The sequence below is a fragment of the Bradyrhizobium sp. SZCCHNR1002 genome (assembly GCF_032381435.1).
GTDB classification, from domain to species: domain Bacteria; phylum Pseudomonadota; class Alphaproteobacteria; order Rhizobiales; family Xanthobacteraceae; genus Bradyrhizobium; species Bradyrhizobium aeschynomenes.
The window spans coordinates 113,395-169,392 of sequence record NZ_JAUHIS010000009.1; the positions used below are offsets into that span (position 1 = coordinate 113,395).

A 55,998-nucleotide genomic window follows, 5' to 3' on the forward strand; every position below is an offset into this window, starting at 1 on the left:
CGTGATCGAGATGTCGACGCAGCAGGTCGAGCAGCGCATCGCGCATGCGCTGCTGCGGCTCGCCAACCAGGCGGGACGCAAGCTCGATCACGGCGTGCAGATCGACTTTCCGATCAGCCGGCAGGACATCGCGCAGATGACCGGCACCACGCTGCATACGGTCAGCCGCATCCTCTCCGGCTGGGAGCAGCTCGGCCTCGTCGAGAGCGGCCGTCAGAAGATCGTGCTCCGTGAACCGCACAAGATCGTGCTGCTGGCCGAACAGAGCTCCGGCGACAGCGCGTCGTCGCGCTCCTGATCACGTGCAGGCGGACAGCGCCGAGAGAAATGCGTCGGGCTCGACGCCGTGCTCGCGACAGGCATCGGCGACATTGTGAAAGCAGGCGATCGGGCAGCCGACGCATCGCATCTGAAACGCGAGAAAGACGCCGATCGTCTCCGGCTTGCGCCGCATGAGATCGTCGACCAGTTCATCAAAGGTGATGGGCATGCGCGCCTCCATTCGAAAGCGAATGGTAGCCCGTAGCCCGTCGAACGTCTTTGTCGCGGCACAAGCACCGCGTCGTGCGGCGGGCTAAAGCATGATCCGGAAAAGTGCGCAGCGGTTTTCCGAAAAGATCATGCGCAAACAACAACCTAAAGCGCGATGACGATTCATCCTGATCTCATCGCGCTTTAGACCGCCCGGCTGTGCAACTGCTTCGAGGCGTCGAGATGCGCGTCGAACGCCGCGGCCACGCTGCGCACCAGGAACCGCGAATGCTCGGTCACCGCCAGCGCGCTGCCGTTGAGCTCGACCACGCCATCGGAGATCAGCGACTGCAGCCGCGGCGCCGATTGCAGCATCGCATCGGTCTCGATGCCATGCCGCGTGCAGATCACGTCGAGGTCGACGCCATAGTCGCACATGATGCGCTCGATGATGTCGGCCCGCAGGCGATCGTCATCGGTCAGGCCATAGCCTTTCACCGTGGCGAGGCTGCCGGATGCGATCTGCCCCTCATAGGCACGAACCTGCGGTGCATTCTGGACGTAGCCCTGCGGCAGCTGTCCGATCGCCGAGGCGCCGAAGCCGATCAGGAGGTCGTTGGCGTCCGTCGTATAGCCCTGGAAATTGCGGTGCAGCCGGCCCTCACGGAAGGCAATCGTCATCGGGTCGGTCGGCAACGCGAAATGATCGAGCCCGATCTGGACGTAGCCGGCTTCCTTCAGCGCCTCGCTGATCGCGCACGCCTGATCGTACCGCTCCAGGCTGTCGGGCAGGGACGAATCCTGGATCTTGCGCTGGTGCGTCTTGAACGTGGGGACGTGCGCATAGCCGAACACGGACAGCCGATCGGGACGCAGATCGATGGCGCGCCGGACAGTGTCCAGACAGGAGAAGACGGTCTGATGCGGCAGCCCGTAGATCAGGTCGAAATTGACCCCGGCAACACCGGCCCTGCGCAGCCCAATCGTCGCCGCCGCGGTCTGCTCGAAGCTCTGCACCCGATTGATTGCCTTCTGCACCAGCGGATCGAAGCTCTGCACCCCCAGGCTCGCCCGGTTGACCCCGCTGACCCCCAGCGCATCGATCATGTCAGGCGTCAGCGTGCGCGGATCGATCTCGATGGCGATCTCGGCCGAGGGCAGCACGAAGAACGAATGACGCAGCGAGCCGACCAGATCGATCAACGACTCCGGCGCCATGATGGTGGGCGTGCCGCCGCCGAAGTGAATGTGGCCGACCGGAAGACGCCGGCCGATCTGGCGCGACACCATATCGATCTCGCAGCGCAGCGCCGATTCATAGACCGCGATCGGCTCGTCGCGCTTGGCCACCATGGTGTTGCAGCCGCAATACCAGCACATCGACCGGCAGAACGGCACATGCAGGTACAGAGATGCCGTCGCGCTCGCCGGGATGGCGCGCAACCATTCCGCATAGGTCGATGGCCCGACCGCAGCGGAGAAATGCGGCGCCGTGGGATAGCTGGTGTAGCGCGGGAGGCGCTCTTGTCCGTAGCATGCCGCGAGATCTGGTCTCATGTCCTGCCTGTCCACCTTGGGTTCGGACGTTCTTGGCACAAGGCAACAGGCGCGACCTTGAGCTTTCTCAAAGCGGCGGCCGGCAGAGCCCGTGAAGATTCCAGTAGAACGCCGGCTTTCGTGCTGGACTTTGCGCTTCCTCAAAGTGGCCGGACTATTTCGCATCATCATCAACCCATTGACGATTCGAGGAATCCGCAATGGAAGCTCTGCAACTGCTCATCCGCTCCTTCGCTCTCCTCGCCATTCGCGGCCACATTCCCCAATCCGACGGCTTCGAGTCCTTCCGCGACGACCAGACGCCCGCCGGGCTGCTCGGCAACGTCGCGATGTTCCTGACAACGCTCTTCTGCGTGGCAGCCGCGGTGGCCTTCGTCGTGCTGCTGGCGGTCCGCTGGATGAGCTGACGATCTCCCCAGACCAATCGCGACGAATGGCGCGCTTCGCGCTATCGGCGTCTTCCATGATGCTCGTCCGTTCACGGCATCGCACCGGGGCCGCGCGGCGATCTCGCGCGCGAGCAGGTCGGCGCGCTCACTGCCGATAAATCATCATCGTCTCGATCGGGCCTCCCGATGCCACGCATTCGCGGCTCCGAGTGCGCCTGCGCCGGCATCATCTGCGCGCGCTCCTCCGACCGTTCGCAATTGCTAAGTTGCTTGTTGCAGCACAAACAAGCCGGGTTCCAACAGGCGCATGCTGTTTGCGGCACTACAACAGATCCAATGAAGGAGCGATCCATGTTGACCCGCCGCACCGCCCTGCTCAGTGCAGCCATCGCCGCGATGATGCTTGCGGCTCCCGCCGTTGCCGACGACCTCAAGCTGCCGCGCCAGAAGGTCGATCTGGTGGCCCCGCCGTTCGTGCATGCGCACGAGCAGGCCACCAGGCAGGGACCGAAGATCATGGAGTTCAAGCTCGTGGTCCAGGAGAAGAAGATGGTGATCGACGAGAAGGGCACCACCTTCCAGGCCATGACGTTCAACGGCTCGATGCCGGGCCCGCTGATGGTCGTTCACGAGGGCGACTATGTCGAGGTGACGCTGGTCAATCCGGCGACCAACACCATGCCGCACAACATCGACTTTCACTCCGCAACCGGCGCGCTCGGCGGCGGCGCACTGACCCTGGTCAATCCGGGTGAGCAGGTGGTGCTGCGCTGGAAGGCGACGCGCACCGGCGTGTTCGTCTATCACTGCGCCCCGGGCGGACCGATGATCCCCTGGCACGTCGTCTCCGGCATGAACGGCGCCGTGATGGTGCTGCCGCGCGACGGCCTCAATGACGGCCGCGGCCATGCGCTGCGCTACGATCGCGTCTACTACATCGGCGAGCAGGACCTCTATGTGCCGCGCGACGAGAAGGGCAATTTCAAATCCTACGATTCGCCCGGCGAGGCCTATACCGACACCGAGGAGGTTATGCGCAAGCTGACGCCGACCCACGTCGTGTTCAACGGCAAGGCGGGCGCGCTGACCGGCAAGGACGCGCTGACGGCCAATGTCGGCGAGAACGTGCTGATCGTGCACTCGCAGGCCAACCGCGACAGCCGCCCGCATCTGATCGGCGGTCATGGCGACTATGTCTGGGAGACCGGCAAGTTCTCCAATGCGCCGGAGACCGGACTCGAGACCTGGTTCATCCGTGGTGGCTCGGCGGGTGCCGCGCTCTACAAATTCCTGCAGCCCGGCATCTACGCCTATGTCACCCACAATCTGATCGAGGCGGCCAATCTCGGCGCCACCGCGCATTTCAAGGTCGAAGGCAAGTGGAACGACGACCTGATGACGCAGGTGAAAGCCCCGGCGGATATCCCCACCGGATCGACCAATTGATCAGCCCAAGGGGGCCGGCCCGTCCGGCCCCCGCTCGCCTCGATGTGCTGCCATGCTGCTCGCCTTCAAGATCAAGCTCACCCTCGCCTGCATCGTCGGACTGGCCGGCCCGACGGCGATGGCGCCCCTCCTCACGAGCCTCCCAAACCCCGCCGGCGGCACTCCAGCCCTCACCGAGATTGCACCGGGCGTAGTGAGCTATCGCGATTCCGGCGACCATCTGCGCAACGGCCGCCCCGCCGAGGCTCCCGTCGCGACGGTCCGCTTCGATCGTCCGCTGACGATCATGACCAACCAGGTCAGCGCCGCCGACTATCACACCTGTGTCGAAGCTCGCGCCTGCCGCGCGCTCGACCGCGATGTCCCCATCGCCATCGACCGTCCGGCCGTGCAGGTGAGCTGGCACGATGCCGTCGCTTATGCAGAATGGCTCTCGCGCAAGACCGGCGATCGCTATCGCCTGCCGACGGACACCGAGTGGGCTCATGCGGCCGGTAGCCGTTTCAAGGACGATGGCGTCGCAATCGACGACACTGACCCGTCGCGGCGCTGGATCGCGCGCTACGAACGGGAAGCCGCCTTGCCCGACGAATCCGAGACCCGCCGTTTCGGCGGCTTCGGCAACAACGAGCACGGCGTTGCCGATCTCGCGGGGAATGTCTGGGAATGGACCTCGACCTGCTTCACACGCAAGGTGCAGGACGATGCCGGACGCGTCATCAAGACCGTCAGCAATTGCGGCGTTCGCCTCGCGGAAGGCGCGCACCGGGCCTACGTGACCGACTTCATCCGCGATGCGCGCGCCGGCGGATGCGCCTCGGGAAAGCCACCGGCCAATCTGGGCTTCCGGCTGGTCCGCGAGCAGCCCGGATGGGGCCGCAGCATGGCGCGTCGTCTCGGCCGGTTGCTCGGCGCCGTCAGCATCTGACGGCGAGACCCCTCCGGCTTGCGCTGAGCGTCCAATGGGCGCGCTTGGCGGTGCCCTGACACTGGCACAATTGACAGTCACCCAATATCAACTTTCGGTTGCGAAGATCGAGCTACAAACGTTAGACAATTGCAGTTGAGAGACGCGATGAGCGGACCAGGAGGCGAGTGTGGTTTCTCGACATCCGCCGGTCTTCTTCACGTCCGACCTGCATGGGTACGGAATCGGCAACACCAGCTGGTTCGACGACAATTCACCACGCGCGCTGGCCGGACGCTGCCTCATCGACGCCCTGGAATATCTGCGGACGTCGCCGAAATTCGCCGCGCGGGACTGGCACGTGGTGAACGCGAACGCCGCACGCGTCGTTCATCAGTGTCTTGCGGACCCTGCGCTCGCGCGACGCGACATTCTCGATCGCGTAACGCCGGCGATCGAGGAGGTCTGCGCGCGGATCGTCGCGAGTCGCCAATACCGCATTCCGTTCTACGGCGATGATTTCTGGGACTGGGCCGGCGTGGTCGATGCCTTCTGCGAGGTGCAGACGGTCTCCGCCACGGCGGCGCAAGTCGCCAAGCGCGAGCTCGACCAGTTTCGCAGGACCGTGCACATCCGCATGCCCAGCGGCCTTTCGGTCGGCGATGCCGATCAGGAGTGGTTTGGCCCGGCGGTCGCGACGCGTGCCCATCGGCTGCTGGACACGCGCGCATCCGGCTTCGATCCGGATCTGCGCCACGAGCTGCAGGCCCAGGCGCTCGAACGCATCGAGCGCGGCAGGTATCGCGGCCGGCAAGTGACGCCCTGGCAGCTCAGCTGGCATTATGGTCAGGTCGTCGGCGAATTTCAGCGCGCAGCGAGCGAACAGGCGGCGGAGCTGGCGGATTTCGCTTGGCTGGCCGTGCCGCTCGAGCCCGCCAAGCGGGCGCTCGTTCTCGCCCGCATCCTGCAGGGCGCCGGCGCGATCAAGGATCGCCGAACCGTCCTGCAGTCGCTGGAGGAGCTCTATCGCTGCGAGACGCCCGGACGCCCGCTCGGTCAGGGCGTGATCGGCGCCAGCATCGAGGCCTCCCTCGACGTGCTCGATGCGCTATGGCCGCAGCTCGACGACCGCGACAAGGCCGCCATCAACGCCATGCTCGACGCGCTGCGCTTCCTCCATGCCAAGGCGCATACCGTCGGCTTCGTGGTGGAGACGCCCGATGACATCGAAGGCCTGATCCAGGCGATGGGGCCGGGCACGCTGATCGAGCAGCGCAACGCCGCGCGGGCGATCATCCGGCATTCGTGCTTCCATGCCGTCATCTGCCTGGGGCGATCGATGACCGAGGTGGCGAGCGCCACGGCCGTCGCGGTCGAGGAGCATGGCGCACGTTGGGTAATCATGCCGGCACGTGCGCAGGCCCTGGGGCCGGCCCTCGCGCAAGCCGGCCACGGCGTCCGTTTCGTCGGCGCCGGCGCGGGCGATCTGGTCATCGCGGCCTCGTTGGCGCCGTTTCGGATCGACATCCAAGTGCGGGACGCGCTCAGCATCGCCGAGCCGCCCTTTCCCCATGAGGGGGGCATGATGATCCCGGCCGATCCGGAGCTCTGTCGTCTCGCGCATGAATCGGCGCAGGCCATGCTCGACGAGATCGGCGTGTTCTTCGAGGGGACGACGGTCACGCGCAATGACGAAGGGACCGACGCCGATGTCTCGGCGGCGTTCCCGGGCGCCCTCGCGGCGGACGGCACGGCTTATGTCATGGGACTGATCTGCCTCGGCCGCGGCGTGCCCTGTCTGGCGGTCCATAGCCTGACGCCGCCACAGGCTCACGCGAGCCCGCGGCACAACGCAGCCTGCCGGCTTGCGGTCAAGGTCGCGGAAATGCTGTGCCGGCGCTGGTAGTCGCGCCTCAGGTGTTCTTCAGCGCGACCCGGAATTCGGCTTCGGTCTTGGCCTTGACCTCGTCGAGCGTCACGCCGTCGGCGAGCTCGATCAGCGCCATTCCGTCATTGCCGTGCTTGTCGATGGTGAACACCGCAAGATCCGTCACGACCATGTCGACCACGCGCTCGCCCGTCAGCGGCAGATTGCACTGCTTGAGCAGCTTCGGTCCGTCCTTGGCGCTGTGCTCCATCACGACGACCACGCGCTTGACGCCAGCGACGAGATCCATCGCGCCGCCCATGCCCTTGACCATCTTGCCCGGGATCATCCAGTTGGCGAGGTCGCCGTTCTGGGCCACCTGCATGGCGCCGAGGATGGAGAGATCGATGTGCCCGCCGCGGACCATCGCGAACGAATCCGCCGAGGAGAAATAGCTGGTGATCGGCAGCTCGGTCACGGTCTGCTTGCCGGCATTGATGAGGTCGGGATCCTCCTCGCCCTCATAGGGGAACGGACCCATGCCGAGCATGCCGTTCTCGCTCTGCAGCGCGACGTCGACGCCCGGCGGGATGTAGTTGGAGACCAGCGTCGGAATGCCGATGCCGAGATTGACGTAGTAACCGTCCCGCAGCTCCTTGGCGGCGCGTGCCGCCATCTGCTCTCGCGTCCAGGCCATCAGACTTCCTCCCCGGCTGCAGCGGCGGCTTCACGTTTGCGCACGGTGCGCTGCTCGATGCGCTTGAGCGCGGTTCCAACCTGGATGATTCGCTTCACGAAGATGCCCGGCGTGTGGATGTGGTCGGGATCGATCTGGCCGGCCGGCAAGAGATGCTCGACCTCCGCGACCGTGACCTTGGCCGCCGTGGCCATCATCGGATTGAAGTTTCGCGCGGTCTTCCGGTAGACGAGGTTTCCGGCAGTGTCGCCCTTCCAGGCATGCACGATCGCGAGGTCGGCGAACAGGCCGCGCTCCATCAGGTATTTCTCGCCGTCGAATTCGCGCACTTCCTTGCCTTCGGCGACCAGCGTGCCGACGCCGGTCTTGGTGAAGAAGGCCGGGATGCCCGCGCCGCCGGCGCGGATGCGCTCGGCCAGGGTGCCTTGCGGGCAGAATTCCAGCTCCAGTTCGCCAGCCAGATATTGCTGTGCGAACAGCTTATTCTCGCCGACATAGGACGAGATCATCTTCTTGATCTGCCGCGTCTCCAGCAGCCGGCTGAGGCCGATGCCGTCGACGCCGGCATTGTTGGAGATGACGGTGAGGTTCTTCACCCCGGACTCGCGAATGGCGTCAGACAGGGTTTCTGCGATGCCGCAAAGGCCGAACCCGCCGGACATGATGGTCATGCCGTCCTTGAGAAGGCCCGCAAGGGCGGATTTGGCGTCCGGATAGACCTTGTTCATACGGGAATGACCTGATGCAGAGCGGCGACCGCGCGGATATCGATCGGATTATTAGGCGAAATCTTCGCAATGCGTCAATGATGCCTTCCCAACGTGCAGATCGTGCGTTAGCTGTCGGAGCCACCCGCGGCTCCGGAATGACCCGGGGGACGGGATCCGCAGGCTTCGCCGCAATCCGGCCACACCGGCGGCGCGGCCTTGAAAGCGTCAAGAAAACGCATCAAGTTGTTGATGTTGGCAAGGGTTTTCGGCGCGCCCTGCCCATCCCCAGTAAACAGCGATCCGACGACTCCAGGACATGTCCGTGACCATGGCCCAAGGAATGAGGCGGCTCGGCACACCGATTGCGGTGCTGCTCGGGATCGCGTTCGTGGGCCTGCTCGCGAGCTCCTGGCTGGTCAATCGTGAGGCACTTCGGCACGCCGTCGAGACCCAGATCCGCGCCGTGACGGGTCTCGAGCTGGTCGTCAAGGGACACATCGACGTCTCCTTGTTCCCCGGCAGCTACGTATCCTTCCACGATGTCGGCCTGAAAGGCAGCGGCACCGCCGACCCGGCATTGCGCGTCGATGTTCTGACCGCCAATCTGCAACTCCTGCCACTGCTGCTGCAGCGTTTCGAGATCGCCGACGTCATGATGCTGCGGCCGCAGATCAACGTCACCCGCGAAGCCGACGGCAACAGCAACTGGACGCCGTTCATCGAGACCATCGCGCGCACCATGCGCCCCGGCCCCGACAGTCAGATGTCGTTCTCCGAGATCCGCATTCAGGACGGCATCCTGGTCTATGAGGACAACAGCCATCATGCGACCGAGCGGCTCGACGACATCGACCTGTCGCTGGCCTGGCCCTCGATCTCGCGCTCGTTCGCCGCGACCGGGCAATTCGATTGGCGCGGCCAGCGCATCGAGGGCTCGATCAGCGTCAGCGATTTCCTGGCGGCACTGTCGGGAGACCGGTCCGGGCTGAAGATGCGCCTTGCCAGCCCGCCTTTGAAGGTCGCCTTCGACGGCACGGTCGCCAACCGCACCAGCGCGCTGATGGAAGGCACGCTGACGGTCGACAGCCCATCGCTGCGCGACGCGCTGCGCTGGACCGGGCAGACGCCGCTCGGCGGCGGCGGCTTCGGCCGCTTTGCGCTCCGCGCGCGCGCCAATGTCGTGGGCGCCTCGATCGCGCTCACCAATGTCAATGTCGAGCTCGACGGCAACACGGCCGAGGGCGTGATGACCTACGCCAACAACGGTCGGCAGGCGCTGCAGGCGACGCTGGCGGCCGATGCGCTCGACTTCACCCCCTACATCTCGACGTTCCGGCTGCTCGCCAACGGCGCGCGCGACTGGAATCGTCAGCTGTTCGATCTCAAGGCGCTGTCCACGACGGACCTCGACATGCGGCTATCGGCCGCAAAGGTCACGGTCGGCTCGTCGAAGCTCGGACGCACCGCCTTCGGCGCCAATTTGCGCAACGGCGTGCTCGCTCTCTCCGTCGGCGAAGCGCAGATGTATGGCGGCGTCGTGCGGGGCTCGTTCGGAATCGCCCGTGCGGACACGATCGCCGACGTGAAGGCCGAGCTGCAGTTCAACGACGTCGATCTGCAGGCCTGCGCCAACGAGATGTTCGGCATCTCGTCGCTGTCCGGGCGTGGCAATCTCAACGTGTCGCTGACCGCCTCCGGCTCGAGCCCGTTCGGGCTCGCGCAGTCGCTGGACGGCAGCGCCAATCTGCAGGGCCGCGACGGCGCGATCTCCGGCTTCAACGTCGAGCAGCTGCTGAAGCGTCTCGAGCGCAGCCCGCTGTCGCGCGGCGGCAATTTCCGCACCGGCTCGACGCCCTACGACTCGCTGACGATCGCTGTGAGATTCGCGGACGGTGTCGCCACCGCCGAGGACATCAGGGTGGAGAGCCCGACCGCACGCATCACCATGACCGGCACGGCGTCGGTGCCGAGCCGCGAATACGACTTCAAGGGTGTGGCGAGCCTGTTGTCGGCCGGCAATGGCAATAACGGCTTCGAGCTGCCGTTCGTCGTGCAGGGCCCCTGGGAAGATCCGCTGATCTTTCCCGATCCGGAGAGCCTGATCCGCCGTGCTCCGGCCGCCGCCCCTCTGCTCGACGCCGTCAAGGATCGCAAGACGCGCGATGCCGTGCGCTCCGTGCTCGAGCGCTTCACCGGCGGCGGACTGCGGCCGGCGCAGCCGGACAACGCCCCGCAAGCCGATGCGCCGGCGGGCGACAGTTCCACAAAGCAGAACTGATCTGATCTCATCGTGGAAAGGCGGAGAAGCACTGCCGCAGTCGCGACCTATGTCTGATATATTACTTCTGGATCACGCCGTGCCCCTGGGTTAGTGTCCGCGCAACCGATCAAGCAAGATCGGCGGATCAGGGAGAGACATGTGAAATCCAGGGGAATGGGTGCGCTTTCAATCGCAGTCGCCGCCGGGCTGTTTTGCGCTGCAGCACCGGCCGTCGCTCAGGACACCATCACGATCTGGTGGAGCAAGGGCTTCTACAAGTCCGAGGACGATGCGCTGCTCAACGTCGTCAAGAAGTTCGAAGCCAAGACCGGCATCAAGGTCGAGCTGTCGCAATATGCGATCCAGGACATGATCCCGAAGACGGTCGCCGCGCTCGATTCCGGCACCGTGCCCGACGTGGCCTATGCCGACACCTACGACGTCCAGGCCCAGGGCAAGTGGGCCTATGAAGGCAAGCTCGAGGACCTCACCGACATCCTGGAGCCGATGAAGTCGGCCTTCGCTCCGAACACGCTCGAGACCGCCTATCTCTTCAACAACGTCACCAAGAAGAAGGCCTATTACGGCTTCCCGCTGAAGCAGCAGAGCATGCACGTCCAGATCTGGGGCGACCTGCTGGACAAGGCCGGCTTCAAGCAGAGCGACATCCCGACCAAGTGGGAAGACTATTGGACGTTCTGGTGCGACAAGGTGCAGCCGGCAGTTCGCAAGGCGACCGGCCAGCGCATGTATGGTGTCGGCCAGCCGATGGGCGTGGAATCCACCGACTCGTTCCAGTCGTTCTACACCTTCATGGACGCCTACAACGTCAAGCTGGTCGACGACGACGGCAAGCTGCTGGTCGACGATCCCAAGGTGCGCGACGGTCTCATCAAGGCGATGAAGGACTATACCGACACCTACATCAAGGGCTGCACGCCGCCGTCCTCGACGACCTGGAAGGATCCCGACAACAACGTCGCCTTCCACAACAAGACGATCGTGATGACCCACAATTTCACGATCTCGATCGCAGCCAAATGGTTCGAGGACTCCACCAACCCAGCGCTGACCCCCGAGCAGCGCGCGGCCGGCAAGAAGGCCTATGAGGAGGACATCATCACCGCGTCCTTCCCCAACAAGCCCGATGGCACGCCGATCAAGTACCGCTCCGACGTAAAGACCGGTCTCATCTTCAGCAACGCGAAGAACAAGGCGCAGGCCAAGGAGTTCATCAAGTTCCTGATGCAGGAGGAGAACCTGCGGCCCTATATCGAGGGCGCGCTCGGCCGCTGGTTCCCGGTGACCACGGCAAGCCAGCAGAGCCCGTTCTGGCAGGCCGACCGCCATCGCAAGGCCGTCTACACCCAGTTCACGGGTGGCACGACGCCGTTCGACTTCACCAAGAACTACAAGTTCACGATTCTCAACAATGAGAACGTCTGGGCGAAGGCGATGAACCGCGTGGTCAGCGAGAAGGTGCCGGTCGAGAAGGCCGTCGACGAACTGATCGCCCGCCTCAAGGAAGTCGCCGGCTAGTCACTCGCAACGCGATGCACTAGCCTGAGATCCTGACGAACGACAACACGTGCCGGCCGCAGCGTCTGCGGCCGGTTTGGCGATAGGCGGGACAAGACGACCCGGGAAGAAACGACCATGGCGATCACGCTCTCAGCTTCCGATTCCGCGCTCGCGGAAGCGCCGCGTCCGGTGCTGCTGACACCGTCACAGGTGTGGGGCATCGTCATGCTCGCGCCCTACCTGCTGATCTTTCTGGCCTTCGTCGTCTATCCTGTCGGCTACGGCCTGTGGCTGGCGCGAGATCCGGCCAGCTACGTCGCGCTGTTCAACGATCCGATCTTCGCGCGCGCCGCCGTCAACACGCTCATTTTCCTGCTGGTCGGCATCAATCTGAAGATGCTGATCGCACTGTTCCTGTCCGGCTTCTTCATCCAGCAGCGCGGCTGGATCAAATGGCTGTCGGTGATCTTCATCCTGCCCTGGGCGGTGCCGTCGATCCCGACCATCCTGTCGGTCCGCTTCATGCTCAATCCCGAATGGGGCGTGATCAACCAACTGATCTTCAAGTTCACCGGCGAGGACGGCCCGAACTGGCTGAACGACCCAACGGTCGCGCTGGCGATGGCCATCGGCATGCACATCTGGAAGTCGCTGCCGTTCTGGACGCTGATCCTGATGACCGGACGGCTGGCGATCTCGCACGATCTGTTCGAGGCTGCCGAGGTCGACGGCGCGACCTGGTGGCAGAAGTTCCGCTTCATCACCTGGCCGTCGATGCAGACGCTCTACATCACCTGCACGCTGCTCTCGATGATCTGGACGCTGGGTGACTTCAACAGCGTCTATCTGTTGACCGGCGGCGGACCGGCCGATCTGACCCACGTCCTCTCGACGCTCGGCATCCGCTATCTCCGGCTCGACCAGCTCAGCCTCGCGATGGCCTCGATCGTCTGCGCGATGCCGCTGGTGCTCCCCCTGGTCTATTTCATGATGAAGCGGTTGTCGCGATGAAGCTCCCCACCCTGCGCGAAGTCGGGACCGAAGCCCGGCTGTTGCTGATCGGCATCCCCGTCTTCATCTGGACGATGATTCCGATCTATCACATGTTCCTGTTCGCGATCTCGCCCAAGGAGGACGCGTTCTCGGGCAAGCTGTGGCCGGACCATCCGACCCTGCACAACTTCTCGATCGTGTTTCACCAGCAGCATTACTTCCTGCGCGACTTCTGGCTCCAGTTCGGCAACTCGGTCGTGATCGCCGTGGCTGTCGGCGCCTTGACCCTGGTGATCGCAACATGCGCCGCCTATGCGATCTCGCGTCTGCGCGTGCCCGGCAGCCGCGTGGTGATGAACCTCGCGCTGTTCACCTATTTCATTCCGGCTGCGTTCCTTGCAGTGCCGATGTATCGCACCATGGGCAAATACGGCCTGCTCAACAACGACTGGTCGTTGATCCTGGCGATGGTGACGATCGCGTCGCCCTACGCGATCTGGGTGCTGAAGCAGGCCTCCGACAAGCTCCCGGTCGAGCTGGACGAGGCGGCCGTCATGGACGGCGCGAGCCCGTTGCAGATCTTCCGGCTCGTCTATGTGCCGTTGATGATGCCCTCGCTGGTCGCAATCGGCACCTATGCGGTGCTGCTGGCCTGGAACGAGTACCTCTACGCGTTCCTGCTGCTGTCGAACGACAAGGAGATCACGCTGCCCGTTGCGCTCGGCAACTTCCTCGCCGCCGACGATTCGCCGTGGGAGCTCCTGATGACCACCGGCTTCATCTACGCGCTGCCACCGGCCGCCGTGTATTACGCCTTCAAGCGCTACATGGTGGGCGGGCTGACTGCGGGCGCCGTGAAGTCGTGATGGAACGATGAAGGTCGGATTTCGTCAGGGTCGGTTCGCGGATGCCGCGCGGCCGAACTGGGATGGCGACGGCCCGCGCCCGATCGACTGGTTCGCATGGTACCCGGCCGCGGACGGCGCCATCGAGGCCGCGCTTCCGATTGCCCCGTGGCCGCAGGGCTGGTTCAAGTCAGGACCTGCTGCGCTGAACGCGCCGCTGGCCGGCAATGGTCGATATCCGCTCGTGGTCTATTCGCACGGCACCGGTTGCAACGCCCTGCAGGTCGAATGGCTGGCGCGCGAACTGGCCAGCCGCGGCTTCATCGCGGTTGGGGTCAACCATCACGGCAACAACAATGCCGCACCGTTCCGCGCCGAAGGCTTTCTCTGCTCGTGGGAACGGCCGCGCGACATCTCGGTGCTGATCGACCACCTCGTTACTCATCCTGACTTTACAGGCCGCATCGATCTCGATCGCATCCTCGCGGTCGGCTATTCGCTCGGCGGCGTCACGGCCACCGCCCTGCTCGGCGCCATCATGATCCGCTCGCCGTTCGAGCCCGGCGCCAATCTCGGCCGCGGCCCGCGCGAGTTTCCGGATCTCGCCGATCATCTGCCGCGCCTGATGGCCGAGAGCCAGATCTTCCGCGACTCATGGGGCCGGATGTCGGCGTCGTATCACGACCCGCGCATCAAGGCGGCGCTGCTGCTGGCGCCGGGCCGCTCGGTGCAGGGTTTCTCGGAGGAGAGCGTCGCCGCGATCCGCGTGCCGACCCACATCATGGTCGGCGGCGCCGACGCGCTGCTGCCGTCGGCGCGCTGGCTGCAGGAACGATTGCCGCACAGCAGGTTCGACATCGTCGCTGACGATGCCGGCCACTACGTATTCTTGCCGGAGAGCACCGAGTTCGGGCGCAACTCCGATCCCGCCAGCTGCGTCGATCCGCCATCGGTCGATCGCGGATCAATCCACCGCGCGGTGGTCGCCGCCGCCTTGAAGCTGTTCGCGCGCTGATCGACGCTGCGACAGCACTCGTGATCATCTTCGCGAGTTGCGCTCGTGTGAACGCAGCAGGGCCCCGCAACCTCAGCTGTCATGCCCGCGTAGGCGGGCATCCAGTACGCCGCGGCCTCTCGGCGGACTCACAGGCGTCTCGGCGTAATGGATCGCCCGGTCAAGCCGGGCGATGACGGCTGTGATGACGCGGCCGTAGGTGCCTAAAGCGGGGCCGCGCTCTCACCCCGGTCACTCGACAGTTTCGACGCCAACGAAGCGATCACGATGACCACCGCGATCAGCCCGATCACCAGCGTACAGATCGCGTTGATCTCCGGCTTCACACCGAGCCGCACCTCCGAATAGATCCGGATCGGCAGGGTCGCAGAGCCCGGGCCAGTGGTGAAGCTCGCGATCACGAGATCGTCGAGGGACAGTGTGAACGCCAGCATCCAGCCAGCGAGCACGGCCGGCGCGATCAGCGGCAGCGTGACCATCGCGAAGGCGCGGACCGGATCGCAACCGAGATCCATCGCGGCCTCTTCGAGACTGCGGTCGAGCGAGACCAGCCGCGACTGGACGACCACCGCCACGAAGCACATCGTCAGCGTGGTGTGGGCGATCGTGACGGTCCAGAAGCCGCGTTCCGCCTCCAGCGCCACGAACAGCAACAACAGCGACAGGCCGGTGATCACCTCGGGCATCACCAGCGGCGCATACAGCATGCCGGAGAACAGCATGCGCCCGCGGAACCCCTCGCCGCGCGACAGCGCCACGGCCGCCAGCGTGCCGAGCACCGTCGCCACCGTGGCCGACGTCGCGCCGACGCGCAGGCTCATCCAGGCCGCGTCGATCATGGCGCGGTCGTTGAAGAACTCGTGATACCAGCGCAGCGACCAGCCGCCCCACACCGTCACCAGCCGCGAGGCGTTGAACGAGTAGATGACCAGGATCAGGATCGGCAGATAGAGGAAGGCGAACCCGAGCGCGAGCGAGGCGACGTTGAAGCGCGACAGGCGGGACGATTTTGCCGCCATCACCGGCTCTCTTCCAGCTGCCGGCGTTGCAGCCGGTCGTAGAGCAGGAGCGGGAGCAGCAGGACGACGAGCAGCACCACGGCGATGCTGGAGGCCACCGGCCAGTCCTTGTTGGTGAAGAACTCCAGCCACAGCGTCTGGCCGATCATCAGCGACTTGGAGCCGGCGAGCAGGTCGGGAATGACGAATTCGCCGACGATCGGGATGAAGCACAGCAGGCTGCCGGCGCCGACGCCGGGCAGCGACAACGGAAACGTCACCAGCCAGAAGATCTCGCGCGGCGAGGCGCCAAGGTCGGCGGCAGCTTCCTCAAGCGCCGGCTCCAGCTTGGTCAAGGTCGCGAACAGCGGCAGGATCATGAACGGCAGATAGGAGTAGACGATGCCGACATACATCGCGCTGTCGGTCGACAGCCACACCACCGGCGTCGACACCAGGTGCAGCGCGAGCAGGATCTGGTTCAACAGGCCGTCATGCTGGAGGATGTTGACCCAGGCATAGATGCGGATCAGGAACGAGGTCCAGAACGGGATGATGACCAGCATCATCGCGATGCCCTGCCAGCGCCTGGGCAGCCGCGCCATGCCATAGGCGATGGGATAGCCGATCAGCAGCAGGATCGCCGTCGATGTGAGAGCAACAACGACGCTGCGCAGATAGGACGCGAGATAGAGATCGTCGGAGAGCAGCAGGCGGAAATTGTCGAGCGACAACGCGGCGAAGGCGTCGCGGAGCGACGACCAGCCCTCCGCCAGCGAGAACACCGGCGTATAGGGCGGCTGCGCGATCGCGGTCTGCGACAGGCTGATCTTGAGAACGAAGAGGAACGGCACCAGGAAGAACAGCGTCATCCAGACATAGGGCGCAATCGCCGCGAAACGCGCCGGACGCGAGAAGATGCGGCGCGCGCTCATCGCTCCAGCACCACGCAATCGTCGGGGGTGAACCAGGCCACGACGCGCTGGTTCAGCCCATAGCCGTCGGCATCGAGTCGCGCGGTGTTGGTCTGCGCGGCGTGAACGGCGGCGCCCCCATCGAGCCTGATCTTGTACACGGTCTTGCCGCCGAGATAGCTCGCATCGGAGATGATCCCCTCGACGCAATTGATCGCGGCGGCGTCGCCCGCGGGCCGGCGGAGCGCGAGGCGGATCTTCTCGGGACGGATCGCGACCGCGACCTTGCTCTCGTTGATCGGAGCAACGGGCTGCGCCGCCACCAGCTCGCCGGCGGTCGTCGTGCTGACCCTGAGCCGGTGCGGCTCCCGCGCGGTCACCTCGCCCTCGAACAGATTGATGTCGCCAACGAACTGCGCCACCCAGCGCGAGGCCGGCTCCTCATAGAGGCGGCGCGGCACGGCGACCTGCTCGAGCTTTCCCGCGTTCATGACGCCGATGCGGCTCGCCACGGTCATCGCCTCCTCCTGGTCGTGGGTGACGATGATGAAGGTCATGCCGAGCCTGCGCTGCAGCTCCATCAGCTCGAACTGCGTGCTCTCGCGCAGCTTCCTGTCGAGCGCGGCCATCGGCTCGTCGAGCAGCAGCACCTGCGGCCGGCGCGCCAGCGAGCGCGCCAGCGCCACGCGCTGCTTCTGGCCGCCAGAGAGCTGATCGGGCTTGCGCTTCTCCAGCCCTTCGAGCCGGACCAGTGCCACCATCTCCGCGACGCGGGTGGCGATCTCGGCGCGCGGCATGCCGGCGCGGCGGAGGCCGAAGGCAATGTTGTCGCGCACATTCAGATGCGGGAACAGCGCGTAATTCTGGAACATCATGTTGACGGGCCGCTCGTGCGGCAGAACCTGCGCGATGTCCTCACCCGACAGCAGGATGCGCCCTTCATCCGGCGTCTCGAAGCCGGCCAGCATGCGCAACAGCGTGGTCTTGCCGCAGCCGCTCGGGCCGAGCAGCGCGAAGAACTCGCCAGCGCGGATGTCGAGCGAGACCCCGTCGACCGCGCGGAAGCTGCCGAAGGTCTTCACGACGTTCTCGATCCGCAGGATCGGCGGCTGGGGATCAGGACGGGGTTCCGGCGGCGGCGCCGGCTCGGCAGCGGGCTCTGGGGTCGCGATGTCGTCAGCCATGTCCAGAGCCATGTCCAGTCAAATCACCCTGCCGGCTCACAGCGGCGCGGCGGGGGCAAGCTAGCCGCCGATCGACTGCAGCTCAACCGCACGGGCCGGACTATCCCCGTCCACCTCGCGCGCGGGCGGCGTGGTCTGTGCAGCGGTTGCGGTGGCCATGAACGCGGTCAGCGCATTGCGCTCGGCTGCCGAGACGCTCAGGCCGAGCTTGGTCCGCCGCCACAGCACGTCATCCGGAAACCGTGCCCATTCCCTGGTCACGAGATAGCGGACCTCCGCGGCGGTCAGCTGCGATCCGAAGGCCTGACCGAGATCGGCCCGGCTCTTGGCCCCGCCGAGAATCTCCCTGGACCGGGTGCCATAGGCGGCGACCAGCCGCCGTGCCTCGGCATCACCGAGAAAACGCCAGCGATCCCGCACGTCGTCGACGAGATCCTCGAAGCGATCCCAATCGAAATCGCCGCCGGGCAGCGGTGCCCTGGCCGTCCAGCCCGGCGACATCGGACAGAATCTGGCGAGCCGGGACACCGCCTGCTCCGCGCGCCGGCGGACGGTGGTGATATCGCCGCCGCACATGGTCAGCAGGGGCGCCTTCTGCCGGCCGGCATCGAGGCTCACGACCGTCTCCAGCCGTGCCCCCACATCACCGCGCAGCACCATCATGTTGGCGCCGGACACGGTTCTGACGACGTCGGCGGGCTGGATGTCCGCGCGGAAATAGCGGTTGGCCGCCTTGCAGAGATAGGAAACGTCGGGCGCCGCCGTCGCGACCACGGCCGGATCGCCTCGGAAGCCATGAGCCACGGTGCCGATCAGCGTGAAGTCGTGCTCATAGGGCTGGGCGAAGATCAGCCGCCCATCCGCGTTCTGGAACACGTAGACGGCGTCGACCTCGAACAGCCGGGGCACCACGATCTGGCTCACCTGCCGCGCGGCCACCCGGGGCGGCGGCTGGCGCAGCACGGTCTCCGCGGTCGAGACGCTCCAGGCGCCGGTCGCGTTGGCCAGGGCACGGGAGGTGACGATGCGGCGATGCCCGCGATCGATGATGGCCAGGCGCCAGATGCGGTCGCGGTCGGCCCGGATGCAGCGTGCGCCGGTTCTGATCGCGGCGCCCCGCTCGGCAGCATCGAGCGCCGTCAGCACGACCAGGCGGGAATCGTCGACGACGCAGTCGGAATATTCGAACGCGGTGCCGATCGGACGCTTCAGCGCGTCGCCGACCGGATGATGCGTCACATCGAGCGTCGTCGCGGCAGGCAGCCGCTTGCGCGCGGCGAGCCGGTCATACAGCCACAGCCCGGCGCGCAGCTGCCAGTGCGGACGCTCATCGGCGTGGGCCGGAATCACGAAGCGGACCGGGCGTACCAGATGCGGCGCTGTCGCGAGCCAGACGTCACGTTCGGCCAGCGATCTGCGCACGCGCAGCAAGCTCCGGCGCTCCAGCGCGGCGAGATCGCCATGCACCAGCCGGGACGTGGCCGATGAAGCGGCGCCGCCGAGATCGCCCTGCTCGACCAGGATCACGCGCAAGCCGCGACCAGCCGCATCGCGCGCCAGGCTGACGCCGTTCAGGCCACCACCGATGATCGCAAGATCGTAGTCCGCCATACGCAACGTCTTCGAGCGTGTCAGGACGAACGAGCGTAGACCTGCGCCGATGATTCTCGTAGCGGGGTGGCAGCAACGTCGGCGGATAAATTCGTGCTGTTGCGCGATCGCCTCTGACCGGGCTCGTACGGTCAGCCGGTCTTGCGAACGGTGGCCACGACGTCGTCATGAGCACGGCCGACGACGCCGTCATATTTGGCGATCGGCAGCGGCTTGCCGAGCAGATAGCCCTGGACCGAGTCGCAGCCCTGCTCGGCGAGGAAGCCGAGTTGCTCCTGGGTCTCGACGCCTTCGGCCACGATCGACATGTTCATGCCGTGTCCGAGACCGATGACCGCACGAATGATCGCCGCCGATTGCGGGTTGCGGCCGAGATTCATCACGAAGGCGCGGTCGATCTTGATCTTGTCGAACGGGAAGGCCTGCAGATAGCTGAGGGACGAGTAGCCGCTGCCGAAATCGTCCATCGACACGCGCACGCCGAGCGCCTTCAGCCGGCGCAGCAGCGCGACACCGCGGTCGAAATCCTCGATCAGCACGCCCTCGGTGATCTCGAGCTCGAGCCGGCCGGGCGACAGCCCGGTCTCGAGCAGGATCGAATGCACCAGCGCAACCAGATCGCCATGGACGAACTGGGCCGGAGAGAGATTGACCGCGATCTGCAGCGGCTTCGGCCAGGAGGCCGCCTCGCGGCAGGCCTGGCGCAGGATCCACTCGCCCATCTCGACGATCAGACCGCTCTCTTCGGCGAGCGGAATGAAATCGCTCGGCGGCACGAAGCCGCGGACGGGATGATGCCAGCGCGCCAGCGCCTCGAAGCCGATGATCTCGCTGGAGTCGACGGTGCGGCCCGAGCTCGCCTGCGGCTGGAAGTACAGCGACAGCTCGCCATGCTTGATCGCGACCGACAGCTCCTGATGCAGCACGCGACGATCGCGGATCTGCTGGTCCATCTCGGGCTCGTAGAAGGTGATGCTGCCGCGCGCCTTCGCCTTGGCACGGAACAGCGCGGCGCCGGCATTTGCGAGCAGCGAAGCCGGATCCGAACCATTGTGCGGAAACACCGAGATGCCGGTGGTGAGCGCAGTGCGGATCGACTTGCCGTCGATCTGGAACTCGACGGCGATCGCCTCGGCCAGTTGGTCGGCCAGCGCCCTGCCCGCCTCCGGCTGCTTGCCGTCGATGATCAGCCCGAATTCGTCGCCGGACAGACGTGCCACCACGCCGCCGCGGGCGACATGATGGACGCGGCGGGCGACCTCGATCAGGAGCTTGTCGCCGATGGCATGGCCGAACACGTCATTGACGTCCTTCAGGCCCTTGAGGTCCACGTTCAGCACCGCGAACTCTTCGTCCGTGTCGGCACAGGCCTCGATCATCTGGCTCAACGCCTGCAGGAAGGCGGCGCGGTTCGGCAGGTCGGTGAGGCCGTCATGATAGGCCATGTGCGCCATCCGCGATTCGGTCTGGCGCCGGTCGGTCACGTCCTCATAGGTCTTGATCAGATATTGCGGCTCGCCCGCATCGCCCAGCACCGTCACGCGCCGGGTCAGGAACAGCCGCAGGCCGTCCTTGGTCGAGATCGGATGCTCCTCGGTCAGCAGGCTGCGCTTCTTGATGGCGGCCTCGTCGCGGGCAATGATCAGCCGCGCTTCACGGGGATTGAAGATATCGGCGGCGGTCAGGCCCGTCGCATCCTCGCGCTTGCGATTGAGGATGATCTCGGCACTGCGGTTGGCGAGCAGATAGCGGCCGTCATCGACGCTTTCGACGATCAGCGACACCGGAATGTTGTCGACGACCAGCTCCAGGAACTTCTTGCTGTTCTCCAGCTCGCGGCTCAGCGACCGCCGCTCGGTGGCGTCGTCGAACAGCGCGATGAGGAATTGCGGTTCGTTCTTCTCATTGCGGGCAACGACGCGATGGGCTTCCAGGATGCGCTTGTCGTCGCCGCGTTGAACGACCAGCTCGCTGCAGTAGGTGGTGCCGGGCGCCAGCATCGCTTCGCGGTCGGCAGCCGCGATGTCGGCCGCCGTCGCGTCGCCGAACAGGTCGCTCGGGCGCCGTCCGATGATCTGATCCCGCGGCACCTGCGAGAACTGCTCAAACGCCCGGTTGGCAAAGATGTAGCGACCGTCGTCGATGTTCTTGGCTGCGACGCAGACGGGGACCTGATCGACCACCGATTCCAGGAACTGCTTGGTCGAGGCGAGCTCGCGCTCCAGCCGGTGCTGCACAGTACAGTCTTCGTGGATGCCGATCGATCCGCCGGTCGGAAGGCGGAAGATCTGTGCGCGCACCACACGACCGCCGGGCAGCTCGGTCAGACACCCGTCCGGCTCCCGCGCCCGGCGCGCATAGTCCTCGACCGTCAGATGAAGCAGGCCGCGCTGCCGCCGCAACTCGACCAGATCCCGGCCGGTGCAACCGGGCGGAATGTCGGCCCGGCTCATGCCGTAGATCTCAAGGAAGCGCTGGTTGTAGAAGACGACGCGGTTGGCAGCGTCGGTCAGCATCAGTCCCTGGCTCAGATTGTTCAGGGCGGAGCTGATGAAAACGTTACGCCGCAGCTGCGCCCGTTTGGTGCGCCGCAATGCCGAATGGATCCAGATCAGGACCGAGGCCAGGAAAGCGCAGACGACGATGCCCCCGATCAGCACCTTCCACAGCACGTCCGGCTCGACGGTGCCGAGATAGCTCGAGGGAGAGAAATCAGACGAAGCCGCCCACGCACGCCCCGGCCAGGCAGCCGTCAGCGTGGCCATGGCGGCCATCGGGGCCGCAACGACACGCGCACGAAACGCGTTTCGGTCGCTCGCCTGCCAATTCTTGCCTGCCATCAATCACCCGCGGTATTCGGATGACAGTCTCTGGCTTGACCCGTTGGGATCGGGTAAACGGTTTCCGCAAACTTCGAAAAAGACGAAGCAAATTCACGCAATGACCTCCTATGATGAACGGATTGCTAAGCTGCGACGTGCTCTGGACCGGGGTTCCGCCCACCAGGGATTGCAGAAGGCCGTGACTTCGCCAGATCGTCTCAGGAACCCGAATGGATAAGGTCGATTGCGTCGTCGTGGGAGCCGGTGTCGTCGGGCTCGCCGTCGCCCGCCAGCTGGCCAAGGCCGGCCGAGAAGTCATCGTTCTCGAGGCCGCCGAGGACATCGGCACCGTAACCTCGTCTCGCAACAGCGAAGTGATCCACGCCGGCATCTACTACAAGGCCGGCAGCCTGATGGCCCGCTTCTGCGTCGACGGCAAGCGGATGCTCTACCGTTATTGCGACGAGCACGGCGTTCCCTACCGCAATTGCGGCAAGCTGATCGTCGCCACCAATGCGGCCGAGACCGAGAAGCTGCAGGGCATCCGCGCCCATGCCGAGGCGAACGGCGTCGAAGGCATGCGGCTGCTGACGGGCTCCGAGGCCCGCGCCATGGAGCCGGCACTGGCGTGCGAGGCGGCCCTGCTGTCGCCCTCGACCGGAATTCTCGACAGCCATGCCTTCATGCTGTCGCTGCGCGGCGAGATCGAGGATGCCGGCGGCGCCCTGGCGTTCCACACCCCGCTGCTGCGCGCCAAGGCGGCGGACGGGACGATCGAGATCGAGGCCGGCGGCGAGCAGCCGATGACGCTATCCTGCGAGCTTCTGGTCAATGCGGCTGGCCTGAGCGCGCCGGCGGTGGCCCGCCTGATCGACGGCATGCCGCCGGAGCTGGTGCCCACGGCCTATCTCGCGAAGGGCAATTACTTCAGCTGCAGCGCCAAGGCCCCGTTCAGCCGGCTGATCTACCCGGTGCCGGAGCCCGGCGGACTCGGCGTGCATCTCACGCTCGACATGGCCGGCCAGGCCCGCTTCGGTCCCGATGTCGAATGGATCGAAACCATCGACTACACGGTCGATCCGGCGCGCGCCGAACGCTTCTATCCGGCAATCCGCAAATACTGGCCGACGCTGCCTGATGGCGCACTGATGCCGAGCTATTCGGGCATCCGTCCGAAGATCGTACCACCCGCGGTGGCATCGCAAGACTTCGTCATCCAGGGCCCGCGCGACCACGGCGTGATGGGACTGATCAATTTGTTCGGAATCGAATCGCCCGGGCTCACGTCATCACTTGCGATCGCCGCCCATGTCGTCGATCTCACCGCGGACTGACGCGATCCGCGCGTGAGACGCGAAGCGCAGCGCCGGCGATGTCCGGCGCCAGAGAAGCGATCGGCTGCGCCTCAACTGTCATCGAAGCTGCGCCTGGGATGGAACTCGCGGCCATCCCAGTGCGCACGGACTTGCAGTCGGAAGTTTGCGGGGATTGTCGTCACATATCAGTGAAGCGTTTCGGTGGTAACCTGCCTCAAGCGCTCGATCTCATCCTTCACCATCAACTTACGTCGCTTCAGCTCGGCAATTCGTAGATCGTCAGTCGATGGATGCAGGAGAGCTTCATGCAATTCGTTTTCAAGAACTTTATGCTTACGCTCCAGTTCAACGAGATGCGCCTGAATGGCCATTCGAAACCTCCTTGGTAGGTGAACCTGAGATTCGACCAGGGCCAATGAGTGTACACAAGTCGCTTGACCTGTCGATGGGGCCAAAAGACCGCACATGCAAATTTGAGCGCCGTGTGTAACGAAGCGTGAGCAGATGCGGACGAATCTCGCGCCGGCGCCAACCCGAAATTCACGGGACAGCTGCAGAGATGATGGCGTTCGCGGCTTGCGTATGACGCTTCGCAAGCGCAATATTTACGCCCGCCTTTCGCGAGGCTTCCCACTTCCTTCCGCTTTTTTGCTATCATAGATCATGGCTGACCAAGACGAGCGCGAACTGCAGGCCGAACTCGCGCGCCTGCAGCAGGAGCACCGCGACCTCGATGCGGCGATTGACGCGTTACATCAATCGCCCGCACCCGATCTGTTGCGGCTGCAACGACTGAAGAAGCGGAAGCTCCTGCTACGCGATCGGATCGCCTTCATCGAAGACCAGATTACGCCTGACATCATCGCCTGACGCGAAGCGTCAGCGCTCTTGTCGTTTTCACGTCGGCCTCGAACGGATATCTTGACAGACAGGAACAAATCAAGAACACTCAGAACCAACTCCGCGCGCCCTCGAACACTCAGGATGGTTCTGATGCCCGCTCCCTTCTCTCCCCATGATCGTCTTTACGAACAGGCCTGCGATCAGGCCATCGCGATGTGCGATGGCAATCTGCGTTCCACCATCAAGGCACTGATCATGGCGAATGAATATCTCGAGCTCGAGCTGCAGGAGTTGCGCGCCGCGATCTCGTGCGGCTGCATGCCGAACACGGCCTCGGACGACGCGCAGAGCAATGCGGCGTAGGCCTCCGACGAGTTCGAGGGCTTCCGCAACGAGCGCGACTGCACTTGCCAGGAGCTTCGAAGGAGCAAGGAGCGTGCAATGCCCGATGTCACCTATTACGTCGCCATGCCCTTCAGGCGGGACGAGCTGGGCACACTGATCGCCGGGGCGGCCGAGGAATGCCAGAGCTCGACGGCGGCCCTTCGTCGCGCCGAGGCGATGTCGCGCTTGCCGGACAACATCGGCGCCATCGCCTTCAGCCGCAGCGGTGATCCATTGATGGGCGAGTTCAGCGACGCGCGGCTGCTGCACAAATTCGGCGAGCTGCCCGACGACCTCGGCGAGCTGTGATCGCGCGCGTGGCCGCCAATCTTCCCCCCGTCAGGAGCGGACCTCGTGCCGCCTCTGCGCCTTGCGGATGTACATCGCGCGATCGGCTTCCTCCAACGCGCGCACCGGGTTGACGCGCTTGTCGAGCAGGGCCACCCCGGCAGAGGCGCCCGCGCGCACGATCTGATCGCCGAAGGTGAAGCTCAAGCGGTCGATTGCCTCCTCGAGCGCGGCGGCCTTCACCCGCGCATCGGTCTCGCTGAGGTGCCACAGCAGGACGCCGAACTCATCGCCGCCGAGCCGCCCGATGACGTCGGAGGACCGCACCTCCTCGCTGAGAACGCGCGCAACGGCTTTCAGGACCTCATCACCAGCGGCATGGCCGTAAGTATCGTTGATCGGCTTCAGGCGGTCGACGTCGAGCACGACCAGGGCACCGGTCGCGTCATAGCGCTTGATGAATGCGATCGAGCGGTGAAGCTCACGGGCGAAGCCACGGCGGTTGAAGATGTCGAGCAGGAAGTCACGCTCGGCGGTGGCTGTGAGCTCTGCGATCCGGGCCTGCGCGGCGGCGAGCTCGGCCTTGAGACGCCGGATGGTCTGCCGGGCCCCCGCCGGTGCGGGATCTACCCGCGGCGAGCGTCCCCGTGAAACCCTGCTGCGGTAGCGGGTTCCGCGCTTACCGGCCGGTCCCGCCTTCTTGATGCGCTTCTTTTTCATCCCATTCCCTGCCGCGCCGAGGTTTGGACTTGCCGGCTTTAACCAAGACAGGATAGTCCATTCACACCTCCATGCCATGGCTTGCCGCTGTCGGGACCGATCCTATACTCCGGCCCATGCTGATGGATTCCCGAGAAGAATTGAGGTCATGACCGCCCCGATCGCCATCATCATGGGAAGCCAGTCGGACTGGGATACCATGCGCCATGCCGCCGAAACGCTCGGTGCGCTGGGCGTGAGCTATGACGCTCGCATCGTCTCGGCGCACCGCACTCCGGATCGCCTGTATGCCTTTGCCCGGGGCGCCAAGGCAGCCGGCTTCAAGGTCGTGATCGCCGGCGCAGGCGGCGCAGCCCATCTCCCGGGCATGACCGCATCGCTCACCGAGCTGCCGGTGTTCGGCGTCCCCGTCGAGTCCAAGGCGCTATCGGGGCTCGATTCGCTTTATTCGATCGTGCAGATGCCCGCCGGTATTCCCGTGGGAACACTTGCCATCGGCAAATCCGGCGCCATCAATGCAGCGCTGCTGGCGGCCAGCGTGCTGGCGTTGTCGGACTCGGCGCTGGCCGATCGACTTGCGGCGTGGCGCCAAGCCCAGACCAACGCGATCGCTGAACGTCCGGAGGGCGCGGCGTGACCGGATCGAATCGGGTCAAGCTCAAGCCCGGCGACACCATCGGCATTCTCGGCGGCGGCCAGCTGGGTCGCATGCTGGCCCTTGCCGCGGCACGGCTCGGGCTGCGCTGCCAGGTGTTCTCGCCGGACCCGGACTCGCCGGCATTCGACGTGGTCCTCAACGCCACCTGCGCGGAATATGCCGACGTGGAGGCGCTGGAGCTGTTTGCCAACGACGTCGACGTCGTAACCTATGAATTCGAGAACGTTCCTTCGGCGGCGGCCATGGTGCTGGCCGCAAGGCGTCCGGTGCTGCCGAGCCGTTCGGCGCTCGAGACCACGCAGGATCGGTTGATCGAGAAGGATTTCGTCACCTCGCTCGGCATCCGCACCGCCAATTACGCCGACATATCCTCGCTCGCCACGCTGCGCGAGGCGGTGTTGCGGATCGGGCAGCCGTCCGTCCTGAAGACGCGGCGTTTCGGCTATGACGGCAAGGGCCAGGTCAAGATTCGCCCTGGTGACGACCTCGAGCGGATCTGGGCCGAACTCGGCACCAAATCGGCAATCCTCGAGGCTTTCGTGCCATTCGAGCGCGAGATTTCCGTGGTCGCGGCGCGCGCCGCCGACGGCCAGGTCGAGTGTTTCGACGTCACCGAGAACGAACATCGCGACCACATCCTGAAAGTATCGCGGGCGCCGGCCGCCATTCCGGACGCGCTCGCCGACGAGGCCCGGGACATCGCCAGCCGGATCGCCACCGCGCTCGACTATGTCGGGGTCCTGGCGGTCGAGATGTTCGTCGTCTCCGGCGGGCCCAACCCCGGCGTTCTGGTCAACGAAATCGCCCCGAGGGTGCACAATTCCGGCCACTGGACCCTCGACGGCGCATCGATCTCGCAATTCGAGCAGCACATCCGGGCGATCGCCGGCTGGCCGCTCGGCAAGCCGCTGCGCCACGGTCACGTCACCATGACCAATCTGATCGGCGACGAGATCGACGGCTACGAGCAATGGCTCACCGTTCCCGGGGCAACCGTGCACCTCTACGGCAAGGGAGCCGCGCGCCCGGGCCGCAAGATGGGGCACGTCACCCAGGTATCGCCTCTTCCTCCCCGGCAAGGTCGAAATTAAGCAGGCCCGCCGCATTAAACTTGCCGTTAAGAGCCCGTCAGCGGGTGGACAGCAACGATGTTGTCTGATACACGGGCGCCCTCAAGGTTAAGGGCGAGGCCATTTGCCGGCCCTGACTTTCAGCCGATTTCAAACCGATAGACTGAGAAAGAGGATGCCGCGTGCAGGTTCTCGTTCGCGATAACAATGTCGATCAAGCCCTCAAGGCGCTCAAGAAGAAGATGCAGCGTGAGGGCATTTTCCGCGAGATGAAGCTCCGCGGCCATTACGAGAAGCCCTCTGAGAAGAAAGCCCGCGAGAAGGCCGAAGCCGTGCGCCGTGCGCGCAAGCTGGCCCGCAAGAAGCTGCAGCGCGAAGGTCTGCTGCCGATGAAGCCGAAGCCGGTGTTCGGTGCTGGCGCCGGCGGTGACCGTGGCGCCGGTCGTGGTCCGGGCGCAGGCGCCCGCCCTGGCGCGCCGCGCTGATCTCTGCACATACATCTGGCGACACTTGAAAGCGCGGGCCCACGGCTCGCGCTTTTGCTTTGCGCGTTGGCCGGATCGCCCCCTTCTTCCGACCATCCAGCCAGCCGCCGAGTTCGCGCTTGGTCTTGCAAACGGCCGGCTGCCGCCGTGACATCACCGACAGCAAAAAGCGGCGGCCCCGACGGCCGCCGCTCTTGCGTTGTGATCAGGATCGACCGGATGAGCTACGATGAGCTACTTGGGCAGCACCGAGTGGAACACCGACTTGGCCGCCGACATCATGTCCTTCGCCACGCTGGACATCTGGTCCTTGATCGACGGATCGGCCCTGTCGGCCCGCAGGTCGAGCGGGCGCAATTGGCTGACCGGGATTTCGGCCGGCGGCGTCGGGCGGCCATCCGGCTGCAGGGATCCCGTGTAGGAGGGCGCCACGCCCGGTGCGTTGGTGGCAAGCACGCTCTGATCGTTCGGCGGCGCAGAGACCGATATCGGTGGCGGCAGCGGACGCACCGGAGCCACCTGCGGCGCCGCAGTCACGATGCGCGGCATCTCGCGCGCCGGATCGACCTGGGATGGCTTTTCGGCAGCTCTCTCGCCTGCCGTCTTGCCTTCATTGGCCCGCAACCGTTCGATGGCGGCGCGGGCGAGATCGGCAGCGTCGCGGCGATCCTCCTGCGGGGCCGCCGGCGCCTCCGCTGGCGCGTTGCGGGACATGATCTTCTCGCGCGGTGAGACCGGATGGCGCGGCGTCTCGGCCGGCAGGCTCGCGGTCTCGGTCGGCTTCACCTCGACCGCCTTCTCAGCGGCCTTGTCGGCCAGCGACTTCTCGGACACGCCCTTTGCCTTGATGCCCGGTGCCGGGATGTTGGACACGTCGGCCGATGTTTCGGCCGGCTTGGCACCAGCCTTGGTTTCGACCTTGGCCCCGTCGGCGGACTTGTCGAGAGATTTGGGAGCGTCGCCCTTGGCCTCAGCTTTGGAGCCCGTCAACTTGGCATAGGCGGCCGATGCCACCGCCGCCACCGTCGAAGGGGGCGAGTCTGGCTTGGTATTGATGTAGTGGTTGACGATGTAAGCCCCGACGATGGTGGCGACCACCGACGGGATGATCTCCAGGGCAAACTTGGTGAGATATTTCAGCATGCTGACCACTCCCGCGCGGTATTTGCGGGAACTTTGAGGCACAATTAAGGGACCATTCCCCACTCTCCGCGGCTCCTAACCGCGCAAGATGCGCGCGGGCAAACCGCGAATAGTCGTTTTCCTGAAAGCCTTTGAGACCGGAGCCGTGCTGCAATCCGAGACCGCTCGGGCGCCGCCGCAGCTTTCCGGATCACCGGCTTGAGATACCACAATCAGCGGCATGCCGGTAAACAAATGGTTAGGGCTTCAGCTCAACTTCGAGGAAAACGATCTCGGAACCGGTCTCGTTCAGCACATCGTGTTCGACGCCTGCCTTGCGGAAATAAGATTTCCCGACCGCGAGCTGCGCCTTCGAGCGGTCGCCCGATGGCGCCACGATCGTCATCTCTCCCGCGGTCACCGGCACGATCACATAATCCATCTCGTGGACGTGCCGGCCCGTCGCACTGCCCGGCGCCAGCCGCCATTCGGTGACGCGGACCTCGGGCGTATCGACCTGGACGTCGGACTGGGCGCTCAGCATGGGGATCTCTCTCAAGTCAGGGTACGAAGAGCAGGAAGAGGAATATCGCGAACACCACCATGTGCACCAGCCCGAACAGGATGTTCGTCCTGCCGGTGCCGAAGGTCAGCATGCTCAAAACGAAGGTCAGGACCAGCAGCACCATACCTTGCGCGTCCAGGCCGAGCACGAGCTGCTTGTCGAGCGCATAGGCGGCGACCGCTACCGCGGGGATCGTCAGGCCGATGGTGGCAAGCGAGGAGCCGAGCGCGAGGTTGATGCTCTTCTGCAGATCGTTGGCGCGGGCGGCCGAGATCGCGGCGACGCTCTCCGGCAGCAGGATCAACAACGCCACGAGCACGCCGGCGACGGCGGGTGGCGAGCCGGTGGCCGCGACGCCGGCGTCGACCACCAGGGAGAACTTCTTCGCCAGCAGCACGACCGCGAGCAGCGCCACCAGCAGCAGCCCGATGCTGAGAAGGAGCTTCGCGCGCGGCAGCCGGACATCGTCATCGCTGAACCCCGTCGCACTGCCGACGAAATAGTCCCGATGGCGCGTGGTCTGGGTGTAGAGGAACACGGCATAGAGCAGGATCGTGACCACGCTGACGAAGGCCAGTTGTGCCGCCGAGAACACCGGTCCGGGCGCCGTCAGCGTATAGTTCGGCAGCACCAGCGTAATCGTCGCCATCGTGAACAGCACGCTGAGATACAGATTGGCGCCGGAGACCAGGACGTCCTGCTCGCGATAGCGCAGGCCGCCGATGAAGATGCAGATGCCGACCAGCCCGTTGCAGACGATCATCACGACCGCAAACACGGTATCCCGCGCCAGAGCCGGCGCCGCCTTGTCGCCGAGCATGATGGTGGCGATCAGTGCCACCTCGATGACCGTCACCGCCAGGGTCAGGAGCAGCGTGCCGAAGGGCTCACCGATTTCATGCGCGATCACCTCGGCGTGATGCACGGCCGCGAACACCGTGCCGAACAGGATGACGAGCAGCACCGCGGCGAAGACCATGCCAGCCGCCGAGGGTGTGAAATCGTAGTGCGTCACCGTCACGCCCGCGACCAGCGCCACCGCCAGGCCCGGGAAGATCACCGATGATGCGGGCGCCGTAGCCTCCACGCTCATGATTCGCGCTCCGATTTGTCGCAGACGACTATGCGTGACGGCGAGACGCTCGTCACTGGCCCGGACAGGCGAGCTCAAGATCGCGCCAACGCATGCGCTGCGCGCTAGTTGGCACTGAGCAGCGGATGAATCGGCAGCAAGGTCAACAGCACGAACAGCGGAATCAGGACCACGCCGGCTCGCAGCATGTAGCCGAAGAAGCTCGGCATCTTGATGCCCCGCTCATTGGCGATCGCCGCCACCATGAAGTTCGGCGCATTTCCGATATAGGTGAGCGCTCCCATGTACACCGCGCCCATCGAGATCGCCGCCAGCGTCCCTCCGAGCTGGCCCATCAGGACCTTGGGATCGCCGCCGGCGAGTTCGAAGAACAGCAGATAGGTCGGAGCATTGTCGAGGAACGCGGACATCAGGCCGGTGAACCAGAAATAGGCCACCTCCCGTGGCGCACCGGAGGGCGTCGTCACGGCGTTCAGCAGCCAGCCGAACGAGCCGTCGTGGCCCGCGTTCAGCATGGCGATGACCGGGACGATCGCCGTGAAGATCGCCGCGAACAGCTTTGCGACCTCGCGGATCGGCTCCCAATTGAAGCCGTTGGCCTCGCGGTGCTCGTCCGGCGTGAGCCACAGCGACAGGCCGGCAATGGCCACGAGGATGACGTCGCGGACGAGGTTCTGCAGCTCGAGATGGGTGCCGTAGACGTCGAAGGAGACGCCCGGCTTCCATGTTGCGGACACCAACGTGTTTGCGACGATCGCGGCGATCAGGACGACGTTGATGAGCCCGCGGACGCGCACCGGCTGCTTCGTCCCGGACGCTTCCGCCGCGGGCCTCTCCTGACGGAAGCGCCATGCGTCGATCGCGGCGAAGATCACGAGCAGCAGGCCGGCGACGATCGCCGTCTGCAGCCAGAGATTGCGTGTGGTCCAGAAGAAGTCGACGCCGCGCAGAAAGCCGACGAACAACGGCGGATCGCCGAGTGGACTGAGCGCGCCACCGACATTGGCAGCGAGGATGATGAAGAACACCAGCACATGCACATTGTGGGACCGCGTCAGATTGGCGCGGATCAGGGGGCGCACCAGGATCATCGCGGCGCCCGTGGTGCCGACGACGCTCGCGATGATCGTGCCGAGCGCGAGGATGGCCGTGTTGGTCGTCGGCGTGCCCTTGATGTCGCCGGTCACCAGGATGCCGCCCGCCACCGTGTACAGCGCAAATAGCAGCACGATGAAGCTGAGATATTCGGCGAGCAATGCATGGACGAAGGCAGCGAGCGCCGTGCCAGGCCCGGCATTCCAGGTCAAGGCCGCGAGCGTAACCAGAGCCCATGCCGCGGCGATCTTTCCGTAGTGGTGATGCCAGAAGCCGGCAAACAGCAGCGGACCAAGGGCGATCGACAGCAGCAATCCGGCGAACGGCAAGGCGAAGGGCCAGGTCATCGCGGCGCCGTTCAGTTCGGCGGCCATCGCCTGCATCGGCAGACCTGCAACGACCAGGACGGCGACCACTGCCGGCCAGCGCGCCGCGCGGACATCAGGGGCCGTCGATGAAGCTCTTGGCTGTCTCAGTCGCACCAAAAAAATCCAAATCATTATGTCCGCCGTCGGGAAACCGTACGAAGCGCTTGGGGTCATGCGCAAGTGCGAACAAGCGTTCCCCGAAGCGGATCGGAATCCCAGGATCCTTCGCGCCGTGCATGATCAGCAGCGGCACGTGCACCTTGGTGATGCGCTGGTCGGAATGGAAGCGGTCGCGCATCAGCAGGCTGACGGGAACCACCTTGAGCATGTCCGAGGCGACGTCGACGGTCGACGTATACGGCGCTTCGAGGATCAGTTTCGCGAGCGGCTGCTCTGCCGCAACAGCGGTCGCGACGCCGCTGCCGAGCGAGAAGCCCCACGCGACGATGCGCTGCGCCTCGTAGTGCTCCCGCGTGAAGGCATAGGCGGCTGTGGCATCCTGAAGCAGCCCCGGCTCGCTCGGACTCCCCGTCGATCCGGCATAGCCACGGTAGGACAGTGCGACCAGGCCAGTGCCGTCGGCCGTGAGTGCCTTGAAGCGTGAGACCACTCCGGCGAGGAAATCGCCATTGCCGGGGAAATACAACACGACCTTGCGGCCGGGCTGCGCCGGCACATGCCAGACGAGGACCTTCTCACCGTCCGCCGACGTCAGCACATGCTCTTCAGCCTGCGGAAAATCGGCGGCGTCCGGCGCCGTGCGGCCGACCGCAGGGATCGGAAACAGCATCGCACGCTGGCGCACGAACAGCACCGCCAGCACGGTGGCGTAGATCGCCACAACGACGATCAGGAGCCATTTCAGGACGACCATGACTCCCGACAGGATCGCCTACATGCCCTTGACGATGTTCTCGGTCATCTTCTTGGCGTCGCCGAGCAGCATCATCGTGTTGTCGCGATAGAACAGCGGATTGTCGATGCCGGCGTAGCCCGAGGCGAGCGAGCGCTTGATGAACATCACGGTGCCGGCCTTCCAGACCTGCAGCACGGGCATGCCATAGATCGGCGAGGTCTTGTCCTCCTCGGCCGCGGGGTTGGTGACGTCGTTGGCGCCGATCACGAACGCGACGTCGGCCTGGGCGAACTCCGAGTTGATGTCCTCGAGCTCGAACACCTCGTCATAGGGCACGTTGGCTTCGGCGAGCAGCACGTTCATGTGGCCGGGCATGCGGCCCGCGACCGGATGGATGGCGTACTTCACCTCGACGCCTTCCTTCTTCAGACTGTCCGCCATCTCACGCAGCGCGTGCTGCGCCTGCGCGACCGCCATGCCGTAGCCGGGGACGATGATGACCTTGGATGCGTTCTTCATGATGAAGGCCGCGTCATCGGCCGAGCCGAGCTTGGCCGGCTTCTGCTCACCCGTGCCGCCGCCCGCCGCAGCCGTCTCGCCGCCGAAGCCGCCGAGGATGACCGAGATGAAGGACCGGTTCATCGCGTGGCACATGATGTAGGACAGGATCGCGCCGGACGAACCGACCAGCGCGCCGGTGATGATCAGCGCCGAATTGCCGAGCGTGAAGCCGATGCCGGCGGCGGCCCAGCCGGAGTAGGAGTTCAGCATCGAGATCACGACCGGCATGTCGGCGCCGCCGATCGGGATGATCATGAGCACGCCGAGCGCCAGCGCCAGGACCGTGACCATCAGGAAGTCGAAGCCGCCGCCGGTCATCACCAGCCGCACGACGAAGAACACCAGCGCTGCGGCCAGCGCGATGTTGATGAGATGACGCGCCGGCAGCATGATCGGCGCACCGCTCATGCGCCCCGACAGCTTGAGGAAGGCGATGACCGAGCCGGTGAAGGTCAGCGCGCCGATGGCGACGCCGAGCGACATCTCGACCAGGCTCTGCGGATGGATGTTGCCGGGCGTACCGATGTCGAAAGCTTCAGGCGCGAAGAAGGCGCCGGCGGCGACCAGCACCGCGGCCATGCCGACCAGCGAGTGGAACGCGGCGACGAGCTCGGGCATCGACGTCATCGGCACCCGGCGCGCAATGACTGCACCGATGCCGCCGCCGATGGCGACGCCGAGGATCACCAGAATCCACGCGACCGCATCCGCGGGGGGATGGCCGGCCAGGGTGGTGGCGACCGCGATCGCCATGCCGGCCATGCCGAAGAAATTGCCCTGGCGGCTCGAGGCGGGACTCGACAGCCCGCGGAGCGACAGGATGAACAGCACACCTGCCACGAGATAGAGGAGTGCCGACAGATTGGCGTTCATTGCAGATGCCCCGTTATGCCTGTCATCCCGCGTCGTGCGGCGTTGTTAAGCGACGTTGTTATTTGGACTTCTTCTTGTACATCGCGAGCATGCGCTGGGTGACGAGGAAGCCTCCGAAGATGTTCACGCAGGCGAAGATCAGCGCGACGAAACCGAAGGCCCGCGCCAGACCGCTGCCGCTCGACAGCATGGGCACGCCGACCGCGAGCAGCGCGCCGACCACGATCACCGATGAGATCGCATTGGTCACCGACATCAGCGGCGTGTGCAGCGCCGGCGTCACCGACCAGACGACGAAATAGCCGACGAAAACGGCGAGGACGAAGATCGACAGCCGGAAGACGAACGGGTCGACGGCTTGGACGACATGTTCCATGGCTCTGCTCCTTAAGCCTTCGGCTGGAAGTTCGGGTGGATGATGGCGCCGTCCTTTGTCAAAGCCGTGGCCTTGACCAGCTCGTCGTCCCAGTTCACCGCCAGCGCCTTCTCCTTCTTGTCGATCATCGTCTCGATGAAGGAGAACAGGTTGCGGGCGTAGAGGCCGGATGCCGAAGCGGCGACCCGGCCGGCGAGGTTCGGGAAGCCGATGATCTTGACGCCGTCGATGTCGACGGTCTCGCCGAGCTTGACGCCTTCGATGTTGCCGCCGCGCTCGACCGCGAGGTCGACCAGCACCGAGCCGGGACGCATCGACTTCACCATCTCCATGGTGACGAGGCGCGGCGCCGGGCGGCCGGGGATCAGCGCGGTCGTGATGATGACGTCCTGCTTCTTGATGTGTTCCGCCGTCAGAGCCGCCTGCTTGGCCTGGTACTCTTTCGACATTTCCTTGGCGTAGCCGCCGGCGGTCTGAGCGTTCTTGAACTCCTCGTCCTCGACCGCCAGGAACTTGGCGCCGAGGCTTTCCACCTGCTCCTTGGTGGCCGGGCGAACGTCGGTCGCCGAGACGATGGCGCCGAGACGGCGCGCCGTCGCGATGGCCTGGAGCCCCGCAACGCCGACGCCCATCACGAAGAGCTTGGTCGCCGGCACCGTGCCCGCCGCGGTCATCATCATCGGGAAGGCACGGCCGAACGCCTCGGCGCCTTCAATGACGGCGCGGTAGCCGGCGAGGTTCGCCTGGCTGGACAGCACGTCCATCACCTGGGCGCGGGTGATGCGCGGCATCAGCTCCATCGCGAACGAGGCAATGCCGGCATCGGCCATCGCCTTCAGCGCCGCGTCGTTGCCGTAGGGATCCATGATCGCGAACACCAGCGCCCCGCGCCGGTAGTTCGCGAGCTCGGCAGCTTCCGGCCGCTTCACCTTGATGATGATGTCGGCGTCCTTGAGCGCGTCAGCACTCACCGTTGCGCCCGCCGCCGTGAATTCCGAATCCGGCAGGCCCGACTTGATGCCGGCGCCGGGCTCGACCGCGATCTCGGCACCCAACGCCTTGAACTTCTTCACCGTGTCGGGAGAGGCGGCGACCCGCGGCTCCTGCGGATCGATTTCCTTGGCGACGGCAATCTTCATGAGGCCTCCGGCGCGGATGCGCGCGCGAGCTTAAAGGGCGGGACGTCCATGGGCTTCAGCGTGACGCCGGTCCAGCGGTCGGCTGCGGCAGTCGGCTGAAGGCCCGCCGGCGGGATGCCGGCGGGCCCATAGCGACACTAAACGAGGAAAATAGCCATCAAGATGACGATGAGGGCGACGCCGATCGTTCCGTACTTCACCAGCTTGATGAAGCCCTCATAGGTGGCTTCATGCGCCACGTAGTCATTGCCGTCCGCCGTCGAGTAGGCGATCTCGCCATGGTTTGCCATCGGGGTCCCCCAGAGAAAATTGCTTTGTTAAGGTCGCATACCTCAAAGCCAACGCAAGGGCAACGGCAGGTATGCCAGAGAGTTTTATCGGTTTTTCCGATCGCCTGATTGGCCCGGCCAATTGTCGCGAATCCATCGCGTCAGGCTGGCCTCGCTGACCTCGCCGGCGGCGAGGGCGAGGATCATGGCAGTGGCCTGAGCCGGGTCCGGCGCAAACGCGATGTCGTTTCTGCGCAGAAACGTCATCATCGCCATGAACGCGATGCGCTTGCTACCGTCGACGAAAGCGTGGTTCTTGGCCAAGCCAAATGCGTAGGCTGCGGCCAGCTCGGGCAGCGTCGCCTGCTCGTAGCTCCATTTGTTGACGGGCCGTTCCAGAGCAGAGCGCAGCATGCCTTCGTCGCGCAGCCCCGGTGCGCCGCCGAACCGGCGCAGCTGACGTGCGTGGATCGCGACGGCCTGCTCATAGGTGATCCGCAGCGGCTCCCGCTGCTCGCTCATTTGGCGAGTGCCGCAAGCGTGTCGCGATACTCATCCATGAGCTCGTCGGCGATCTCCATCGTCCGCTCGAAATCCGGATCATAGGGCAGCGCCTGGAACCCGCCACCGGGCAGTTCCACGATGTGCAACTGCTGCCCGCGCTTGAGATCGAGCCGCTGCATCAGTTCGCGGGGCAACAGCAGACCGTCGGAATTGCCGATCTTCTTGATTTCGATCTTCATGGGTCAATCCACGGAAGAGAGGCGCGTTATACAGATGTATAACGCGCCTCTCTCGTTTCGTTCAACAAATGTTTTACGCTCCTACCCCATCGCCTCCAGCTCGTCGATCATGCCCGCGATGACCGACAGGCCGCCGTCCCAGAATTTGGGATCCTTGGCGTCCAGGCCGAACGGCTTGAGCAGCTCGGAATAATGCTTGGTGCCGCCGGCTGCGAGCATTGCCAGATAGCGCTCGGCGAAGCCGTCGGCGGCGTGCTCGTAGACGGCGTAGAGCGAGTTCACGAGGCAATCGCCGAACGCATAGGCGTAGACGTAGAACGGCGAATGGATGAAGTGCGGGATGTACATCCAGAAGTTCTCGTAGCCCGGCTTGATCTCGATCGCCTCGCCGAGGCTCTCGGTCTGCACCGACAGCCAGAGCTGGCCGAGGCGCTCGGCGGTGAGCTCGCCGTTCTTGCGCTCGGTATGGACCGCGCGCTCGAAAGAATAGAACGCGATCTGCCGCACCACCGTGTTGATCATGTCCTCGACCTTGCCGGCGAGCAGCGCCTGGCGCTGCCTGGCGTCGCGGGTCTCCGACAACAGCCGCTTGAACGTCAGCATCTCGCCGAACACGCTCGCGGTCTCGGCAAGCGTCAACGGCGTCGGCGCCATCAGCGCGCCGTTCTTGGCCGCCAGCACCTGGTGCACGCCATGGCCGAGCTCGTGCGCGAGTGTCATCACGTCGCGCGGCTTGCCCTGGTAATTCATCAGCACATAGGGATGCGCCGACGGCGTGGTCGGATGCGAGAACGCGCCCGGCGCCTTGCCCGGACGCACCGGCGCATCGATCCAGCTCTGATCGAAGAAGCGCTGCGCGATGTCAGCCATCTCAGGCGAGAAGCCGCGATAGGCCGTCAGCACCATGCTCTTGGCTTCGGGCCAGGCGATGGTCGCATTGGCGGCGAACGGCAGCGGCGCGTTCCGGTCCCAATGCGCGAGCTTCTTCTTTTTGAACCAGCGCGCCTTGAGCTTGTAGTAGCGATGCGACAGCTTCGGGTAGGCCGCGCGGACCGAGGAGACCAGCGCATCGACCACCTCGCGCTCGACGCGGTTGTTGAGATGGCGGGAGTCCGCGACATCCTGAAACCCGCGCCAGCGGTCCGAAATGTCCTTGTCCTTGGCGAGCGTGTTGGTGATCAGCGCGAAGGTGCGCTCATTGGCCTTGAAGGTCTTGGCGAGCGCCTCGGCGGCGGCCTTGCGCTTGGCGCCGTCGCGATCCTGCAGGAAGTTCAAGGTCGGCTCGATCGCGAGCTCCTTGCCCCCGACCTGGAAGCGCAGACCGGCGATGGTCTGGTCGAACAGCCGGTTCCAGGCGGAATAGCCGGTCTGCGACTTCTCGTGGAACAGCTGCTCGACACGGTCTTCGAGCTGATACGGCTTGTCCTTGCGCAGATCCTCGATCCAGGGACGGTAGTGGCCGAGCGCAGGTGTCTCCATCGCGCGTGCGATCACGGCGTCATCGATGCGGTTGAGTTCGAGCGCGAAGAACAGCAGATGAGTCGACGCAGCCGTCAGCCGCTCCGAGATGTCGCCGTAAAATTTGGAAATCGCCGGATCGACGCTGTCGCCGGCGTGCGCGAGACCCGCGAACGAGCCGAGCCGCCCCGCGAGATCGTCGATCGCCTCATAACGCCGCACCGCGCCTGCGAGCCATTCGCCGCCATCCTCGCGTGCGACATGCTCGGCGAGCTTGCCCTTGTAGTCGGTCTCAAACGCGACGCATTCGGAATCCATCTTCGCGAGATCGTGAGCGATCTCCGGCGCGTCGATGCCCATATAGAGGTCGCCGAGATTCCATTCGGGCAGCGCTCCGATTCCCGTCTTGGCCGCGACCGTCTTCTTCGCCGGCTTGGCAGACGATTTGGCCGCAGCGCCACGCAAGGATTTGGCGGCGGCGGGCTTCGAGGTTTTGGCAGCAGGCTTCTTGGCCGGCTTGCTAGCCGGCTTGGCCTTGGCGGCTTTGGAAGGAGGAGCGGATCTGGTGGGCTTGCGAAGGGCGGAAGAGGCGCGCGAGGTCATCGGATGGGTAACCTGTTGTTCGAACGTTTATCCCGATCAGCGAGGTTTAAGGTTGCGTTAATCGGCGTCGGCGAGAGTGCCCCGATTCGAGACAGATAGTCGTAGCGTGCAAGGAAAGCCATGGCTGCCAGCATTTTGATTGCCGATGATGATCCGGTTCAGCGCCGGCTGGTGGAGAACATGGTTCAAAAATGCGGCTACGAGGCGGTCGTCGTCGAGACCGGCGACGCCGTCATCGAGAAGCTGACCAATCCCGATGCCGCCCCGATCGACGCCATCGTCCTGGATCTCGTGATGCCTGGCCTCGACGGCATGGGGGTGCTCTCGAAGATGCGCGAGGCCGGGATCTCGATTCCGGTGATCGTGCAGACCGCACACGGCGGCATCGACAACGTCGTCTCGGCAATGCGCGCGGGCGCCCAGGACTTCGTCGTCAAGCCCGTCGGCATCGAGCGGCTGCAGGTGTCCTTACGCAACGCGCTGAATACATCGGCGCTGAAAGGCGAATTGCAGCGTATCCGGCACAGCCGCGAGGGGCGGCTGACCTTCGCCGACATCATCACCCGTGCCGAAGCGATGGCGCCGATCCTGCGCATCGCCGAGAAGGCTGCGGCGTCGTCTATTCCCGTTCTCATCGAGGGCGAGTCGGGCGTCGGCAAGGAGCTGTTCGCCCGCGCCATCCACGGCACCAGCGAGCGCAAGACGAGGCCCTTCGTCGCGGTCAATTGCGGCGCGATCCCGGACAATCTGGTGGAGTCGATTCTTTTCGGCCACGAGAAGGGCGCATTCACCGGCGCGACCGAGCGTCACATGGGCAAGTTCGTCGAAGCCCATGGCGGCACGCTGTTCCTCGACGAGGTCTCGGAGCTGCCGCTCACCGCCCAGGTCAAGCTGCTGCGCGCGCTGCAGGAGGGCGCCGTCGAGGCGGTCGGCGGCCGCAAGCCGGTCAAGGTCGATGTCCGCATCATCTCGGCGACCAATCGCCGCCTGCTCGACCGCGTCAAGGACGGTCATTTCCGCGAGGATCTGTTCTACCGCCTCCACGTGCTGCCGCTGACGGTCCCGCCCTTGCGCGCCCGCCGCGAGGACATCCCGCACCTGCTGCGGCATTTTCTCGCGCGCTTCGCCGCCGAGGAGAACCGGGCCGTTTCAGGCATCAGCGGCGAAGCCGTCGCCTATCTGACCCGGCTGGATTGGCCCGGCAACATCCGTCAGCTCGAGAACGCCGTCTATCGTGCCGTCGTCATGAGCGAGACCGACCAGCTCGGCGTGACCGATTTCCCGCTCATCCCGACCCACGCGCCGCCGGTGGATTCATTGCCGGCGCTGACGGTGGAGCGCCCACTCCATCCGGCGCTGCCCGCCATGGTGCCGGGTAGCGAAGTACCCATTGCTCCCTCGCCCCTGCCCTCGCATGGCAGCCTGGCGATGCTGACCGCGAGCGGCGACGTGCGCCCGCTGGAGGAGATGGAGCACGAGATCATCCGCTTCTCCATCGCCCATTATCGCGGCCAGATGTCCGAGGTGGCGCGGCGTCTCAAAATCGGACGCTCGACGCTGTACCGCAAGCTCGACGAGGCCAATGGCGAGACGCCTTCGACGGAATCGCCGCCGCTCTGATGATCGCCGCTGTCCGAAAAACGCCGCAAGGCTCGGCAATACTGGAACATCTGAACCGTTGCCTTGCGGTGACAGACAAAGGAAAAAACGCGTGGCACAAACGCACGATCGGTTTGGCCGGGGTTTCCCAAGAGTCAGTTTGTCGTGAGTTGTCCCGTGTGGCGCTGGCCGCAGAAAAGGGGCTTGGGTATCGTTTGGGCGTGAATCATTGCGTACCGGCGAGATCCATTCTCACGAGCGGTGCTTGAGCCGGAACTGGCGGGCAGCGATCGACCTTGTTACCGACCCTGTTCCTGGCGGGACAGATCATTCGAGGGATTGATGATGCGAGATTGTGTGACCAACCGTGGCGGATATGACCGCGTGCTGATGGCTGTCGCGGCAACCTTCCTCGCGGTGTCCGCGACCTCGGCCCTCGCCCAGGGCGACGCCCCTCGCAACAATGCTGCCGAACTGGCCATCGATGCGGCGATCCCGTTCCCTGAGCCGGCCAACGTGCCGCCGCCGACCGCCAGCGATTTCAAGCCCGACACCACCGCCACCGTCTCGCCTGCCCAGGCCAAGCCGTCCGAACCGACCACAAAGCCGCTCGACTCTGCGGCGGTGCCCGCGGCCGATCCGGCGAAGACCGTTGTCTCACCGCCGCCCGCCGCGGCCCCTGCGACTGCGACCGCTCCTGCGCCTGAACCGGCCAAGACCGCCAGCACCGTTCCCGCCGCCGACCAGCCGGTCGCCGATCGTCTGCGTGACCTGATCGCGACCAAGGCAACGAAGTATTTCGACCGCAAGGCCGAACGCGCCGCCGTCGAGAAGTTCTACACCGGCCGCGACTACGCGCCGATCTGGACCCAGGGCGGCAACCTGACCACCGCGGCCAAGGGCGTGATCGCGCGCCTGAAGGATGCGGCCTCCGACGGCCTCAATCCCGCCGACTATCCGGTGCCGGACTTTGCCGCCGCAGGCTCGGCGCCGGACGCACTGGCCGAAGCCGACCTCAAGCTCACCGAGAGCATGATGGACTATGCGCGGCAGGCGCAGAGCGGCCGCATGCATTGGTCGCAGGTGTCGGCGGACATCCAGTATCCCGAGCATCCGATCGACCCGAACGAGGTGCTGGCCAACGTCACCACCGCCAAGGATGCGTCGGCGGCGCTCGAGGGCTACAACCCGCCGCACAAGCTCTACAAGCTGCTGAAGGCCAAGCTCGCCGAGTTGCGCGGCGGCGCGGATGGGCCCTCCGTCCTCATCGACGATGGCGAACCGCTGAAATACACCCCCGCGCGCGGCAAGAACGCGCCGGAGGCCGAGGCGCAGATGTCCGATCCGCGCGTGCCGAAGCTGCGCGCCAAGCTCGGCCTCACCGAGAACGCCGACGACATCCGCTATGACGCCAAGGTCGCGGCCGCGGTGCGTAAATTCCAGGCGAGCGTCGACCTCAAGCCGACCGGCGTGCTCGACGACCGCACCGTCAAGGCGCTGAATACGCCGAAGCGGGACAAGCAGATCGACACCGTCATCGTCAACATGGAGCGCTGGCGCTGGCTGCCGCGCGATCTCGGCGCACCGTCGCTCGGCGACGCCTATGTGATCCTCAACGTTCCCGACTACACGCTGAAGGTCATGCAGCGCGGAGCGCAGGTGTGGACCACCCGCGTCGTGACCGGCAAGCCCGGCCAGCACGCGACGCCGCTGCTCAGCGAGACGATGAAGTTCATCACGGTCAACCCGACCTGGAACGTGCCGCCGTCGATCATCTACAACGAGTATCTGCCGGCGCTGCAGCAGGATCCGACCGTGCTCGATCGCATGGGCCTCAAGCTCGAGCGCGCCCGCGACGGCTCGATCCACATCTCGCAGCCGCCTGGCGAGGCCAATGCGCTCGGCCGCATCCGCTTCAACTTCCCGAACAAGTTCCTGGTCTATCAGCACGACACGCCGGACAAGAACCTGTTCGCCCGTGACGAGCGCGCCTTCAGCCATGGCTGCATGCGCGTGCAGTATCCGGATCAATACGCATCGGTGCTGCTCAACATCGCGATGCCGAACGAGCGCTACACCCCCGAGCGCATCCGCAGCATGTATGGGCGGAGCGAGATCGACTTGAAATTCCCGACGCCGATCCCGGTCAACATCACCTACCAGACCGCCTTCGTCGACGACGCCGGCAAGCTGCAATTCCGCAAGGACGTCTATGGTCGCGACGCCGCCATGATCTCGATCCTCAAGAACAGCCGCGGCAAGGATCTCGAGAACGTCGTCGCCCACGCCCAGCCGAACTATTCACGGCCGAAGGGTCCGCTGCCGAACGCGGTCAATGTCAGCGACAACAGCTTCTCCTCCGGCTCATCCGGCCCGAACTTCTTCGAACGGCTGTTCGGCGGCGGTGGACAACCGACGCCGCCTGCTCCGGTCGGACGCCCGTCGCGCCGGGTGTTCACCCGCTGATCGGGCCGCCGATCACGACCCAAATTTTCGTTTTGATATCAAAGGCCTCGCCCACCGGCGGGGCCTTTGCTTTGGGTTAACCACAATGATCAACCACGATTCGATGGCTCTTTTTCGCCACACTCAAGAGTATATGTTAAGGGTAATTGGGGGGCGGGTCGGTGAGTATCCTTTAACCATCCCGCCTTAGGTAAGCGTTTCCTCTCTCTTCCGCCGGACGGGCCGCAAGAGGGTATCTGAGTAAACGCTCGTCGACGGGGTGGGCTGCATCTTGCTGTCTGTTTTCGCGCGCCAATCGCGTTCGCTGCCCAGAGCGGGCTGGAACGCCGTCTGCCGCTACGGCCTCGCTTCCCTGCTCCTGCTGCTGGGAGCGGGCACCGTCCGTGACGCAGAAGCGCTCAACGAAACACGCACCCTGTCCTTCCATCACACCCATTCCGGCGAAGACCTGACGGTCACCTTCAAGCGCGAAGGCCGCTACGACGAAGACGCGCTGAAGAAGCTCAACCACTTCCTGCGCGACTGGCGCACCCAGGATTCGACGGTCATGGACCGCCGGCTGTTCGACATCCTCTGGGAGGTCTATCGCGACGTCGACGGCAAGCAGCCGATCCAGATCATCTCGTCGTACCGATCCCCCGCCACGAATTCGATGCTGCGCCGCCGCTCGGCGCATTCCGGGGTGGCCCGCCACAGCCAGCACATGCTCGGCCACGCCATGGATTTCTATATTCCCGGCGTGCCGCTCGAGCAGATCCGCTACGCCGGTCTGCGGCTGCAGCGCGGCGGCGTCGGCTTCTATCCGACCTCCGGCTCGCCCTTCGTTCACCTCGACACTGGCAACATCCGCCACTGGCCGCGCATGACCGCCGACCAGTTGGCGCGGGTCTTCCCGGACGGCAAGACCGTGCATGTCCCGAGCAACGGCGTGCCGCTCAAGGGCTATGAGGTCGCCAAGGCCGAGATCGAGAAGCGCGGTCCAGGCGACGATGCGTCATCCGGCCGCTCCAACCTGTTTGCCCGCCTGTTCCGCGGACGTCCGAGCGAGGATGACGAGGAGTCGGGCGAGAGCGAGAGCAAGGCTGAGACCAAGCCGGTCCAGACCGCCTCGCTGACCGCCAAAGCCGCCGACAAGGACAATCGGAGCGCCGACCGCTCCGCGGACAACAAGCCATCGACGGCTCGCGGCAAGATCGCAAACGCCCTGCAGCTGGCGTCGGCTGATTCGCAGGTCGCGCAGCCCATGGCCGGCAAGCCGGAGGCGAAGGCAGAGACCACGAGCGCGATCTCCGGTGTGCCGCGGGACGGCGCACCGCAAAGCGTCGCCGACATCATCAATTCGCGCGGCTTCTGGGGTGACAACCCCTCGACGCCCAAGCAGGCCACGCCCGAGCAGGTCGCCGCCATCACAGCGCGGCGGGCGCTGTCGGCGATCGACCAGGCGCAAACCGCGAGCCTGATGCAGGCCATGGCCTTCGCTCCCGCCCCTGCCGAGCGTGGCAACGGCACGGCGACGACGGCGATCCCCGTCCGCAACTCCCGTCCTGCGACCCGCAGTGCAGCTCCCGCCCCGGAGCCGGCCGCCAAAAGCGGGCAAGGTCAGGACGGATTGATCACCATGGCAACGCGGCTCGCGGCCTCCAAGGGTCCCGATTCGACCTGGATGCGCGCGATCATGCTGACGCCGAGCGCTTCGTCGTCGATGTCGGTCACGAAAATGGGCGATCCGGATCTGACCGTCATGCGCAGCTACTTCGTCAAGCCGCAGATCGCGCTGGCCATGAGCTTCGCCGCCGATCCGACCCCGGGATTGAGCTACGACCAGTTCACCGGACCCGCGATCATCAAGCTCGAAACCAAATCGTTCACGATGCGCGCAGCAGCGTTGCGCTGATCGAAGCCTGCACGCCCCGCACCTGACGTCCTTGAAACGAATGCCCCCGGGCGATCGCGCGCGGGGGCATTCGACGTCAGGGCAGGATCAGCCCGTTCACCGACCGACCGGTCAGAGCATGCCGAGCGCCTGCATGTAGGTCTCGAGAATGCTCTCTTCTTCCTGGCGCTCATTCGGGTCCTGCTTGCGCAGCCGGATGATCGTGCGCAGCGCCTTGACGTCGAAGCCGTTGCCCTTGCTCTCGGCATAGACGTCCTTGATGTCCTCAGAGATGGCCTTCTTCTCCTCCTCCAGCCGCTCGATGCGCTCGATGATCGATTTGAGCTGATCTACGGCGAAGCGGGTCGCGGGCGAGTCGTCGTCCTTCGCGGCGGCGGGGGTAGCCATCTGATACTCCTGAGTGGAACTGATGTGTCCGAGGAAGGCGCCCGGCAGGGCGCGCGTGTTGGCCGCGACCCTCAAAGCTGGCGTGCCCTGCGTCAAGCTGACATCGCCCTCATCCACAGTGCGCCCACATGTTGTTGGGCTGCACCGTCTGAAGCGTCTGCAAGCCGGCCGCGCGGCTTGCGTTTGGGCCGTCATCCTGCGCAGCGCACGATTCGCAGGCGCGAAGCCTTCGTCGCGCCTCGCCTTCGCCGAGCATCAATGGCCCGGGTGCACCTTCTTCATGGCCTCGAGCTGCTCCGCACTCGCTTCGCGCTGGTGCTTCGCCTTCCACTCGTCATAAGGCATGCCATAGACCGCCTCGCGGCTCTCATCCCTGGTCATCGGCACTCCCTTGGCGTCCGCCGCGTCCTTCAGCCAATTGGACAGGCAGTTGCGGCAGAACCCGGCCAGATTCATCAGGTCGATGTTCTGAACATCGGTTCTCGTTCGCAGATGCTCCACCAGCCTGCGGAAGGCGGCAGCTTCGAGTTCGGTTCGGGTCGTGCTGTCCATCGTCATCGCTTTGGTTCCCTGTTCCGCGCCGGGACGGTTGTCTGCTAAAGGATGCGGCATCGTCGCAGGTTTGGCCATATCGCAGCACCTTCATCGGCGCGAGCGCTCGACCGCATCCGCCTCGCCACGAAATCGCCTTGCCGTTGACAGCCGCAGCCAAGTCGCGCGACATCAATCATCGTTTGATATAGCGTCGCGCAATGATCCCTGAAACCTCCTCCATCTTGCATCGCATTCCCCGCCGCCCCGGTTTCGGACTGCTTTCGCTGCTTGGGCTCGTCGCGCTCTGTCTGTCATCGAGCCCTGCCGCAGCCGACTTCCGGCTTTGCAACAACACCTCCAGCCGGGTCGGGATCGCCCTCGGCTACAAGGACGCGGAGGGCTGGACCACCGAAGGCTGGTGGAACGTTTCCTCTCGCAGTTGCGAAACCCTGCTCAAGGGCACCCTCGTCGCGCGCTACTACTACATCTACGCGCTGGATTATGACCGTGGCGGTGAATGGTCGGGTCAGGCCTTCATGTGCTCGCGCGACAAGGAGTTCACCATCAAGGGCACGGACAATTGCCTGGCCCGCGGCTTCGACCGTACCGGCTTCTTCGAGGTCGACACGGGTGACCAGCGCGCCTGGACGGTGCAGCTGACCGAAGCCAATGAGCAGCCGGCGCAGCAGCGTGTGCCCGGCATTCCCGGCACCCTTGGCCCTGGCGGCAACATGCCTGGTCTGCCCAACGGCCCGCAGGGCACGCCGCCCGCAGGTTCCGGCCTGCCCTCGGGGCAAGCACCCAAACCATGAGACGACTGCGCCGCATCAAGATCCTCGCCACGCTCGGTCCCGCCTCCTCGGACAGCGCGATGATTCGCAAGCTGTTCGAGGCCGGGGCCGATATTTTCCGGATCAACATGAGCCATACCCCGCACGACAAGCTGCGGGAGCTGGTCACCACGATCCGCAGCGTCGAAGCGAGCTATGGCCGGCCGATCGGCATCCTGGTCGATCTGCAGGGACCGAAGCTGCGGGTCGGCACCTTTGCCGGCGGTCCGGTGCAGCTGAACAACGGCCAGAGCTTCGTGCTCGATTCCGACAAGACGCCGGGCGATGCGACGCGGGTTCACCTGCCGCATCCGGAAATCCTGGCAGCCCTGCAGCCGGGCCACGCCCTGCTGCTGGATGACGGCAAGGTGCGCCTGATCGCCGAGGAGACCTCGCCAACCCGCGCGGTCACGCGCGTCGTCATCGGCGGCAAGATGTCGGACCGCAAGGGCGTCAGCCTGCCCGATACCGATCTGCCGGTGTCGGCGATGACCCCGAAAGACCGGGCCGATCTCGAAGCGGCGCTGAACATCGGCATCGACTGGATCGCGCTGTCCTTCGTGCAGCGCGCCGACGACGTTCTGGAGGCCAAGAAGATCATCCGCGGCCGCGCCGCCGTGATGTCCAAGATCGAGAAGCCGCAGGCCATCGACCGGCTCAACGACATCGTCGACGTCTCCGATGCGCTGATGGTGGCGCGCGGCGATCTCGGCGTCGAACTGCCGCTGGAGCGGGTCCCGGGCCTGCAGAAGCAGATGACGCGGCTGGCGCGCCGCGCCGGCAAGCCGGTCGTGGTCGCGACGCAGATGCTGGAATCGATGATCCAGTCGCCGGTGCCGACGCGCGCCGAGGTCTCCGACGTCGCCACGGCGGTCTACGAAGGCGCCGACGCCATCATGCTGTCGGCCGAATCGGCTGCCGGCAAATATCCGGTCGAAGCGGTCTCGACCATGAACCGGATCGGCGAGGAGGTCGAACGCGACGTCGTCTACCGCTCGGTGATCGCAGCTCAGCGCCCCGAGCCGGAGTCGACGGCGGGCGACGCCATCGCGGAAGCCGCACGCCAGATTGCCGAGAACCTCGATCTGCCGACCATCATCTGCTGGACGTCGTCAGGCTCGACCGCGATCCGCGTCGCGCGTGAGCGGCCGAAGCCACCGGTGGTCGCGATCACGCCCAATCTGGCGACCGGACGACGATTGTCGGTGGTCTGGGGCGTGCATTGCGTGGTGGCGGAAGATGCGCGCGACCAGGACGACATGGTCGAGCGCGCCGGCGCGATCGCCTTCCGCGACGGCTTCGTCCGCGCCGGCCAACGGGTCATCGTGGTCGCCGGCGTGCCGCTCGGCACGCCCGGCACGACCAACATGGTGCGCATCGCCTATGTCGGGCCGTCCAGCGAGGCCAGCCTCTGAGCTGATCAGTCGGCCCTGCTGCCCGGCTTCAGGCCTGCAGTCGGCGCCGCAGAGATCGCGCCGGGCACGACCGGACAGGCCATGATGTCGGTGCCGTCGACGCCTGGAATGTGCTCACAACGGCGGGACTCGTCGATCCTGAGATCGTAGTCGGCCAGCAGCTCGAGCCGCGGCGGATAGTCCGCCCGGCTGTTGGCGAAGTACAAGGCCCAGATGCCGCCGGGCAGCGGCTCGGACAGGCCGCTGCGGATGCGGCGGTCGAGCACACCTCCCGGGACGATCGGGACCACGATCTCCGACAGCTGATAGAAGCGCGAGCCGGCCGGCAACAGCGGGACGAGGTAGCCGAGCGGCTTGTGCAGCATCAGGAACGCCGCCGGCCGCTGCAGGGCCGCCGCAAGCCGCGGCTGATACGGATCGGACCACGGCCTGCGCGTCCAGTCGCTGGGCTGCGAGGCGAGCGCAATGGCCAGCGCGCTGGCGACGGTGACGGCTTGCACGCCTCGCGACGGCCCCTCCGGCGCGCCCCGTTCACGCCATGCATCGATCAGGCGCGTCAGCAGCAGCACGATCAGCGGCGCCGCCAACAGCTCGAGCGGAATCAGATAGCGCTGGATCGAGAACGCCTGCATCCACAGGGCATAGCTGACCCAGCCGAAGACGATGAAGCGCCGGTCGCGCAGCGACAGCACCTCGCGCCTTTGCCACAGGCCGGTGACGATGACCGCCATCAGCAGCAGGATAACGACGGCAAAGCGCGGATCGCGGAACGGCGATTCCGACGAGGGGTGCCGGCCGATCGCCCAGTAGAACGGATAGGCGAGCGCATCGAGCACGCCTTGCGGCATGAAGCGCGTATCCGCGATGGAGCCCAGCGGCGCGTCCGGCGAGCGAAAGATCGAATTGTAGAACGGATAGAGCGGGCTGCCGAAATCGCGCGCCATCTTCAGCGCCCACGGCCCGGCCGTGAGGATGCCGGCGAGCGCGCTGCCCGCGGCAAAGCCGAGGATGGCGCGCAACGGCCTGGCGACCAGCAGCAGCGACACTCCGGCGCCGATCAACAAGGTGGCGTTGGTGAGCTTCAGCCCGGTGGCGGCGCCGATCAGCAGTCCCGCCAGCACGAAGCGCCGGCCACGCTCGTCGTCATCGCTGAATATCAGCCCGAACCCGGCAAGGATCGGGATCGCGGTCAGGATGTCGGCGAAGCTGGTGCCGACCTCGGACAGGGCCATGGGACTGAAAGCTGCAATGGTCACGGCCGCGGCGATCGTGACGGCATCGGCGGTCCGTCCGAGCAACAGCCGCGTGATCCACCAGATGAGCGCGAGATTCAGCCCGTGCAGCGCGCCGAGGGCCAATCCCCACCAAGGCGCCGGCAGTCCGTGGCGGAGCAGATAGGGCAGCAGGTAGATCAGCGGATTGAGGAAGCTCTGAAAGCCGCCGGGCGCGGCGTCGACATCGAAGCGGCCTTGGACGAGCGCGACCCCCGCATACTCGTGGTAGTTCTGCCAATCCCAGTTGATGTCCTCGCCGGCGACATAGGCATAGAGGGCACCGGCGCCCGCCGATCCGGCGATCACGAGCGGCATCGCCAGTTGTTTGCGTGCGATCGACATCGGTCGTGAGATGCGCCTGGGATTGCAGCCGCGGCAGCCGTCCCGGCGCCGCCTCCGACCATGGCGGCGAGGCGTGAATCCTTGCTTAAGCGCAGCCGGCCGCGGCGCTAAAGCGCGATGAGATCAGGGCGAATCGTCATCGCGCTCCAGATTGTCGTTTGCGCATGATGTTTTCGGAAAACCGCTGCGCAGTTTTCCGGATCATGCTTCAGGCGCCGACCAGGCTCTTGACCGGCAGCACGGCCTGCACCACGAGGCCGCGGGCGCGGGCATCCATCACACCGACCGCGCGCAGCGCCAGCAAGGTGACCGCCTGCACGGTGTCCCGGAGCTTGGCGGGATCGTCCAGCGTGTCGGTCGCGAGCGGCCCGACCAGGGCCTCGTGCAGCGCGCCGAGCAGTGCAGTCGCCGCCAGCTGAGTGTCCTGCGCCGGAAGATGGCCGGCACGGACGGCCGCGTCGATGCGCGAGGCGATCTCGCCGACGATCTCGCGGCGGCTGGCGATGCGCGACGCCGTCACGTCGACGTCGACCGGCTCGGCCAGAATGCCCCAGGCGAGCTTGCGCTGGGACAGGACGTGGACGGCGACCGTGGAGACCGCCGCGGCCAGCGCCGAGGACGGACCAGGCGCCGCGTCGGCGGCACGCCGGACCGCCGTCAGCTCGTCACGCGAGACCTCGGCGATCAGCTCGGAGATCAGATCGGCCTTGGAGGGAAAATAGCGGTAGACGGTTCCGGCAGCGACGTTGGCGCGGACCGCGACGGGGGCGATCTGAACGGCCGACATGCCCCCTTCGGCCGCGGCTTCGCGGGCAGCGGCGAGAATCGCGCTGCGGCGGGCCGCCAGCCGCTTCACGACCTGATGGGTTCGCCGGTAGACCATGGCGTTTCTCGTCCCGGACGCGTTCGTCCAGGAAACGCCCGGCGAACGCTGGTTCAGTGTTTTTGGAGGATCCATCCTCGCAAATGGCTCAGAAGAACTGAACACTTGTTCAGGAAAGAAGACAAGGGGAATCATGCCCCTCCGCTACGGCAGCGGCACGGTCAGGCCGCAGCGAGCACGGTCTCTGAAGGCAGCGGCTGCCGCCGCCACCATGTTCCGGCCCTGGCCAGCACCAGGGCGCCCGTCATCAAATTGGCGACCAGGCCGAGGGGAATGCCGGTGAGCATGAAGGTGATCTGGAGCGCCGCGATGCATCCGAGCACGGGCAACTCGTAGCGGCGGAAGCCCTCGCCGAGCCCGATACGCACCAGCCACGCCACCGCGATCGCCTGCACCATCATGTCATACATGAACAGATAGGGGGTGGTCAGCAGCAGCCCGACGGCGAGCGCCGCCGCCTTCAGCGAGTAGCGCACCGGGCTGCGCCACAGCGTCACCAGCACAACCGCGACCGCAGCCGTCAGCACCCATTGGAAGGCCCAGCCGAGCGCCTCCGAGCCACCGAAATAGCGTACCAGCGAGAACAGGCTCTGCAGCTTCCACCAGGTCGCCTTGCCCTCGGTCAGGAAGGCCTGCGAGAACACCGGCATCCAGTGGATGAAGGCCTGCCAGCTCTCGAGCCCGAACGCCATCCAGGAAGCGAGCGCCAGCACCATGGCGGTCACGCTCGCCGAGACGAAGGCGGTCCAGCGCTGCGTGGCGATCAGCACGACCGGAAACAGCAGACCGTATTGCGGCTTGTAGGTCAGAAGCCCGAGGCAAATGCCAGCCAGCACCGGCCGCACTGGCAGCCAATACAGCGTGCCGCCGACGAGAGCCGCCGTCAGACAGCCGTTCTGACCCACGAGGGTGTTGGAGAACAGCGCCGGAAAGCCGGCCGCGAGCACGAGGCCGAAGCCGCGGCCGACGATCGCGCGCATGACCAGCGCGTATGGAATGAAGCTCGCATAGGCCCAGCCGGCGAACGCGACGATGTAGGGAAACTGCGCCAGAAACGCCGCGACGAACAGGAATGGCGGCGGATAGTGCCAGGCGAAATAGCCCGGAAAATCCTGTCGCAACAGATCGAGCTCGATCTGCCGCTGCACGTCCCAATCCCACGCCAGCGCCGGCTGGCCCTGCAGGGCGAGCTTGCCGGCCGCCCAGACGTTGACGAAATCGGTGGGGATGCCGAGCCCATCCGCACCCCAGATCCAGATGCCGGACAGCAGCCCCGAGGGGAAGAAGGCCGCATTGATGCAGGCGAGCGCGAAGCACACGGCAAACAGGCTCGCCGGAACAGCACGACGCTGCGATGAGATCGCGGCGGCATCCAAATCGTCGGCCATCTGACCCTCGCCCGCGCCGACCCGGGCGCATTCCCGATCGAGACATAGGCCTGGAGGCTTGAAGAAGGCTTAAGCGGGGCTTGCCCTGGCTGACGCGGACGATGCCGGCCGTACCGATTATTTACGCGCGCTCTGTAGCAAAGAGCTCCGGCGCAACTGACGGTCGGCCCCGCAGGAGTTCTCAAGCCCATGCTTCGAATCATCATCGCCCTCGCGCTCTGCCTGGCCTGGCCGGCGGCAGGCTCCGCCCAGGACAAGGCCGCGGTACGCGTCACGTCAGATGTCTCCTACGAGTACCTGGCGCGCTGGGACGTGGAGCGGCTGAACAAGATCCTGACCGTGGACACGCCGAGATTCGCCGGCATCACGGTCAGCTACACACCGGCCCGCAACGCCGTCCGGCTCTACCGCGTGACCTACGCGTCCGTCGTCCCCGAACGCGGCAACAAGCCGATCAGCGCGACGGGACTGCTGGCCGTGCCCGAGATCAGCGACACGAGTCTGCCGATGGTGTCGTATCAGCACGGCACGGTTTACGGCAAACAGGAGGTGCCGTCGTTCCCGGAGCAGTCACCCGAGACGCAGCTGATGATCGCGCAGTTCGCCGGCCAGGGCTATCTGGTGATCGGCGCCGACTATTTCGGCATGGGGACCTCGAGCGAGCCGGAAGGCTACATGGTCAAGGGCAGCCATCAGCAGGCGACCTATGACATGCTGCGCGCAAGCCGGGCCGTGCTGAACGATATGCACCTGACGGCCACCAGACTGTCGATCGCCGGCTGGTCGCAGGGCGGCTTCGTGACCATGGCCTATCTGGAGAAGCTCGAAAGCGCCGGCGTGCCGGTCGCGGCGGCGGCGACCGCAAGCGCGCCGGTGGACGTGTTCGTCGCGCTCAATGGCTTCCTCAGCTTCCCGCGCAGCAACGACGCCTCCTGGGTCAACTCGCTGTTCATCCTGTCGGCGTTCGCCTTCGAGAACTACTACGCCGTGCCGGGCCTGGCGCGCTCGGTGATCAGCGACAGCTCCTACGAGGTCGCCCGCAAGGCCTATATGCGCGAGCCCTTCAACGTCGCCGATGTCCCGACCGATCTGCACAAGCTGCTGAAGCCGGAGTATTTCGACGCGCAATATTTCGCGGCGTCGGCCTATGGCCGCCTGGTCGCGCAGACCCAGGCCTATCGCTGGATCATCAAGACGCCGGTGCGCAACTATTATGGCGAGACCGACGAGGCGATCTCGACCGGCCTCGGCCGATTGGCGATGACCTACCAGCAGGCGATCGGCGCGGGCAACACCAAGGTCGAGGCGGTGTCGACCGGACCGACCAGTCATCGCGGCACGTTCGCGACCGCCGTTCCGCAATGGAAGGCCTGGTTCGACAAGCCCTGACCAGCAAGCGACTCCCTTCGCCGGATGGTTGAACATGCCATCCATCCGCAGACAACGAAAAGCCCGGCTGTAAGCCGGGCCATCGCTTGGTTCTCGTTGATCTTGCCCCGCGAGGGAAGCTGATCCCCTGCCCCGTCCTATGCCTGGGGCTGCGGCTCCAGGCCGGGATCCGGATCGGGCCGCGGACGTGGCTTGCCGGCCGGCGGCACGGCCGAGGCACGCGGGGTCGACGGCTCGATCGCCGACTCGCGGTTCGGCTTCTTGCCCTTGAGCAGATCGAGGATCTCCTCGCCGGTCAGCGTCTCGTATTCGAGCAGCGCCTGGGCGATGGTCTCCCAATCTTCGCGCTTCTCGGTGATGATCCGCCGTGCCTCGAGCTCGCCGGCCTCGATCAGGCCGCGGATCTCGGAGTCGATCAGGCGCGCGGTATCGTCCGAAATGTTGGTCGAGCGCGCCACCGAATGACCCAGGAAGACCTCCTGCTCATTGCTCTGGTAGCGGACGCGGCCGAGCTTGTCGGACATGCCCCATTCCATCACCATCGCCCGGGCGAGGTTGGTGGCCTGCTGGATGTCGCCGGTGGCGCCGTTCGTCACCTTCTCCGCGCCGAACTTCTGCACCTCGGCCTCGCGGCCGCCGAACATCATCGCGAGCTTCGACACGCACCATTCGCGGGTATGCGAGTGACGGTCGGCCTCGGGCAGCGACTGCACCATGCCGAGCGCACGGCCGCGCGGAATAATGGTCGCCTTGTGGATCGGGTCGTGGCTCGGGACATTGAGGCCGACGATCGCATGGCCCGCCTCGTGATAGGCGGTCAGCATCTTCTCTTCCTCGGTCATGACCATCGAGCGGCGCTCGGCGCCCATCAGCACCTTGTCCTTGGCCTCCTCGAACTCGGCCTGCGTCACCATCCGCTTGTTGCGGCGGGCGGCGGTCAGCGCGGCTTCGTTGACGAGGTTCATCAGGTCGGCGCCCGAGAAGCCGGGCGTGCCGCGCGCGATCGTCTTGAGGTTGACATCCGGCGCCAGCGGCACCTTGCGGACATGGACCTTCAGGATCTGTTCGCGACCCATGATGTCCGGGTTGGACACCACGACCTGGCGGTCGAAGCGGCCGGGACGCATCAGGGCCGGGTCGAGCACGTCGGGCCGGTTGGTGGCGGCGATCAGGATCACGCCCTCATTGGCCTCGAAGCCGTCCATCTCGACCAGCAGCTGGTTGAGGGTCTGCTCACGCTCGTCATTGCCGCCGCCGAGGCCGGCGCCGCGATGACGGCCGACGGCGTCGATTTCGTCAATGAAGATGATGCAGGGCGCGTTCTTCTTGGCCTGCTCGAACATGTCGCGGACGCGGCTGGCACCGACGCCGACGAACATCTCGACGAAGTCCGAGCCCGAGATGGTGAAGAACGGCACGTTGGCTTCGCCGGCGACGGCGCGCGCGATCAGCGTCTTGCCGGTGCCGGGAGGGCCGACCAGCAGCACGCCGCGCGGGATGCGGCCGCCGAGCCGCTGAAACTTGCCGGGGTCGCGCAGGAATTCGACGATCTCCTGCAAATCCTGCTTGGCCTCGTCCACGCCCGCGACGTCCTCGAACGTCACACGGCCATGCGCCTCGGTCAGCATCTTCGCCCGCGACTTGCCGAAGCCCATCGCCTTGCCGGCGCCGCCCTGCATCTGCCGCGACAGGAAGATCCAGACGCCAATCAGCGCGATGAAGGGCAGCCAGGAGACCAGCAGCGACACGAACCACGGCACGTTGTCGCCCGGCGGCTTGGCCTGGATGTTGACCTTGGCGTCGTACAGACGCTTGACGAGATTCGGATCGCTCGGCGCGTAGGTCTGGAACGACGAGCCGTTCTTGAAGGTGCCGTGAATCTCCGGCCCCTGAATCACGACGTCGCGCACGTTGCCTTGATCAACCTCGGTCAGCAGCTGCGAGAAGTTGATGTCGGTCGAGGACGCACGTTGCCCCGGATTCTGAAACAGTGTGAACAGCGCCAACAGCAACAGGACAATAATGACCCAAAGGGCGAAATTGCGCAGATTGGCGTTCATCGATTTTCCTTCGTGGTCGCGCGGATCGCGGCCGTCTATCCTCGGACTCATCCCTGGGTAGCCACGAGGGAATCCCCCGGTCGACCGCTTCGTAATCTAGGTACCACTCGCACCAATGCCAAGGGAACCAGACAGGACTATTTAACGCATCCTAGCCCGATTCCCGCTTAAAAAATGGCGCGGGAAAGCGCCGCCGAGGCAGGTGGTTAAGGGTCCGCGAAACCTATCGTCCGCCCGAGGTCCCGCGCGGTCGCCGAGGCGGCGCGGGAGTGATCCGGATCGCATCGCGCGTCGTGCTTACCAGCGCACCTGCCAGCGTCTGTTTTAGCCTGCCCGACGTCGGCGTACCACCGCCTCCGGTCCCCGCAAGAGTCCGGTCCAGACGATCGAGCAGGGCTTCCGCCTTGCCGAGTTCCACTGGCCCTTCGGTTCCCACCCGATTGAT

53 protein-coding genes (2 of these 53 cut by a window edge) are annotated in these 55,998 nt (G+C 65.4%); 23 read left to right on the forward strand and 30 right to left on the reverse strand.

Translation table 11 applies throughout. The features are described 5' to 3' along the window. Positions 1–298, forward strand: partial view of a Crp/Fnr family transcriptional regulator gene (locus tag QX108_RS31085; RefSeq protein WP_315786197.1) — the 3' end only. Its footprint begins 422 nt before the window's first position; only the last 298 of its 720 coding nucleotides appear in the window; the start codon falls outside the window, past its left edge; the stop codon is at positions 296–298. Here QX108_RS31085 and QX108_RS31090 read toward each other — a convergent pair whose 3' ends face one another. Further along, positions 299–490, reverse strand: a complete 192-nt coding sequence (locus tag QX108_RS31090; RefSeq protein ID WP_172109916.1) for a DUF1858 domain-containing protein — start codon at positions 488–490, stop codon at positions 299–301. It abuts the gene before it with no gap. A 185-nt stretch (positions 491–675) separates the two neighbouring features. Beyond that, on the reverse strand, positions 676–2,028 hold the full coding sequence (gene hemN / locus QX108_RS31095) for an oxygen-independent coproporphyrinogen III oxidase (RefSeq protein WP_315786199.1): 1,353 nt from the start codon (positions 2,026–2,028) through the stop codon (positions 676–678). A 200-nt stretch (positions 2,029–2,228) separates the two neighbouring features. Between hemN and QX108_RS31100 the strand changes: the two genes are divergently transcribed. The 4 genes from QX108_RS31100 to QX108_RS31115 all read left to right on the forward strand — a co-directional run bounded on the left by QX108_RS31100 (position 2,229) and on the right by QX108_RS31115 (position 6,676). Further along, positions 2,229–2,435, forward strand: a complete 207-nt coding sequence (locus tag QX108_RS31100) for a hypothetical protein (protein ID WP_315786201.1) — start codon at positions 2,229–2,231, stop codon at positions 2,433–2,435. A gap of 333 nt (positions 2,436–2,768) precedes the next feature. Further along, positions 2,769–3,863 carry a copper-containing nitrite reductase gene (nirK, locus tag QX108_RS31105; RefSeq protein ID WP_315786203.1) on the forward strand — a complete coding sequence of 365 codons (1,095 nt, stop codon included), beginning with the start codon at positions 2,769–2,771 and terminating at the stop codon, positions 3,861–3,863. Between the two features lie 52 nt (positions 3,864–3,915). After that, positions 3,916–4,791, forward strand: coding sequence for an SUMF1/EgtB/PvdO family nonheme iron enzyme (locus tag QX108_RS31110; protein WP_315724667.1), 876 nt, complete (start codon positions 3,916–3,918; stop codon positions 4,789–4,791). 169 nt (positions 4,792–4,960) lie between these two features. Beyond that, positions 4,961–6,676, forward strand: coding sequence for a hypothetical protein (locus QX108_RS31115; protein WP_315724665.1), 1,716 nt, complete (start codon positions 4,961–4,963; stop codon positions 6,674–6,676). 7 nt (positions 6,677–6,683) lie between these two features. Here the strand turns inward: QX108_RS31115 and QX108_RS31120 are convergent, their stop codons facing one another. Both QX108_RS31120 and QX108_RS31125 read right to left on the reverse strand, forming a co-directional pair. After that, the gene (locus QX108_RS31120; protein WP_172109922.1) at positions 6,684–7,334 is read right to left on the reverse strand and encodes a CoA transferase subunit B; all 651 of its coding nucleotides are present in this window, start codon (positions 7,332–7,334) and stop codon (positions 6,684–6,686) included. Continuing rightward, the gene (locus tag QX108_RS31125) at positions 7,334–8,062 is read right to left on the reverse strand and encodes a CoA transferase subunit A (RefSeq protein ID WP_009030127.1); all 729 of its coding nucleotides are present in this window, start codon (positions 8,060–8,062) and stop codon (positions 7,334–7,336) included. The genes QX108_RS31120 and QX108_RS31125 overlap by 1 nt, the downstream gene beginning before the upstream one ends. 310 nt (positions 8,063–8,372) lie before the next feature. On the opposite strand from QX108_RS31125, the gene QX108_RS31130 reads away from it, so the two are divergent. The 5 genes from QX108_RS31130 to QX108_RS31150 all read left to right on the forward strand — a co-directional run bounded on the left by QX108_RS31130 (position 8,373) and on the right by QX108_RS31150 (position 14,678). Next, positions 8,373–10,322 carry an AsmA family protein gene (locus tag QX108_RS31130; protein ID WP_315786324.1) on the forward strand — a complete coding sequence of 650 codons (1,950 nt, stop codon included), beginning with the start codon at positions 8,373–8,375 and terminating at the stop codon, positions 10,320–10,322. A gap of 141 nt (positions 10,323–10,463) precedes the next feature. After that, the gene (locus QX108_RS31135; protein WP_172133876.1) at positions 10,464–11,843 is read left to right on the forward strand and encodes an ABC transporter substrate-binding protein; all 1,380 of its coding nucleotides are present in this window, start codon (positions 10,464–10,466) and stop codon (positions 11,841–11,843) included. 117 nt (positions 11,844–11,960) lie between these two features. Continuing rightward, positions 11,961–12,836, forward strand: coding sequence for a sugar ABC transporter permease (locus QX108_RS31140; RefSeq protein WP_315724658.1), 876 nt, complete (start codon positions 11,961–11,963; stop codon positions 12,834–12,836). Next, positions 12,833–13,684, forward strand: coding sequence for a carbohydrate ABC transporter permease (locus tag QX108_RS31145; RefSeq protein WP_315724656.1), 852 nt, complete (start codon positions 12,833–12,835; stop codon positions 13,682–13,684). Before QX108_RS31140 ends, QX108_RS31145 begins: the two co-directional genes overlap by 4 nt. Positions 13,685–13,691: 7 nt before the next feature. Beyond that, positions 13,692–14,678: an alpha/beta hydrolase family protein gene (locus tag QX108_RS31150; protein ID WP_315786208.1), complete on the forward strand. Its 987-nt coding sequence runs from the start codon at positions 13,692–13,694 to the stop codon at positions 14,676–14,678. A gap of 203 nt (positions 14,679–14,881) precedes the next feature. Here QX108_RS31150 and QX108_RS31155 read toward each other — a convergent pair whose 3' ends face one another. The 5 genes from QX108_RS31155 to QX108_RS31175 all read right to left on the reverse strand — a co-directional run bounded on the left by QX108_RS31155 (position 14,882) and on the right by QX108_RS31175 (position 22,225). After that, complete coding sequence (locus tag QX108_RS31155) at positions 14,882–15,697, reverse strand: ABC transporter permease (protein ID WP_315786210.1); 816 nt, start codon at positions 15,695–15,697, stop codon at positions 14,882–14,884. Next, on the reverse strand, positions 15,697–16,611 hold the full coding sequence (locus tag QX108_RS31160; RefSeq protein ID WP_315724650.1) for an ABC transporter permease: 915 nt from the start codon (positions 16,609–16,611) through the stop codon (positions 15,697–15,699). Before QX108_RS31160 ends, QX108_RS31155 begins: the two co-directional genes overlap by 1 nt. Continuing rightward, positions 16,608–17,774 carry an ABC transporter ATP-binding protein gene (locus tag QX108_RS31165; protein ID WP_315786213.1) on the reverse strand — a complete coding sequence of 389 codons (1,167 nt, stop codon included), beginning with the start codon at positions 17,772–17,774 and terminating at the stop codon, positions 16,608–16,610. The genes QX108_RS31160 and QX108_RS31165 overlap by 4 nt, the downstream gene beginning before the upstream one ends. A 60-nt stretch (positions 17,775–17,834) precedes the next feature. Continuing rightward, entirely contained in the window at positions 17,835–19,385 is a 1,551-nt protein-coding gene (locus QX108_RS31170; RefSeq protein WP_315786217.1) for a glycerol-3-phosphate dehydrogenase, read from the reverse strand. Between the two features lie 131 nt (positions 19,386–19,516). After that, complete coding sequence (locus QX108_RS31175) at positions 19,517–22,225, reverse strand: EAL domain-containing protein (protein ID WP_315786220.1); 2,709 nt, start codon at positions 22,223–22,225, stop codon at positions 19,517–19,519. A gap of 212 nt (positions 22,226–22,437) precedes the next feature. Here QX108_RS31175 and QX108_RS31180 point away from each other — a divergent pair, with 212 nt between their 5' ends. Further along, entirely contained in the window at positions 22,438–23,541 is a 1,104-nt protein-coding gene (locus QX108_RS31180) for an NAD(P)/FAD-dependent oxidoreductase (RefSeq protein ID WP_315724644.1), read from the forward strand. 167 nt (positions 23,542–23,708) lie between these two features. On the opposite strand, the gene QX108_RS31185 is transcribed toward QX108_RS31180, so the two are convergent. Then, the gene (locus tag QX108_RS31185) at positions 23,709–23,894 is read right to left on the reverse strand and encodes a YdcH family protein (RefSeq protein WP_083839074.1); all 186 of its coding nucleotides are present in this window, start codon (positions 23,892–23,894) and stop codon (positions 23,709–23,711) included. 292 nt (positions 23,895–24,186) lie between these two features. Between QX108_RS31185 and QX108_RS31190 the strand changes: the two genes are divergently transcribed. From QX108_RS31190 to QX108_RS31200, 3 genes are all read left to right on the forward strand, one after another. Continuing rightward, positions 24,187–24,393: a YdcH family protein gene (locus tag QX108_RS31190; RefSeq protein WP_009028242.1), complete on the forward strand. Its 207-nt coding sequence runs from the start codon at positions 24,187–24,189 to the stop codon at positions 24,391–24,393. A gap of 123 nt (positions 24,394–24,516) precedes the next feature. Continuing rightward, on the forward strand, positions 24,517–24,729 hold the full coding sequence (locus QX108_RS31195) for a hypothetical protein (protein WP_315724640.1): 213 nt from the start codon (positions 24,517–24,519) through the stop codon (positions 24,727–24,729). 78 nt (positions 24,730–24,807) lie between these two features. Continuing rightward, positions 24,808–25,059 carry a hypothetical protein gene (locus QX108_RS31200; protein ID WP_172133870.1) on the forward strand — a complete coding sequence of 84 codons (252 nt, stop codon included), beginning with the start codon at positions 24,808–24,810 and terminating at the stop codon, positions 25,057–25,059. A gap of 30 nt (positions 25,060–25,089) precedes the next feature. On the opposite strand, the gene QX108_RS31205 is transcribed toward QX108_RS31200, so the two are convergent. After that, positions 25,090–25,758, reverse strand: a complete 669-nt coding sequence (locus QX108_RS31205) for a GGDEF domain-containing protein (protein ID WP_315724638.1) — start codon at positions 25,756–25,758, stop codon at positions 25,090–25,092. Positions 25,759–25,906: 148 nt separating this feature from the next. Between QX108_RS31205 and purE the strand changes: the two genes are divergently transcribed. From purE to rpsU, 3 genes are all read left to right on the forward strand, one after another. Then, a complete protein-coding gene (gene purE, locus QX108_RS31210) occupies positions 25,907–26,395 on the forward strand; it encodes a 5-(carboxyamino)imidazole ribonucleotide mutase (protein WP_172133869.1) in 489 nt (162 codons plus the stop codon). Then, positions 26,392–27,507 carry a 5-(carboxyamino)imidazole ribonucleotide synthase gene (locus QX108_RS31215; RefSeq protein ID WP_172109936.1) on the forward strand — a complete coding sequence of 372 codons (1,116 nt, stop codon included), beginning with the start codon at positions 26,392–26,394 and terminating at the stop codon, positions 27,505–27,507. Before purE ends, QX108_RS31215 begins: the two co-directional genes overlap by 4 nt. Before the next feature lie 161 nt (positions 27,508–27,668). After that, positions 27,669–27,971: a 30S ribosomal protein S21 gene (gene rpsU, locus QX108_RS31220; RefSeq protein WP_006612200.1), complete on the forward strand. Its 303-nt coding sequence runs from the start codon at positions 27,669–27,671 to the stop codon at positions 27,969–27,971. A gap of 234 nt (positions 27,972–28,205) precedes the next feature. On the opposite strand, the gene QX108_RS31225 is transcribed toward rpsU, so the two are convergent. The 12 genes from QX108_RS31225 to QX108_RS31280 form a co-directional block, all read right to left on the reverse strand. After that, positions 28,206–29,114, reverse strand: a complete 909-nt coding sequence (locus QX108_RS31225) for a hypothetical protein (RefSeq protein ID WP_315786226.1) — start codon at positions 29,112–29,114, stop codon at positions 28,206–28,208. Between the two features lie 238 nt (positions 29,115–29,352). Further along, positions 29,353–29,637 carry a cupin domain-containing protein gene (locus QX108_RS31230; protein ID WP_315724635.1) on the reverse strand — a complete coding sequence of 95 codons (285 nt, stop codon included), beginning with the start codon at positions 29,635–29,637 and terminating at the stop codon, positions 29,353–29,355. 16 nt (positions 29,638–29,653) lie between these two features. Further along, positions 29,654–30,751: an ionic transporter y4hA gene (locus QX108_RS31235; protein WP_315786229.1), complete on the reverse strand. Its 1,098-nt coding sequence runs from the start codon at positions 30,749–30,751 to the stop codon at positions 29,654–29,656. Positions 30,752–30,855: 104 nt separating this feature from the next. After that, complete coding sequence (locus QX108_RS31240) at positions 30,856–32,193, reverse strand: sodium:proton antiporter (protein WP_315786328.1); 1,338 nt, start codon at positions 32,191–32,193, stop codon at positions 30,856–30,858. Positions 32,194–32,287: 94 nt separating this feature from the next. Further along, on the reverse strand, positions 32,288–33,088 hold the full coding sequence (locus QX108_RS31245; protein WP_315724633.1) for an alpha/beta hydrolase: 801 nt from the start codon (positions 33,086–33,088) through the stop codon (positions 32,288–32,290). 18 nt (positions 33,089–33,106) lie between these two features. Further along, positions 33,107–34,504 carry an NAD(P)(+) transhydrogenase (Re/Si-specific) subunit beta gene (locus QX108_RS31250; RefSeq protein ID WP_315786232.1) on the reverse strand — a complete coding sequence of 466 codons (1,398 nt, stop codon included), beginning with the start codon at positions 34,502–34,504 and terminating at the stop codon, positions 33,107–33,109. 58 nt (positions 34,505–34,562) lie between these two features. Then, positions 34,563–34,880, reverse strand: coding sequence for a proton-translocating transhydrogenase family protein (locus tag QX108_RS31255; protein WP_172109941.1), 318 nt, complete (start codon positions 34,878–34,880; stop codon positions 34,563–34,565). 11 nt (positions 34,881–34,891) lie between these two features. Next, positions 34,892–36,019, reverse strand: a complete 1,128-nt coding sequence (locus QX108_RS31260) for a Re/Si-specific NAD(P)(+) transhydrogenase subunit alpha (protein WP_315786235.1) — start codon at positions 36,017–36,019, stop codon at positions 34,892–34,894. A 137-nt stretch (positions 36,020–36,156) separates the two neighbouring features. Then, positions 36,157–36,309: an aa3-type cytochrome c oxidase subunit IV gene (locus QX108_RS31265; RefSeq protein ID WP_172109943.1), complete on the reverse strand. Its 153-nt coding sequence runs from the start codon at positions 36,307–36,309 to the stop codon at positions 36,157–36,159. A gap of 84 nt (positions 36,310–36,393) precedes the next feature. Beyond that, positions 36,394–36,810 (reverse strand): type II toxin-antitoxin system death-on-curing family toxin, encoded by a 417-nt coding sequence (locus QX108_RS31270; RefSeq protein WP_315724625.1) that lies wholly within the window; start codon positions 36,808–36,810, stop codon positions 36,394–36,396. Continuing rightward, a complete protein-coding gene (locus tag QX108_RS31275) occupies positions 36,807–37,031 on the reverse strand; it encodes an AbrB family transcriptional regulator (RefSeq protein ID WP_006612211.1) in 225 nt (74 codons plus the stop codon). Before QX108_RS31275 ends, QX108_RS31270 begins: the two co-directional genes overlap by 4 nt. 81 nt (positions 37,032–37,112) lie before the next feature. Next, a complete protein-coding gene (locus QX108_RS31280; RefSeq protein ID WP_315786240.1) occupies positions 37,113–39,092 on the reverse strand; it encodes a M3 family oligoendopeptidase in 1,980 nt (659 codons plus the stop codon). Between the two features lie 120 nt (positions 39,093–39,212). Between QX108_RS31280 and QX108_RS31285 the strand changes: the two genes are divergently transcribed. The 3 genes from QX108_RS31285 (at position 39,213) to QX108_RS31295 (ending at position 45,051) form a co-directional block, all read left to right on the forward strand. Continuing rightward, entirely contained in the window at positions 39,213–40,712 is a 1,500-nt protein-coding gene (locus QX108_RS31285) for a sigma-54 dependent transcriptional regulator (protein WP_315724619.1), read from the forward strand. Positions 40,713–41,036: 324 nt separating this feature from the next. Next, positions 41,037–43,157, forward strand: a complete 2,121-nt coding sequence (locus QX108_RS31290) for a murein L,D-transpeptidase (RefSeq protein WP_315786331.1) — start codon at positions 41,037–41,039, stop codon at positions 43,155–43,157. Between the two features lie 271 nt (positions 43,158–43,428). Further along, a complete protein-coding gene (locus QX108_RS31295) occupies positions 43,429–45,051 on the forward strand; it encodes a DUF882 domain-containing protein (RefSeq protein WP_315786244.1) in 1,623 nt (540 codons plus the stop codon). Positions 45,052–45,162: 111 nt separating this feature from the next. Here the strand turns inward: QX108_RS31295 and QX108_RS31300 are convergent, their stop codons facing one another. After that, on the reverse strand, positions 45,163–45,438 hold the full coding sequence (locus QX108_RS31300) for a DUF2312 domain-containing protein (protein WP_172109948.1): 276 nt from the start codon (positions 45,436–45,438) through the stop codon (positions 45,163–45,165). Positions 45,439–45,693: 255 nt separating this feature from the next. After that, entirely contained in the window at positions 45,694–45,996 is a 303-nt protein-coding gene (locus tag QX108_RS31305; protein WP_315786333.1) for a DUF1244 domain-containing protein, read from the reverse strand. Between the two features lie 194 nt (positions 45,997–46,190). On the opposite strand from QX108_RS31305, the gene QX108_RS31310 reads away from it, so the two are divergent. Together QX108_RS31310 and pyk are read left to right on the forward strand one after the other, a co-directional pair. Next, a complete protein-coding gene (locus QX108_RS31310) occupies positions 46,191–46,784 on the forward strand; it encodes a DUF1036 domain-containing protein (RefSeq protein ID WP_172109949.1) in 594 nt (197 codons plus the stop codon). Next, positions 46,781–48,217, forward strand: a complete 1,437-nt coding sequence (gene pyk, locus QX108_RS31315; RefSeq protein ID WP_315724614.1) for a pyruvate kinase — start codon at positions 46,781–46,783, stop codon at positions 48,215–48,217. The genes QX108_RS31310 and pyk overlap by 4 nt, the downstream gene beginning before the upstream one ends. 5 nt (positions 48,218–48,222) lie before the next feature. Here pyk and QX108_RS31320 read toward each other — a convergent pair whose 3' ends face one another. The 3 genes from QX108_RS31320 to QX108_RS31330 all read right to left on the reverse strand — a co-directional run bounded on the left by QX108_RS31320 (position 48,223) and on the right by QX108_RS31330 (position 52,104). Continuing rightward, complete coding sequence (locus QX108_RS31320; RefSeq protein WP_315786247.1) at positions 48,223–49,833, reverse strand: glycosyltransferase family 87 protein; 1,611 nt, start codon at positions 49,831–49,833, stop codon at positions 48,223–48,225. Between the two features lie 208 nt (positions 49,834–50,041). Then, positions 50,042–50,716, reverse strand: coding sequence for a TetR/AcrR family transcriptional regulator (locus QX108_RS31325; protein WP_006612221.1), 675 nt, complete (start codon positions 50,714–50,716; stop codon positions 50,042–50,044). 161 nt (positions 50,717–50,877) lie between these two features. Next, complete coding sequence (locus QX108_RS31330; protein WP_315786250.1) at positions 50,878–52,104, reverse strand: glycosyltransferase family 87 protein; 1,227 nt, start codon at positions 52,102–52,104, stop codon at positions 50,878–50,880. 189 nt (positions 52,105–52,293) lie between these two features. Between QX108_RS31330 and QX108_RS31335 the strand changes: the two genes are divergently transcribed. Beyond that, positions 52,294–53,493: an alpha/beta hydrolase family protein gene (locus QX108_RS31335; RefSeq protein ID WP_315786253.1), complete on the forward strand. Its 1,200-nt coding sequence runs from the start codon at positions 52,294–52,296 to the stop codon at positions 53,491–53,493. 137 nt (positions 53,494–53,630) lie between these two features. Here the strand turns inward: QX108_RS31335 and ftsH are convergent, their stop codons facing one another. Beyond that, positions 53,631–55,553 (reverse strand): ATP-dependent zinc metalloprotease FtsH, encoded by a 1,923-nt coding sequence (ftsH, locus tag QX108_RS31340; RefSeq protein ID WP_315724606.1) that lies wholly within the window; start codon positions 55,551–55,553, stop codon positions 53,631–53,633. Between the two features lie 223 nt (positions 55,554–55,776). Beyond that, positions 55,777–55,998, reverse strand: the end of a protein-coding gene (tilS, locus tag QX108_RS31345; protein ID WP_315786336.1) for a tRNA lysidine(34) synthetase TilS. Its footprint extends 882 nt past the window's final position; 222 of the gene's 1,104 nt are visible here — the last part of the coding sequence; its start codon lies beyond the right edge, outside the window — the gene reads right to left on this strand; the stop codon is at positions 55,777–55,779.

What these genes read in the sequence shown, in the direction of transcription:
- QX108_RS31090 (WP_172109916.1), bottom strand. Translation starts at nt 490, where the DNA reads ATGCCCATCACCTTTGATGAACTGGTCGACGATCTCATGCGGCGCAAG.
- hemN (WP_315786199.1), bottom strand. Translation starts at nt 2,028, where the DNA reads ATGAGACCAGATCTCGCGGCATGCTACGGACAAGAGCGCCTCCCGCGC.
- QX108_RS31100 (WP_315786201.1), top strand. Translation starts at nt 2,229, where the DNA reads ATGGAAGCTCTGCAACTGCTCATCCGCTCCTTCGCTCTCCTCGCCATT.
- nirK (WP_315786203.1), top strand. Translation starts at nt 2,769, where the DNA reads ATGTTGACCCGCCGCACCGCCCTGCTCAGTGCAGCCATCGCCGCGATG.
- QX108_RS31110 (WP_315724667.1), top strand. Translation starts at nt 3,916, where the DNA reads ATGCTGCTCGCCTTCAAGATCAAGCTCACCCTCGCCTGCATCGTCGGA.
- QX108_RS31120 (WP_172109922.1), bottom strand. Translation starts at nt 7,334, where the DNA reads ATGGCCTGGACGCGAGAGCAGATGGCGGCACGCGCCGCCAAGGAGCTG.
- QX108_RS31125 (WP_009030127.1), bottom strand. Translation starts at nt 8,062, where the DNA reads ATGAACAAGGTCTATCCGGACGCCAAATCCGCCCTTGCGGGCCTTCTC.
- QX108_RS31130 (WP_315786324.1), top strand. Translation starts at nt 8,373, where the DNA reads ATGGCCCAAGGAATGAGGCGGCTCGGCACACCGATTGCGGTGCTGCTC.
- QX108_RS31140 (WP_315724658.1), top strand. Translation starts at nt 11,961, where the DNA reads ATGGCGATCACGCTCTCAGCTTCCGATTCCGCGCTCGCGGAAGCGCCG.
- QX108_RS31145 (WP_315724656.1), top strand. Translation starts at nt 12,833, where the DNA reads ATGAAGCTCCCCACCCTGCGCGAAGTCGGGACCGAAGCCCGGCTGTTG.
- QX108_RS31150 (WP_315786208.1), top strand. Translation starts at nt 13,692, where the DNA reads ATGAAGGTCGGATTTCGTCAGGGTCGGTTCGCGGATGCCGCGCGGCCG.
- QX108_RS31155 (WP_315786210.1), bottom strand. Translation starts at nt 15,697, where the DNA reads ATGGCGGCAAAATCGTCCCGCCTGTCGCGCTTCAACGTCGCCTCGCTC.
- QX108_RS31160 (WP_315724650.1), bottom strand. Translation starts at nt 16,611, where the DNA reads ATGAGCGCGCGCCGCATCTTCTCGCGTCCGGCGCGTTTCGCGGCGATT.
- QX108_RS31165 (WP_315786213.1), bottom strand. Translation starts at nt 17,774, where the DNA reads ATGGCTGACGACATCGCGACCCCAGAGCCCGCTGCCGAGCCGGCGCCG.
- QX108_RS31170 (WP_315786217.1), bottom strand. Translation starts at nt 19,385, where the DNA reads ATGGCGGACTACGATCTTGCGATCATCGGTGGTGGCCTGAACGGCGTC.
- QX108_RS31175 (WP_315786220.1), bottom strand. Translation starts at nt 22,225, where the DNA reads ATGGCAGGCAAGAATTGGCAGGCGAGCGACCGAAACGCGTTTCGTGCG.
- QX108_RS31180 (WP_315724644.1), top strand. Translation starts at nt 22,438, where the DNA reads ATGGATAAGGTCGATTGCGTCGTCGTGGGAGCCGGTGTCGTCGGGCTC.
- QX108_RS31185 (WP_083839074.1), bottom strand. Translation starts at nt 23,894, where the DNA reads ATGGCCATTCAGGCGCATCTCGTTGAACTGGAGCGTAAGCATAAAGTT.
- QX108_RS31190 (WP_009028242.1), top strand. Translation starts at nt 24,187, where the DNA reads ATGGCTGACCAAGACGAGCGCGAACTGCAGGCCGAACTCGCGCGCCTG.
- QX108_RS31195 (WP_315724640.1), top strand. Translation starts at nt 24,517, where the DNA reads ATGCCCGCTCCCTTCTCTCCCCATGATCGTCTTTACGAACAGGCCTGC.
- QX108_RS31200 (WP_172133870.1), top strand. Translation starts at nt 24,808, where the DNA reads ATGCCCGATGTCACCTATTACGTCGCCATGCCCTTCAGGCGGGACGAG.
- QX108_RS31205 (WP_315724638.1), bottom strand. Translation starts at nt 25,758, where the DNA reads ATGAAAAAGAAGCGCATCAAGAAGGCGGGACCGGCCGGTAAGCGCGGA.
- purE (WP_172133869.1), top strand. Translation starts at nt 25,907, where the DNA reads ATGACCGCCCCGATCGCCATCATCATGGGAAGCCAGTCGGACTGGGAT.
- QX108_RS31225 (WP_315786226.1), bottom strand. Translation starts at nt 29,114, where the DNA reads ATGCTGAAATATCTCACCAAGTTTGCCCTGGAGATCATCCCGTCGGTG.
- QX108_RS31230 (WP_315724635.1), bottom strand. Translation starts at nt 29,637, where the DNA reads ATGCTGAGCGCCCAGTCCGACGTCCAGGTCGATACGCCCGAGGTCCGC.
- QX108_RS31235 (WP_315786229.1), bottom strand. Translation starts at nt 30,751, where the DNA reads ATGAGCGTGGAGGCTACGGCGCCCGCATCATCGGTGATCTTCCCGGGC.
- QX108_RS31240 (WP_315786328.1), bottom strand. Translation starts at nt 32,193, where the DNA reads ATGACCTGGCCCTTCGCCTTGCCGTTCGCCGGATTGCTGCTGTCGATC.
- QX108_RS31245 (WP_315724633.1), bottom strand. Translation starts at nt 33,088, where the DNA reads ATGGTCGTCCTGAAATGGCTCCTGATCGTCGTTGTGGCGATCTACGCC.
- QX108_RS31250 (WP_315786232.1), bottom strand. Translation starts at nt 34,504, where the DNA reads ATGAACGCCAATCTGTCGGCACTCCTCTATCTCGTGGCAGGTGTGCTG.
- QX108_RS31255 (WP_172109941.1), bottom strand. Translation starts at nt 34,880, where the DNA reads ATGGAACATGTCGTCCAAGCCGTCGACCCGTTCGTCTTCCGGCTGTCG.
- QX108_RS31260 (WP_315786235.1), bottom strand. Translation starts at nt 36,019, where the DNA reads ATGAAGATTGCCGTCGCCAAGGAAATCGATCCGCAGGAGCCGCGGGTC.
- QX108_RS31265 (WP_172109943.1), bottom strand. Translation starts at nt 36,309, where the DNA reads ATGGCAAACCATGGCGAGATCGCCTACTCGACGGCGGACGGCAATGAC.
- QX108_RS31270 (WP_315724625.1), bottom strand. Translation starts at nt 36,810, where the DNA reads ATGAGCGAGCAGCGGGAGCCGCTGCGGATCACCTATGAGCAGGCCGTC.
- QX108_RS31275 (WP_006612211.1), bottom strand. Translation starts at nt 37,031, where the DNA reads ATGAAGATCGAAATCAAGAAGATCGGCAATTCCGACGGTCTGCTGTTG.
- QX108_RS31280 (WP_315786240.1), bottom strand. Translation starts at nt 39,092, where the DNA reads ATGACCTCGCGCGCCTCTTCCGCCCTTCGCAAGCCCACCAGATCCGCT.
- QX108_RS31285 (WP_315724619.1), top strand. Translation starts at nt 39,213, where the DNA reads ATGGCTGCCAGCATTTTGATTGCCGATGATGATCCGGTTCAGCGCCGG.
- QX108_RS31290 (WP_315786331.1), top strand. Translation starts at nt 41,037, where the DNA reads ATGCGAGATTGTGTGACCAACCGTGGCGGATATGACCGCGTGCTGATG.
- QX108_RS31300 (WP_172109948.1), bottom strand. Translation starts at nt 45,438, where the DNA reads ATGGCTACCCCCGCCGCCGCGAAGGACGACGACTCGCCCGCGACCCGC.
- QX108_RS31305 (WP_315786333.1), bottom strand. Translation starts at nt 45,996, where the DNA reads ATGACGATGGACAGCACGACCCGAACCGAACTCGAAGCTGCCGCCTTC.
- QX108_RS31310 (WP_172109949.1), top strand. Translation starts at nt 46,191, where the DNA reads ATGATCCCTGAAACCTCCTCCATCTTGCATCGCATTCCCCGCCGCCCC.
- pyk (WP_315724614.1), top strand. Translation starts at nt 46,781, where the DNA reads ATGAGACGACTGCGCCGCATCAAGATCCTCGCCACGCTCGGTCCCGCC.
- QX108_RS31320 (WP_315786247.1), bottom strand. Translation starts at nt 49,833, where the DNA reads ATGTCGATCGCACGCAAACAACTGGCGATGCCGCTCGTGATCGCCGGA.
- QX108_RS31325 (WP_006612221.1), bottom strand. Translation starts at nt 50,716, where the DNA reads ATGGTCTACCGGCGAACCCATCAGGTCGTGAAGCGGCTGGCGGCCCGC.
- QX108_RS31330 (WP_315786250.1), bottom strand. Translation starts at nt 52,104, where the DNA reads ATGGCCGACGATTTGGATGCCGCCGCGATCTCATCGCAGCGTCGTGCT.
- QX108_RS31335 (WP_315786253.1), top strand. Translation starts at nt 52,294, where the DNA reads ATGCTTCGAATCATCATCGCCCTCGCGCTCTGCCTGGCCTGGCCGGCG.
- ftsH (WP_315724606.1), bottom strand. Translation starts at nt 55,553, where the DNA reads ATGAACGCCAATCTGCGCAATTTCGCCCTTTGGGTCATTATTGTCCTG.